Consider the following 56,966-nt stretch of genomic DNA (forward strand, 5'->3'; position numbering starts at 1 on the left):
CTCGATCACCGCCCACGCCTTATCCGTCAACTCACCGCGACCAACCACCGCGCATAGCTACCAGAGACCCAGCTCAACCGCTTACAGGACACGCCCTAGCCGGGGCCGCCGGGTTCGTGCCGGCTGCGCGGGGCCGGCACGACGAACGCGATCACCGTCGCCGCCAGGCCGGCCAGCACGGAAACGTGCACGGCGGCCGGTACGGCGCTGATGAGGAACAGCCGCAACGTCCCCGAGATCAGCAGGCGCCACATCTTCGGGCTCATGATCAACAAGTACCCGCGGCGGGCCGCGGCCAACCGGGGCCCGGCCACGGTCACCCGGCGGGGTGGGTGCGCCGCCGGGCGCCGGAAAGGCGGAGGTGCGGCCGCCATTTCGACAACTTCGACAACCGGTCCGGGCCCGGCCGGTTTCGCCGCGGAATCCGCCGGGAGTTTCGGCGTTTCGCGCGCCAAGGGGAAAGGAAACCGCGGGATAACGATCCGTTTGTCGCCGCATGATCGACTGGACATCGGTGGTGGCGCTGGCGAACATTGACTCCCGTGCGTGGGAAGGGGACGAACGGTGGGCCTCAGTGCGGCGGACGTGGTCGGCGAGCTCAAGGCCCTGCGCAAAGGGAGGGCAATTTTCACGACACCGCTCGCCGACCGGGTCGGCCCCGCATTGCGGAGCACTTGTGGCATTTTGGAAGATGACGGAACGGTCGAGATGCGGCGTAAGCTGTCCGACCGATTGCGGCCGCTGGTCGAGTCGCTGCCGGACGACCTGAGAATCGCGCTCCTCGCGGCGTTCGCGCTGGAGGAGCGGGCCCGCAAACCGTTCTACCAGGACCGGGTGCACTGGGCGGCGATCACGCTCGACCGCGACGACCGGACGGTCCGGCGGCGGATCGACGAGGGAATCGAACAGATCGCCGCGCTCGCCGTCGCGGCGCCGGGACCGGAACTGCCGCGCTATCCGAGCCGCAGTTGGCACACCGAAGAACTGCGCGTCACGCTGGCTCTCGATCAACCGGTGCCGGAGGCGTTCGAATTCCGGCGGGTGATCGCGGACGCCGACGAAATCGCCGTGCTCGACCTCGCGTTGACGTTGCCGCTGTCCGCAGAATCCGGCGAATCGGTGCACGAGTCCGATCTCGGTGTCGACGTGTTCCACGGCGGCGTGCTCGCCGCCCGCGGGATGGAATCGAGCGACCGGATCGGGCTCGCGTTGCGCCTCCCCGAGCCGTTGCGCCGGGGCGCGCGCCACGAGGTCGGGCTGCGGTTCCGGGCGAACCTGCGGGAGCCGAGGTACGTCTGCGTGCCGAGGCACCCGTGCGACCGGTTCGACCTGCACGTCCGGTTCGGCAACCGGGTACCGGACCGGATCGTCCGCCTGGACGAGACCGACCCGGCCGACCGGTCACGCGGCGGCGCGGTGCTGGCGGCCGATGACGCGGGTGAGGTGCACGTGCGGTTCCGGCACCTCGCGCCGGGGCTCGCCTACGGCATCCGCTGGGGCTGAACCAGGGTCTTCCGGCCCTGGTCACGGGTGTCGTCCCGGCGGCGCAACCGGTGAAGTTCTCCCGTTTCGGCGGTTACCTGACAATATCTGGACAACCACCACCGCCCGGAAACGTTGCAGGTCAGCGCCTCGATTACTCCAGATGTCGGACCCGGGAACGTCCACCCAGCATAATGTCCATTGTGGACGAAACGGCCCGGCGGCGGACGCGAGGAGGGCCCGTGGAAACCATGATCTCGGAGGTGGCGCCGGTCGACGGCTACACCGTGCTGGCGGATTCGCCGCGGCCGGACGGCGGCCTGGCGAAGGAGCGCATCGACCCGGTGGTGGCGGCGGCCCGCGGCGGTGACCCGGCCGCGGTCCAGGCGCTGCTGCGGCTGATCAAGCCGATGGTCGTGCGCTACTGCCGGGCCCGGATCGGAGGCCGCGACCTCTCCTACCTCTCGGCGGACGACGTCGCGCAGGAGGTGTGCCTGGCGGTGCTGAAGGTGCTGCCGAACTACCAGGACCGCGGCGGTTCCTTCGTCTACCTGGTGCGCGCCATCGCGGCGAACAAGGTGGCCGACGCCTTCCGCTCGGTGGCCAGGGACCGCTCGAAGCCGGTCCCGGAGCTGCCGGACCGCCCGCTCGGCGGCAACGAGCCGGAGAACCACGTCCTCGAGCTGGACCTCGGTGCCCGCCTCGGCCGGCTGCTGGCGCTGCTGCCGCCGCTGCACCGGGAAATCCTGTCGCTGCGGATCATCGCCGGCCTGTCGGCGAACGAGACGGCGGAGGCCCTCGGCATTTCCGCGGGCAACGTCCGCATCACCCAGTACCGCGCCCTGACGAAGCTGCGCGGCATGATCGGCGAGCGCGGGCTCTGAGGGTCACTCCAGCCATTCGGTGACGAAGTGGTCGCTTTCGTGGATGTGCACGGCTTCGTAGACGCCGGGCCCGAGCACGGCGAACTTGTGCGGCGTGTGCGCCGGGACGACGAGCACGTCCCCGGCGCCGCCGTCCCGCTGCTCGTCGCCGACGGTGAACCGCGCCCGCCCGCGGATGATGACGAACGTTTCGGTGTAGGGGTGCCGGTGCAGCCGCGGCCCGGAGCCGACGACGTCCGTGCTTTCGCGGATGACCGAGATCCCGGACCCGACGTCGCGCCCTTCGAAGTTCTCGCTGTCGCTCACCCGGCCAGGGTAGTCCCGGAAGTCAGCTCGTGACCGCCTTCCGCAGCTGGCCGAGCGCGCGGTGCTGGGCCACCCGCACCGCCCCGGGGGTCGAGCCGACCGCCGTCGCGGTCTCCTCGGCCGACAGGCCCACCACCACGCGCAGCACCACGATCTCGCGCTGCTTGCGGGACAGCACCCGCAGCAGCTTCGCCATCCGCTCGCCGAGCTCGCACCGAAGGACGTGGTGTTCGGGATCCGGCGCCGAGTCGGCACCGTCCGGCAGTTCGGCGACCGGCTCGGCCCGCTGCCGGGCGGCGGCCCGGCGCGCCGCGGCGACCTGGTGGCGGGCGATGCCGCGGACGAAGTCCCCGAACGGCCGCCCCGGCGGCCGCCGGGGCAGGGCCTCGAGCAGTTCCAGGCAGGCGTCCTGGGCGACGTCGTCCGCCGCGTCCGGGTCGAGCCGGGCGCGGCAGTAGCGCACCACGAGCGGCCGAGCCGCGACCAGCAGGCTGTCCCGGGTTGTGCTCGTCGTCATGCCGGGCAACTACCCCGGTTGCGCGGCGCCCGACCGGGTTCGCGCGGATTCCCGGCTATTTCCGGACCGGCCCCGCAACCGGCGACGATCCCCGGCCGGAACGCGGAGATGACCTACTCATGCGCGGGGATGCCGTCGATGGGCGCGGTCGTGCCGGGGGAGGGGGTGCCCGGCACGGCTTTCGCGCTGCGTTGGGGAGCGCTTCCCGGCCGGGGTAGTGCCGGTGGTGCGCGCCCATGCCGGGCGCCCGGCGCGACTTCCGCGCCGTGAGCGCTTCCCGGCCGGGAAAGTCCCAGTTACGCGCGCCCGGTTCCGCTAAGGCTCCGGCCGGGACCGGAACGCGTCGAGCACGCGACGCTCCCGTTTGGTCGGCCGGCCCGCGCCGCGGTCGCGGCGGGCGACCGGGATCGCCGTCTCCGGGGGCGGTTTCGGCGTCCGGTCGAGGTAGCACGTCGCCGCGTCCGGGGCGCCCACGCGCTTCTGGATCACGCGGACCACGTCGAGCACCTTCGTCGTCCCGCCGACGCGCAGGCGCACCTCGTCGCCCGGGACGACGGTGGTCGCCGGTTTGGCCGGCTTGTCGTTGACGCGCACGTGGCCGCCCCGGCACGCCGCCGCGGCGTCCGGGCGGGTCTTGGTTAGCCGGACCGCCCAGAGCCAGCGGTCCACTCGGGTGGACTCCACAGTCGTCCATCATGGCCCATTCAGCGGCACGGCCCCGCCACCCCGTCAGGTTACTCGTGGGTATATGTCGACTTGTCTGCACCATCCAGCTATAACTTGTTCTAAATACCTCAACGGTGAGGAACAAAGCATGAGCGACGAACCCATGTGGAGAACAACTTCCAACCCCGTTTCCCGTCGCCTCTTCATTGCTGGAACCGGTTCTATCTTGGCCGGGGCCGCGCTGGCCGGTCGGGCCGCCGCCGCGGCACCGCAGCCGGCCTCCGCCGCCGTCATCGCCGACGGCGCCCGCGTGTCCGCGCTGGTGATCGGGACCGGGTACGGCGGCTCGGTCGCCGCGCTGCGGCTCGCCCAGGCCGGCGTCGACGTGCAGATGGTCGAAATGGGCATGGCCTGGGACACGCCCGGCCCGGACGGCAAGATCTTCTGCGCCACGCCGAATCCGGACCAGCGGTCGTTCTGGTTGCGCACCAGGACGAAGCAGCCGTTCTCCAACTTCCTCGGGTTCCCGATCGACAAGGACATCCCGCGCTACACGGGCATCCTCGACGCCGAGGAGTTCGGCGGGATCATCGTGTACCAGGGCCGCGGCGTCGGCGGCGGCTCGCTGGTCAACGGCGGCATGGCCGTCACGCCGAAGCGCGAGAACTTCGGCGCGATCCTCCCCACGGTCAACGCCGACGAGATGTACAACGTCTACTACCCGCGCGCGAACGCGGGTCTCGGCGTCGCCACCGTCCGTCCGGCCTGGTTCGACTCCACCGACTGGTACCAGTTCGCCCGCGTCGGCCGGAAGCAGGCCCAGCGGTCCGGTTTCCCGTTCGTGTTCGTGCCGGACGTGTACGACTGGGACTACATGGAGCAGGAGGCGGCCGGCACCGTCCCGAAGTCGGCGCTGGCCGGGGAAATCCTGTTCGGCAACAACTACGGCAAGAAGTCGCTGCAGAAGACCTACCACCCGCGGATCGCCGCGACCGGCAAGGTCACCATCTCGCCGCTGCACCGCGTGACGCAGGTGGTGCCGGCCTCCGGCGGCGGCTACACGGTGACGATCGAGCAGCTGACCACCGCGGGCGCGGTGTCCGCGATCAAGAGCGTCACGGCGGACACGGTGTTCTTCGCCGCGGGCAGCGTCGGCACGAGCAAGCTGCTGGTGAAGCTGAAGGCGACCGGCGCGCTGCCGAACCTCAACGGCGAAGTCGGGAAGGGCTGGGGCGACAACGGGAACGTGATGGTCGGGCGCGCCAACCAGATCTGGGACCCGACCGGCGCCTCCCAGTCGACCATCCCGTGCGGCGGCATCGACAACTGGAACGCGGGCGGCGCGTTCGCGGAGGTCGCGCCGCTGCCGACCGGGATCGAGACGTGGGCGTCGTTCTACCTGTCGATCACGAAGAACCCGAACCGGGCGCAGTTCACCTGGAACCCCACCACGCGCGCGGTCGAGCTGAACTGGCAGACGGCGTGGAAGCAGCCGTCGATCGACATGGCGAAGACCATCTTCGACAAGATCAACTCGACCGAGGGGACGATCTACCGGACCGACCTCTTCGGCACGTACAAGATCTGGGGCGACCATCTCACCTACCACCCGCTCGGCGGCGCGGTGCTCGGCAAGGCGACCGACAACTACGGCAGGCTCGCCGGCTACCCGGGCCTGTACGCGATCGACGGCTCGCTGATCCCGGGCAACACCAGCGTCAACCCGTTCGTCACCATCACCGCGCTGGCGGAACGCAACATCGAGAAGATCATCGCCCAGGACTTCTGACCCCTGCCGCGGCTCGTCGTGAGTGGTAAGGCGAGTTAGAACTCGCCTTACCACTCACGAGCGGTGGGACGGGAGGACGCAGGCGGTGTCGAGGCCGAGGACGTGGTTGAGGCGGCCGAAGGCGAGCCACGCGCCGAGGCTCATCGAGAGCTCGACGATCTCCTGCTGCGTGTAGGACGCCGACATCCGCTTCCAGAACTCGTCGTCCAGGTTGTGGTGGTCGGTCGCGTACCGCTCGGCGTACTCCGCCGCGAGCCGCGTCCGCTCGTCGAAGCGGTCGGTCGTGCGCCACTCCGACACCGCGTCCGCGAACTCCGGCTCGACCTTGACGCCGTCGCGCTCCGTGCGCCAGTCGAGGCAGAAGACGCAGCCGTTGATCTGCGCGATCCGCAGCCGCGCGGCCTCGAACTCCCGCAGGCCCAGCGTCGTGTGTTCGTACACCGCCAGCGAAAACTTCGAGGCGGCGATCCCGATGCCGGGCACCATTTCGCCCCAGACGTACCCGATCGGGTCCTTGCCCGCGGGGATGTCGATGTTCACGGACGGCTCCTTCCGAGCTTGCCGGCTGCCGGGCGCAGCGGGACGTCGAGTGCGTCGTAGAGGCCGGGTTCCGTCGCGGCCAGCCAGTCGATCGCGCCGACCAGGCGGCCGACGGCGGTGGCGTTCCCGCCGGCCGACCGGTTTTCGCCTTCGTCGGTCGCCTCGACGGTGACTTCGATGCGCGGCCGGCCTTCGATGATCACGCGGTGGGCGCCGTCGCCGCTGGGCGGCGTCGGCCAGTCCGGCGCGCACGACGGGTGGATGCGCGTGACGTGCTCGATGACGATCCGCGGCTCGCCGCCGACGATGCCCTGCACCTCGAACCGCACCGCGCCCTGGGTGCCCTTCTCGAACTCGCCCATGGTCCGCGTGGTGACGGTCTCGTCCAGCGGACGCCGGTCGAGCGTCTCGCGCAGTTCGTGGACCTCGACGCCGAGGCCGCGGGCGATCAGCCGGACCTGCCCGCCCCACACCATCGACGGCACGCCGGTCATCAGCATCGGCGGGTCGTAGTCCATCGGCTGCCCCATGCCGACCAGGTACCGGACGGAGTCGGGCTGCTCGTAGGTCGAGTAGTCGAAGATCTCCTGGCAGCGGACGGCGTCGACGTCGGTGCCGAGCCCGCTGATCAGCAGCGGCAGCACGTCGTTGCCCCAGCCGGGGTCGACGCCGGAGACGAACAGCGAACCGCCGCCGTCCTTGATCGCCGCCAGTACCGGGTCCCGCAGCTCCGGAGGTGCGTTCCGCTGGTCGTAGAGCGGGTACAGGGCCGGTGTCACGACGACCGCGCCCGCCCGGACGGCCCGCACGATGTCGGCGAGCGCGTCGTCGAACCGGACGTCACCCGAAGCGGCGTACACGACCGCACGCGGGCTCGCGGCCAGGACGGCGTCGATGTCGTCCGTCGCGGCGACACCCAGCGCGCCGGTTCCGGCCAGCTCGCCGGCGTCCTTGCCGACTTTCGCCGGGTCGTGGACGAGCACCGCGGTGAGCTTCAGCGCCGGGTGGGCCTCGACGGCCCGGATTGCCGCACGGCCCACGTTGCCCGTGCCCCACACCACTGTGGCGATCATGGCCCGAGTTTTCGCCGGTGGGTGCGCGCGCGGGTAGGAAATCGTTCCGGCCAGCGGACCGCGCGTCCGTTGGTAACATGACCAGCGCCCGAACGTCGTATCGGAGGCCCGCGATGACGATCGACCCGAAGCCCCGCAGCCGCACGGTGACCGACGGGATCGAGGCCGCGCCCGCGCGCGGCATGCTCCGCGCCGTCGGGATGGGGGACGGCGACTGGCAGAAGCCGATCATCGGCGTCGCCAGCTCGTGGAACGAGATCACGCCGTGCAACCTGTCGCTGGACCGGCTGGCCCAGGCGTCGAAGGAAGGCGTGCACGCGGCCGGCGGCTACCCGCTGCAGTTCGGCACCATCTCGGTGTCCGACGGCATCTCCATGGGCCACGACGGCATGCACTTCTCGCTGGTCTCCCGCGAGGTCATCGCCGACTCGGTCGAGACGGTGATGCAGGCCGAGCGGCTCGACGGCTCGATCCTGCTGGCCGGCTGCGACAAGTCGCTGCCGGGCATGCTGATGGCCGCCGCGCGCCTCGACCTGGCGTCGGTGTTCCTCTACGCGGGCACGATCGCCCCCGGCTGGGTGAAGCTCACCGACGGCACCGAGAAGGACGTCACGCTGATCGACGCCTTCGAGGCGGTCGGTGCCTGCCGGGCCGGGCGCATGAAGAACGCCGACCTCGACCGCATCGAACGCGCCATCTGCCCCGGTGAAGGCGCCTGCGGCGGGATGTACACGGCGAACACGATGGCGTCGGCGGCGGAGGCCATGGGGATGAGCATGCCCGGGTCGGCCGCGCCGCCGTCCGCGGACCGCCGTCGCGACCACTACGCCCACCTGTCCGGCGAAGCCGTCGTGGGCCTGCTCGAGAAGGGCATCACCGCGCGGGACATCCTGACGCGCGAGGCGTTCGAGAACGCCATCACCGTCGTCATGGCCCTCGGTGGTTCGACCAATGCGGTGCTGCACCTGCTGGCCATCGCGCACGAGGCGAAGGTTCCGCTGACCCTCGACGACTTCAACCGCGTCGGCGACCGCGTCCCGCACCTGGGCGACCTGAAGCCGTTCGGCAAGTACGTCATGAACGACATCGACCGCCACGGCGGCATCCCGGTGCTGATGAAGGCGCTGCTGGACGAGGGCCTGATCCACGGCGACGCGCTGACGGTGACCGGGCGCACGGTGGCCGAGAACCTCGCCGAGCTCGACCCCGATCCGATCGACGGCGAGGTGCTGCGCACCCCGGCCAACCCGCTGCACCCGACCGGCGGCATCACCATCCTGCGCGGCTCGCTCGCCCCCGACGGGGCCGTCGTGAAGTCCGCGGGCTTCGACACCGCCAACTTCGAGGGCCCGGCCCGCGTGTTCGAGCGCGAGCAGGAGGCCATGGCCGCGCTGAACGAGGGCCGCATCGAGGCCGGGGACGTCGTGGTCATCCGCTACGAAGGCCCCAAGGGCGGCCCGGGCATGCGGGAGATGCTGGCGATCACCGCGGCGATCAAGGGCGCGGGTCTGGGCCGCGATGTCCTGCTGCTGACCGACGGGCGGTTCTCCGGCGGCACCACCGGCCTGTGCATCGGCCACGTCGCCCCCGAGGCGGTCGACGGCGGGCCGATCGCGTTCGTGCGCACCGGCGACCGGATCGCCGTCGACATCAAGGCGCGGAGCATCGACCTGCTGGTCGACGCCGCCGAGCTGGCCCGCCGCCGCGAGGGCTGGGAGCCGCTGCCGAACAAGTTCGGAGAGGGCGTGCTCGGCAAGTACGTCAAGCTGGTGCGGTCGTCGTCCTACGGGGCCGTCACGAGCTGAGCGAGGGCGCGCTTGTCGACCTTGCCGACGTCGGTGAGCGGCAGCGCGTCGACGAAGGCCACGCGCGCCGGGACGTAGTGCTCTTGGCCGAAGGCTTCCCGCGCGTGGGCTTGGAGGTCGGCTGCCGTGACGGCGCTCGTCGCCACGACGACGGCGTGCAGCCGGTCGCCGTGGCCGAAGACGGCCGCGCTCCGCACCGCCGGGTGGGTGGCGAGGGCGTGTTCGACGACGGTGGTCGGGACCTTCGTGCCGTGCTCGCCGACCACGGCGACATCGTCCGCGCGGTCGAGCAGGTAGAGGTACCCCTCGTCGTCGAACCGGCCCAGGTCACCGGTGCGCAGCCAGCCCGCGCCGACCTCCGGGCCGCCGAGGTAACCGTCCATCATGGACAGTCCGCGCACCTCGACCTCGCCGTCGGCGGTGAGGCGGGCTTCCATGCCGGGCACGATCCGGCCGACCGACCCCAGCCGCTCCGGGCGGCCGATCAGCTCGGCGGCCGAAATGCTCGCGATCATCGGCGCCTCGGTGAGGCCGTAGCCCTGGCCGACGACCGGGCCGAAGACGTCGAGGGCCTGCGCGAGCCGGTGCGGCGGCAGCGGCGCGGCGCCGAGGGACAGCGACCGCACGCTGCTGAGGTCCGTTTCCGGTCGCTTCGGGTGGTCGAGGAGCGCAGCCAGCCGCGGCGGCGTCAGCGAGAGCGTGTCGATGCGGTGTTCCTCGATCGCTTCAAGGACGGCTCCTGCGTCGAATCCGTCGTGGATGACGACGGTGTCCTGCCGCAGCAGCGTGCCGAGCACGGTCGCGTTGCCGGTCATGTGCGTCATCGGGGCGACCAGCAGCGTGCGGCCGGGGCCGTCCGGCGACGGCGTGAAGATGTAGGCCATGCCGTCGTAGATGCCGCTGTGGCGGATCAGCTTGGGGGTGCCGGTGGTGCCGCCCGTGGGGAAGAGCAGGCGGACCGTCTCCGGCGGGTGCAGCGGCTCGGGCTCGCCGTCGAGGTCGGCGAGGGTTTTCGTGTCGCCGCCGGGCCAGTCGCGGGGCCGGTCGGTGACGACGGTGGCGCCGCTCGCCGCGGCGAGCCGGTCTGCTTTCGGAGCCGATGCCGGGACCAGGAGGACGGTCGCGCCGCGCAGGAGGCCCGCCAGCTGGACGAGGACCGTCTCGGGCCGGTTGCGCAGGTCGACGGCGAGCGTTTCGACGTCACCCAGTCCGCCGTGCAGGCGGCGCAGCCGGTCCCGGGCCTGGTGGTAGGTGGTGACGCCGTCACTCGCGTGGAACAGGACGCGGTCACCGCCGTCGTCGAGGGCGGCGAGGACCTTCGCCAGGAAGAAGCTCACGCCCGGGGACGGTAACTCAGTCCTGGTAGGAAAGCTTTTCGATTTCCTCGTCGAAGTCGAACCAGTCGCTCTCGCTGCCCGCCGGGACGACGTCGTAGGTCCGGTCGAGGAAGGCCGCGATCTCCTTCGCGGGCGCTTCGAGCACGGCGGCGCCGTCGGGGGAGCTCAGCTCCACGACGACCAGCGCCGGGTCGCCGGCCGGCCCGATCCGCACGTCGCCGTCGCCGCAGCGGCCGAGGAGGCCGTCGGCGAGCAGGTCGCGCCCGAAGAGCCAGCGGACCGCGCTCGGACCGGCGTGCAGCACCACGGCGACCGCGTACGGGTCACGGGTGTCGTACTCCAGCTCGGCCGGCACCGGCCGCGGGCCGGCCCCGAAGGTGCGGAGGGCGAAGTCGATGTCGGTACTGATCACGCTGTACGGGTCGGTCATCGGACCGCCTTTGCTACTCGTCGGTTAACTTCGGTTGCTTCCAGGGATAACCCATAGTCAGTGCAACGCCCAGCGTTCCGAATAACTTTCACACTCTGGGGTGATCAAGAAGTGTCCGAGGTCACCGTCCGCGTGGCCGATCGGGCAGCTGCCTGACACAGCGTCACCGAAGGTCACAGGAATTCGGAGCCGCGCGCCCGCCGGATGGGTCCCGGCGGCGGATTTGCGCCGTCCGGGTGGGAAAGGCCACCGGACACAGTCCGTTCCTCGGTACGGCCGCGAACGCCCCATGAGTCAGGGGTGACGTGGAGGGTGCCGGCATGGGTGAGCGTGGGCGGTTGCGGCTGCCACCGGACGAGGCACCGGCGCCAGCGCCGAGCGCCGAAGAGCTGCTCGGGCGGGTGGCGGCGGGCGACGAACCGGCGTTCGCGGCGCTGTACGACCTCGTCGCCGGCCCGGTGCTGGGCCTGGCGACGCGCGTGCTGCGCAATCACGCGCAGGCCGAGGAGGTGACGCAGGAGGTGCTGGTGGAGGTGTGGCGCAAGGCCACGCGGTACGAGCCGGAGCGCGGCAGCGCGCTGTCGTGGGTGCTGACCATCGCCCACCGCCGCGCCGTCGACCGCGTGCGTTCGCACCAGGCCGGTGCCGACCGCGAGGAGCGGGCCGGCCTGATGGACGTGCGGCGGCCGTTCGACGAGGTCACCGAGTCCACTTTGGCCGGTTTGGAGCAGCAGCGGGTGCGGCAGTGCCTGGCCGCGCTGACCGACCTGCAGCGCGAGTCGATCGTGCTGGCCTACTACAACGGCTACACCTATCCCGAGGTCGCCGAGGTGCTGAAGGTCGCGCCGGGGACCGTGAAGACCCGCATCCGGGACGGCCTGATCCGGCTGCGCGACTGCCTGGGGGTGGACCGGTGACCGCCGAACTGCACACGCTGACCGGGGCGTACGCCCTCGACGCGGTGTCCGATGTGGAGCGTGCCGAGTTCGAACGGCACCTCGGGGCGTGCGCCGCCTGCCGCCAGGAGGTGGCGGAGCTGCGGGCGACCGGTGCGCGGCTGGGCGTGGCCGCCTCGGCCGACCCGCCGCCGTCGCTGAAGGCGCTGGTGCTCGCCGACGTGGCCCGCACCCGCCAGCTGCCGCCGAAGGTGCCGGTGGTCCGCCGGCTGAGCCGGGCCAAGACGTGGCAGCTGCGCGTCTCCCTGTTCGGCGCCGCGGCGGCGGCCACGGCCGCGGTCGTCTTCGGCGTGGCCACGACGCCCGCGCCGGTCGACTCGGTGCTGTCCGCGCCGGACGCGTCCGCGATCCAGGGCGTCGGCGCGGGACACGCCACGCTCGTCGTCTCGCGCAGCCGCCACCAGGCCGTGCTGCTCGCGTCGGAGCTGCCCGCGCTCGACGCCGGGCACGTCTACCAGGTGTGGCTGCTCGGCGCCGGGGGCGCGCGGTCGGCCGGGCTGATGACGGCCGAGGCGTCGCAGCGGATGCTCGTGGCCGAGCTGCCGCCCGACGTCGACCGGATCGGGATCACCGTCGAGCCCGCCGGCGGCTCGGCCGGCCCGACGACCCCCGCCGTCACCAGGATCTCCCTTGCTTAGGCGCGGGCCGGCCGCCTTGCTGGGGGTCCTGGCGCTCGTGGCGGCGCTGGCGGCGGGGCACCTGGTGGCCGGGTTCGTCGGCGTCAACGCGTCGCCGTACCTGGCGGTCGGCAACGGCGCGATCGACCTGACGCCGGTGGGGCTCAAGGACTTCGCGGTCCGCACCTTCGGCACCTACGACAAGCTCGTGCTGCTGTCGGGGATGGCCGTGGTGCTGGTGCTGGTGGCCGCGGTGGCGGGTCTGCTGTCCCGGCGCACGCCGGTGCCGGGACTGGTGGTGATCGCCGGGTTCGGGCTGGTCGGGCTCGTGGCCGTGTACGCGCGGCCCGACCTGGACGGTGTCGCGCTGCTCGCGCCGCTGGCGAGCCTGGTCGCGGGCGTCGGGACGTTCGCCGTCCTGCACCGGCTCGACATCACGCCGGATCGTTCGCGCCGGACGGTGCTGCTGGCGGGCGCCGGCGTGGTCGTGGGCGCCGGGGTCGCGGGCCTCGGCGGGCAGCTCCTGGCCGGCCGCCGGGACGCGGCGGCGTCGCGCGAAGCGGTCGGGCGGCTCGTCCCGGCCCGGACCGCGCCGATGATCCCGGCCGACGCCGACTTCGCGAAGCTGGGCACGCCGACGTTCCTGACGCGCAATGACCGCTTCTACCGCGTCGACACCGCGTTGACCGTGCCGCAGGTGCGGGCCGAGGACTGGAGCCTGCGCCTGCACGGCCTGGTCGACCGCGAGGTCCGGTACCGCTACGCCGACATCCGGAACCGGCCGCTGGTGGAGCGCACGATCACGATGACCTGCGTGTCCAACGAGGTCGGCGGCACCTACGTGTCCACCGCGAACTTCGTCGGCGTCGACCTGGCCGACCTGCTCGACGAGGCCGGGGTGCGGCCCGGCGCCGAACAGCTCTATTCGTCCAGTGTGGACGGCTGGACCTCCGGCAGCCCGGTCGCCGCGGCGCTGGACCGGGCGCGCGGGGCGATGCTCGCCATCGGCATGAACGGCGAGCCGTTGCCGATCGAGCACGGTTTCCCGGCCCGGCTGGTCATTCCCGGGCTGTACGGGTACGTGTCGGCCACGAAATGGGTGACCGACCTCGAAGTCACCACGTGGGACGCGCGGCAGGCGTATTGGCTGAAACGCGGCTGGGGCCGGGAAGCGCCGATCAAGACGGAATCGCGCATCGACACGCCGAAGGGTTTCGAAACCGTCCCGGCGGGGAAGGTGCGGGTCGCGGGGGTCGCCTGGGCGCAGCACACCGGCATCGCCAAGGTCGAGGTGCGCCTGGACAACGGACCGTGGCGGGAAGCTGTGCTGTCGCAGGAAGTCAACGTGAACACCTGGCGCATGTGGTGGCTCGAGTTCGACGCCGCACCGGGTGGGCACCAGGTCGTCTGCCGGGCGACCGACAAAAGCGGGTACACGCAGACCGAAATGCGCGCCGGGACCGTCCCCGACGGCGCGACCGGGTGGCACAGCATCGCGTTCACGACACGGTGACCTGGATCACCCGAATGGGTGCCAAGCCGATTTCCGAGTGGTTCCGAATACCGGGCAAGAAGAAGTTCTCAGCCGCTTACAGGAGTGATTTTTGTGACCAAGCTTCGTGTCGCCGGAATCGGCGTCGCCGCTGTCGCCGCTCTTTCGCTGACCGCGTGCAGCGGTAGCGACACCGCTTCGTCGGGCAGCTCCAGCAGCTCGATGGCGCCGTCGTCGTCGATGGCCGCGCCGTCGTCCAGCATGGCCGCCGGTGGTTCCGGCGTGACCACCAACGCCGACGTGTTCGGCCCGGCCTGTTCCCAGCTGCCGCAGGGTTCCGCGCCCGGTTCGCTGGACTCGATGGGCCCGCAGCCGGTCGCCTCGGCGGCGTCGACGAACCCGCTGCTGACCAAGCTGGTGGCGGCGGTCAAGGCCACCAACCTGGTCGACACGCTGAACAGCCAGGAAGCCATCACGGTGTTCGCGCCGGCCGACCCGGCGTTCGCCGCGCTGGGCGACGCCAAGTTCAACGAACTGGCCGGCAAGCCCGCCGAGCTCGCGCCGATCCTGCAGTACCACGTGGTCGGCAAGCGTTACGACGCCAAGGGTCTCGCCGCGGCCGGTTCGGTCGACACGCTCAACACCGCCGGCGGCCCGGTGAAGATCGAGGGTTCGGGCGACAACATGACGATCAACGGCGCGAAGATCCTGTGCGGCAACATCCCCACCAAGAACGCCACGGTCTTCGTGATCGACAAGGTGCTGACGCCGGGCACGAACAAGTAATCAGCGTCCCAGGAGCGGTGCCAGGCGTTCCGCGATGTCGGTGAGGATCTGCACGTAGTCTTCGTGGTCGAAGGTGAACGGCAGGGCGAAAGCCACCTCGTCGATCTCGCGGAACGCCTGGTGCGCGTGCAGCCGCTCGGCGATTTCCGCGGACGTGCCCACGTAGTCGCGGGAAAACAGCATCCGCGCGGGGCCCTGGGGCTCCTTGGTGCGCGGCAGCCGTTTCTCGGCGTAGGCCTCGTATTTGGCGCGCTGGTCCGGCGTCGCGCTGTCGGTCGGGATGACGACCAGACCCTGCGAGACGCGTCCGGTGGGGTGCTGCTCGCGGAACGTCCGGATGTGCGAGAGCTGGATTTCGGCGAAGTCCGTGCTCTCGCCTTCGGCCTTGACCACGCTGCTGGTCAGGAAGTTCATCCGGTGCTTGCCGGCCCACTCCGCCGAGCGCAGGCTCGCGCCGCCGTACCAGAGGCGGTCGCCGAGGCCGGGGGACTGCGGCTGGACCCGGTCGGAGAACACCTCGAAGCCCTGGGCGCCGCTGAACCCGGTGGCCGGCTCGCCGCGCACGAAGTCCAGCAGCCGCTGCACGCGGCCGTAGGAGAAGTCCTCGACGTCCGCGCTGTCCGGGTAGAGGGCGTGCTTGACCTCGTCCCAGCGCATCGGCGGCCCGACGCTGAGCCCCGGGTTGAGCCGCCCGCCGGAGAGCAGGTCGACGGTGGCGAGGTCCTCGGCGAGCCGCAGCGGGTTCTCCCAGCCGAGCGGGATCACGGCGGTGCCGAGCTCGATCCGGCTGGTCCGCTGCGACGCGGCGGCCAGCACGGCGACCGGCGAGGAGATGCCGTACTGGAGGTGCCGGTGGCGCACCCAGGCGCTGTCGAACCCGAGCTGTTCACCCAGTTCGATGATTTCCAGGGTGGACTCGTGGCCCCGGCGCGGGTCGGCGGCGTCGAACAGGCCGATGGTCAGGAAGCCGAGCTTCCGCAGAGGTCGTGACACGGTTCGATTTTGCCCCGCTGGGCGGGGTTGTCCCAATCAGTGGACTACCGCAGCCGGTCGAGGCCGTCGAGGATGACGTCGAGGCCGAATTCGAACTCCGCCTGGTCGTCGCACCACCCCAGGGTCGAGTCCGGGTCGTCGTGGGCGATCTCGCTGAGCATCCCGGTCAGGTTCGGCAGCTGCCAGACCAGGTCGACCGGCACGTCCGCCGACTGGCCGGCGTTCGGGTCGAACAGCTCCTGGCTGAAGCCGAGCGCGCGGCTGCCGAGGGCGTGCAGCGCGTGGTGCACCAGGTCGTAGGTGAACCCGCCGGCGCGCATCAGCCCGACCAGCGCGTCGTAGTAGCGCAGGACCTCGGTGCTCGTCGACGACCGCGTCTCGAACAGCTCCGGCGCCCAGCGGTGCCGGAGGAACACCTGCCGCGCGGTGAGGATCCGCTCCCGCACGGCCGCCTTCCACTCCGGTGCCGGCTCGACGTGGCCCACGGCCTCGTTGATCTCGCCGGCCACGACGTCGACGATGCCGTCGAGCACGTCTTCCTTCTTGGCCACGTGGTAGTAGAGCGACATCGCCTCGGCGCCGAGCTCTTCGGCGAGGCGGCGCATGGTCAGCGCCCGCAGCCCGTGCTGGTCCGCGAGGTCCACTGCCGCGCGCAGGACGCGCTCGCGGCTGAGGGGCATCCGCGCGTCGGTCGTCACCCACAAGATCGTACAAGGTAAGACGCGGTTGACGTTCTTACGTTGTACGGCGTAACTTACAACGTACGACTTACGACGTAAGAATCCCGGGAGGCGACGTGAAAGCCCTGGTCCAGCACGTGTACGGCGCACCTTCGAGCCTGGTCCTCGAGGACGTGCCCGATCCGGTGCCCGGCGAAGGCGAGGTGCTGGTCCGGGTGCGGGCGAGTTCGGTCAACCCGTACGACTGGCATTTCATGAGAGGCGAGCCGTACGTGGCGCGGCTGATGACCGGCGGTTTCGGCCTGCGCCGGCCACCGGTGGGCGTGCTCGGCTGCGACCTGGCGGGCCGGGTGGAGACGGCCGGTGCCCGCTTCGGCCCGGGCGACGACGTCTACGCGCTGCTGCCGCGGGGCGCCCACGCCGAGTACGTCTGCGTGCGCGAGGACCTGCTGGCCCCGATGCCAGTGAACCTGACCTACGAGCAAGCGGCGGCGATGCCGATGGCGGCGGTTACCGCCCTGGTCGCCTTGCGGGGTGTCGAAGCGGGGCAACGGGTGCTGGTCAACGGCGCTTCCGGCGGGGTCGGCACCTTCGCCGTCCAGTTGGCGAAGGCGCTCGGGGCGCGGGTCGACGCGGTCTGCAGCACGGCGAACGTCGAGGTGGTGCGGACACTCGGCGCGGAGCAGGTATTCGACTACCGGGCGGAGGACTTCACCCGCAGCGGCCGCCGTTACGACGTCCTGCTGGACATCGCGGGCAGCCGGTCGGTGTTCGCCTGCCGGCCGGTGCTCGCGCGCACGGGCACGTTCGTGGCCGTCGGCGGCCGGGCGGGGCGCTGGCTGCAGCCTGCGGGTCACGTCTTCGCGGCTTTGGCGTCCGGCTTCTTCGCCCGGCGGCGAGTCGTGCTCGCGGACGCGGTGGCATGCGCGGACAAGGCGGCGGTCTTGCGCGAGCTGGCCGGGTTGGTGGAGCGTGGCGCGGTCACGCCGGTCGTCGACCGGAGTTACCCGTTCGACGACCTGCGTGCCGCGTTCGGCTACTCCGAAGCCGGGCACGCCCGGGGCAAGGTGGTGGTCACCCTGGGCGAGCCCGGCGGCGGCTGACCGTGGTGCGCGCGTTCGTGGCCGTCGGCGGTCCGGCGGGCCGCAGCCTGCGGGTCACGTCTTCGCGGCGCTGGCGTCTGGCTTCTTCGCCTGGCGGCGGGTCGTGCTCGCGGATGTGGTGGCTTGTGCGGACAAGGGGGTGGTGTTGCGTGAGCTGGCCGCGTTCGGCTACTCCGAAGCCGGGCACGCCCAGGGCAAGGTCGTGGTCACCCTCGGCGTGCCCGGCGATGCCGGCTAACCGTTGTGCGGGCAGTTGCCGCGGTAGTCCGAAATGGACAGGTCCGGGGCCGGGATCGGGCAGAGGAACTGCTCGTAGCGGGTGTCGTCGTCGATGAACCGCTTGAGCCAGGACAGGGTGTACTTCGCGATCGTCGTGTTCGGCGAGTTCGGGGCGAAGTGGCTCGCCCCGCGCAGTTCGAGGTACGCGCGGTCCAAAGTAGACGGGAGGCTGGTGTAGAACGGGATCGAGTGCGAAGCGACCGGCGCGACGGTGTCCGCCTGCGCCCCGACGACCAGGGTCGGCACGCGCAGCGTCGACCAGTTCTTGGTCAGGTTCCAGCCGGTCAGCGGCACGGCGGCCTGCAGCGACGGCCGTGACCGCGCCGCTTCGAGCGTGCCGCCGCCACCCATCGAGTGGCCGACGACGCCGAGCCTGCTGCTGTCGATGCGCGAACGCACCGAGCTCTGCTGGGTCAGGTAGTCGAGCGAGGCCAGCAGCTGCCTGCCCCGGCTGTCGGGCTGGTCGGAGGTCGTCAGGGTGTCGATGGTGAAGACCACGAACCCCTGCGAGGCCAGGCGCGGCCCCAGCCAGGCGATGCTCGACTGGGTAGCGGTGAACCCGGGCGCGATCGACAGCGCCCCGAACGTGCCGGCGGTGGTGGTCGTCGGGTAGTAGATGGTGCCGCCACCGAACCCGGAAACGGCCAGCCGCGACACCGTGACGGTGCCGGTGGCGAAGGAGCCACGGGTGGCTTCGACGCTGGCGGTGGTGGGATCGGGCCCCCGCTCGTAGGGATTCGCGGCGGCGGGCGCGGGCGCGGCCACGCCGCCGGTCAGCGCCAGGGCGGCCAGCACGACGCCGGCAGCTTTGGTGCGCCACGGGCGGCGGCGGGAGATTTTCTCACCCAAGCCAGACAACGTCGGCGGGCTGGTGAGTGCGGACATGGATCGCTCTCTTTCCCCGGGCAGGCGAAAGCACGCCCGGACACAGACGGGCGGATCAGCGGAACTGGTGCACGGCAACGGAAGGCGTGCCGCATGCGGAACGCGGGGTAACCGCTTTCCTGTCGCCTATGAAACACCTCGCCGAAATGTTCCACATCCTCCGGACGGGTGAGGAGTTGACAGACTGACCAGTCGCTCACCAACCAGCGGCCGGTTCCGGTGCCTCCGCGCGAGGTGCCCTTGGGGTGGCGAACGCCTGCCCGGCCAGCTGGGCGGTGGTCGGTTGCAGTGCGCCGCGCGCGAGGTGCCCTGGGGTCGCGACCGTCAGCCCCACCAACTGGCCGATCCCTCAGCGAGCGGCGGCCGGCTCCAATGCCCCGCGCACAAGCGTGTCTACCAGGGTGGTCGCAACCGTCAGATCCACCGAGCGCGCCGCCAGAACATCCGAGTACAGGAACGACTCACCCAGCCGCACCACCGCGAAAGCCAAGTCCGCCAGCCCCACCAACGGCGTCAGCCCCGCCGCCTCGGCGTCGGCGCGGAACAGTTCGACGTGGGCGTCGACCAGCCCAGGCTGCACCGCGCCGCGCGGGTCGGTCAGGACGCGCAGGGCCACGTTCGACTCGGCCTCGATCAGCTTGCGCATGCCGCCGCTGGCGGCGACCTCGCGGCGGTACTCCTCCATCACCCACAGGCAGCGCAGCCGCCCCGTCGGCGTGCGGACCGCGTCGCCGTGCTCCGCGCGCCAGCCGTCGAGGGCGCGCTGCCAGGTCCGGTCGGACAGGAGCCGGAGGGCGGCGCCCATCAGGTCGTCGCGGTTGCCGACCCGGCGGAAGAACGTCGTGCGTGAGATCCCCAGCTCGGTCGCCATCCGGCCGAGGTCGAGGCGGGTGCCGGCCATGAGCAGCCGCGCCGCGTGCCGGACGATGTCCTCGGTCGAGACGGTCACCGGCTCACCCTAGCTTCGGCGGCGCCGCGCAGGTGGCTGCCGGTTACCTTGAAGTGCGCGGCGGCCCTCCGGTTAGCTTGGTTCCGTGCGCGTAGACATCTGGTCCGATCTGGTCTGTCCCTGGTGCTATCTCGGCAAACGCCGCTTCGAGCGGGCGGTGGCCGAACTCGGCGCCGACGTCGAGGTCGTGCACCACTCGTTCCAGCTCGACCCGTCGTTCCCGCGCGGGACTTCGCGGCCGACGCGGGAGGTGCTCGCCGAGAAGTACGGCCGGACACTGGAAGAGGCCGACGCGATGGAAGCGCAGATGGAGGAGCGCGCGGCCGCCGACGGTCTCGAGTACCACCTGGACGGTGTCCACATGGGCAACACTGTCGACGGCCACCGCCTGGTCCACTTCGCGGCCGAGCACGGGCGGGCCGACGCCGTCGTCGAGCGGTTCTACCGCGCGCACTTCACCGAGCGGCGGTCCCTGTTCGACCGCGAGTCGCTGGTGGAGCTGGCGGCCGAAGCCGGGCTCGACGCCGGGCAGGCCCGGGCCGTGCTCGAGTCCGACCGGTACGAAGCCGAGGTGGCGGCGGACGGCGAGCAGGCCCGGGCGCTGGGGGCGACCGGTGTGCCGTTCTTCGTGATCGACCAGCGGTTCGGCGTCGCCGGCGCCCAGTCGACCGAGGTGTTCGCGCAGGTGCTGCGCCGCGTCAGCGACGGCGCCGCCGCCGGGTGAACCGCGACCGGTCGGTGGCGATCCCGGCCAGGTGCAGGGCCACGCAGAGCAGCCCGGCGGTGGTGAGCGTCCCGGTCGTGACGACCGGCCCGAGCCCGAACCCGAACAGCTCCATCAGCAGAGCGAGCCCGAAGAGCACGGCGGCGAGAATGGCGAGCATGACGGCCTCTTTCCGCACGGTGCGGCCGAATGGTCCACACCACTGCGACGTTCGCGGGACCGGGGGTTCCGGTCCGGTGGCCGGTAATGCCCCCGCCTCCCGGCGCTGAAACGGGCATCGGTGTGGGTACTTTTCCGGTGGACCGCGCCCCGCCCGGACGCGCTAGGGTCGCGCGTCGAAAAGGGGGACGACGTGCGCATGCGGCTGATCATCGGTGCAACGATCACGGCATTGGCCACGGCCTGTGGCACAAGCACAAGCACAAGCACCGCCCCGGCCACCGGCGACGTGGGCGCGGTGGGCACGGCCCAGAACGAATCGGGGCTGCGCGAAGCGGCCCGCGCCTACCTGGACGCATGGAGCACGGGCAACACGGCAACGATCTGCACGTTGCTGGAGGCCCGGACGGCGGCGGAGTTCACGGCGAAGGTCCGCGCACCGGACTGCCCGGCAGCGGTGCACGTGCTGTACGACCGCATGTCGGACCAGGTCCGCGCAAGCCTCCGCGACGTGCAGTTCACCGAGGTGAAGCAGCAGTCGGGGAGCGGGACGCAGGGGCATGTGGTGGTGGGTGCGAAGGTTCCGGTGCTGGGCAACGACCTGAGCACGGATTGGAGTTACAAGTCCGGCCGCTGGCAGATCCGCGAACGCCCTCGCGAGTAACGCTGCCGGGGGCGGGCGGACCCGATCCCATCCGGCCCGCGGGGGGCGCCCCCCGTTATCCACACTACCGGATGGCACCGACAGTTTCAGGTCACGCGGGCGGCGGTGCGGTGCTGGACCGGATCACCAACTCCGTCGGCAGCAGCACCGGCTCCCCGGCCTCCGCGCCGGTCTCGATCTCCGCCAGCAAGGCCTCCACCGCGTGCCTGCCCACCGCCTCGAACGACTGGCGGATCGTCGTCAACGGGGGCCAGAAGTGGGCCGACTCCTCCATGTCGTCGAACCCCACCACGCTCACCGAAGCCGGTACCGCGCGGCCGGACTCGTGCAACGCGCGCAGCACGCCCAGTGCCATCTGGTCGTTCGCCGCGAACACCGCCGTCACCGCCGGGTCCGCCGCCAGCTGCAGGCCCGCCCGGTAGCCCGACTCCGGGGACCAGTCGCCGACCAGGACCGGGGGGACCGGCCGGTCCGCACGCTCCAATGTGGCCTGCCACGACCGGCGGCGGCGCTCGGCCGAGTACGACTGCGGTGGGCCCGCGATGTGCCAGACCGTCGGATGCCCCAGTGACAGCAGGTGGCTGGTGGCCCGGGCCGCTCCGTCCGCCTGGTCGTTGTCGACCACCGGGTAGTCGTAGCGGGCGCTCGAGTCGATCACCACCACCGGGAGCCCGTGCGGCAGTTCGATCTCGCTTTGGTCAAGCTGGTGTTGCTCGATGAGGATGATGACGCCGTCGACCGCCTGCTCGTTCAGCGTGCTGAACGCGCCCGTCACCTCGCCCTGCGTCGGGCGGGTCACCGGCATCAGGATGATCGAAAACCCCTCCGTGACGACCGCCGCCGCGATGGCGTCGAGGGTGCGGCTGTTGCCGAACGTCGGGAGGGCCGAAATGATCACGCCGATGCTGCGGAACTGGCCGTTGCGCAGGGCGCGGGCCGCGCTGTTGGGCCGGTAGCCGACCCGGCGCATCGCGGCCAGGACCCGCTCCCGCGTCGCGTCGTCCACATTGGTCTTCCCGTTGGCCACCCGGGAGACCGTCTGGCCCGACACGCCCGCTTCACGGGCCACGTCCGCCATCGACGGGCCCCGGCGCCGGGCGGGGCCGGGTGCAGATGACGTCGCTGTCTGGCGCGGCACGGTCACTCCTTAGCTTTCGGGGGTCCGGGTGGCGGAGCCCCCGGCCCGGGGCGGAGCCCCGGCTGTCACACAGTGTCCTGGACATGTTTACGTCAACACGTTACTCTGCGGCCGTCCATGTTGACGTAAACATCCCGCCGGGTCCAGCGCCCGGCCGCATGACCACTCGGAGAGACGATGACGTCCACAGCGGCTCCGCCCGCCCCGGTGCCGGCGCGCCGGGCGCCCGCGGCCCGCCGGCCGCGGCGGAAATGGCGGGGCTGGCTCTTCGTCGCCCCCTTCATGCTGGTGTTCGCGCTAACTTTCATCGCGCCCGTCGTGTACGCCTTCGTGCTGAGCCTCTTCCGGGACCAGGCCTTCTTCGGTGGCACGGTCTTCGTCGGCGCCGACAACTACGTCCAGGTCTTCGGCGATCCGAAGTTCTGGGAAGCCTTCCGGCGGGTGCTGGTGTTCCTCGCCGTGCAGGTGCCGATCATGCTGGTGCTCGCGCTGATCGCCGCGCTCGCGATCGACAGCGCCCGGCTGCACGCCGCCGGGTTCTTCCGGATCGTGATCTTCCTGCCGTACGCGGTCCCCGCCGTCGTCGCCGCGCTGATGTGGGGCTTCATCTACGGTGACCACTTCGGACTCGCGGCCGACCTGAACCACCTGCTGGGCACCGATTCGGTGAAGCCGCTGTCGCAGAACTGGCTCCTCACGTCGATCGGCAACATCGTCACGTGGGAGTTCGTGGGCTACAACATGCTCATCTTCTACTCCGCGCTGAAGGTGATCCCGAAGGAACTGTTCGAGGCGGCCGCGATCGACGGCGCCGGCGCGTTCCGCACGGTCGTTTCCGTCAAGCTCCCCGCGATCCGGGGCGCCATCGTGGTCGCGACGATCTTCTCGATCATCGGCAGCTTCCAGCTGTTCAACGAGCCCAACATCATGCGCAACCTCGTGCCCAACATGATCGTCACGAACTACACGCCGAACATGTACGCCTACAACCTTTCCTTCAACGGGCAGCAGTACAACTACTCCGCCGCCGTCGCGATCGTGATGGGCGTGATCACCGCGGTCATCGCCTACGTCGTGCAGCTGCGCGGCTCCCGGAAGGAGATGTGACATGGCCACCTTCTCCGTGACCAAACCCCGGAAGTCGCGTGTCCTCACCGGCTTCATGGCGCTCTACCTGCTCTACACCCTGGTTCCCCTGGTTTGGCTGATCATCAACGCCACCAAGACCCAGCCGGCGCTGTTCTCGACGTCGGGACTGTCCTTCGGGGACTCGTTCGCCCTCTTCGACAACATCGGCAAGACGTTCACCTACAACGACGGGATCTTCTTCCGCTGGCTCGGGAACACGCTGCTGTACGTCGTGGTCGGGGCCGGTGGTGCGACGATCCTCGCCACGGCCGCCGGGTACGGGCTGGCCAAGTACCGCTTCCCCGGCCGTCGCGCGGTGTTCGCCGTCGTCCTCGGGGCCGTGGCCGTGCCGCCGACCGCGCTGGCCGTGCCGACGTTCCTGATGTTCAGCAAGCTCGGGCTGACCAACACGCCGCTGGCGGTCATCATCCCGTCGCTGATCAGCCCGTTCGGCCTGTACCTGATCTGGGTCTACGCCGCCGACGCCATCCCGGACGAACTCCTGGAGGCGGCGCGGATCGACGGCGCGGGCGAGATCCGGATCTTCCTCACCGTGACGCTGCGCCAGCTGGTCCCCGGGATCATCACGGTCACGCTGTTCACCATGGTGCAGACGTGGAACAACTACTTCCTGCCGCTGATCATGCTCAGCGAACCGAAGTGGTACCCGCTGACCGTCGGGCTCAACCAGTGGAGCGCCCAGGCCAACGGGGCCGGCGCCCAGCCGATCTTCAACCTGGTGCTCACCGGGTCGTTGCTCACCATCATTCCCCTCGTCGTCGCTTTCCTGCTCATGCAACGGTTCTGGCAGTCCGGGCTGAGCGCCGGAAGCGTTAAGCAGTAACCCGCCGTCACACCGCCGTGAAGGGACACCCGATGTCACGCATCCGCAACCACGCCAAGGCGGCCGCCGCCCTGGTGCTGGCCGCCGCTCTGGCGGTCGGCTGCTCGTCCGGGGGCGGCTCGTCGTCCGCGCCCGCCGCCGCCACCGGCAACCAGGACTCCGTCGACGCCGCGCTGAAGGCCGGCGGGGAGATCACCTACTGGAGCTGGACCCCGTCCGCCAAGGACCAGGTGGCCGCGTTCCAGAAGGAATACCCGAACGTCAAGGTCAACTACGTCAACGCGGGCACCAACAAGGACGAGTACACCAAGCTGCAGAACGCGATCAAGGCCGGCTCGGGCGCCCCCGACGTCGCCCAGATCGAGTACTACGCCCTCCCGCAGTTCGCGCTGACCGACTCGCTGGCCGACCTCAACTCCTACGGCTTCGGCTCGTTCGAGAAGGACTACAGCGCCTCCACGTGGGCGCAGGTCAAGAACGGCAACGGGCTCTACGGCCTGCCGCAGGACTCCGGCCCGATGGCGCTGTTCTACAACAAGGAGGTTTTCGCCAAGTACAGCATCGCTGTGCCGAAGACCTGGGCCGAGTACGTCGACGCGGCCAAGAAGCTGCACGCCGCCGACCCGACGAAGTACATCACCGCCGACACCGGTGACGCCGGGTTCACGCTGAGCATGATCTGGCAGGCCGGCGGCCACCCGTTCGCCGTCGACGGCCGCAACGTCAAGATCAACTTCGGCGACGAGGGCACCAAGAAGTGGACGTCGGTCTGGAACCAGCTGGTCCAGGGCAAGCTGCTCTCGCCCATCGCGGGCTGGTCCGACGACTGGTTCCGCGCGCTCGGTGACGGCACCATCGCGACCCTGCCCACCGGCGCCTGGATGCCGGGCAACTTCATCTCGTCGGTGACCGCGGGCAGCGGCAAGTGGGCCGTGGCGCCGATGCCGACCTACGACGGCCAGAAGGCGGTCACCGCGGAGAACGGCGGCAGCACCCAGTCCGTGGTCAAGCAGAGCAAGAACCCGGCGCTGGCCGCGGCGTTCGTCCGCTGGCTCAACCACGGCGGCGGCGTCCAGCCGTTCATCAAGAGCGGCGGCTTCCCGTCCACCACGGCCGACCTGACCTCGCCCGCGTTCGTCGACGAGGCCATGCCGTACTTCGGCGGCCAGAAGGTCAACCAGGTGCTGACGCAGGCGTCGAAGGACGTCGCGCCGGGCTGGAGCTACCTGCCGTACCAGACCTACGCCAACAGCATCTACAGCGACACCGTCGGCAAGGCCTACCTGGCCGGCACCCCGCTCGACGCCGGCCTGGCGGCCTGGCAGCAGGCGCTGGTCGACTACGGCAACCAGCAGGGCTTCACGGTCAGCGCCGGATGACCGTCGACATCGAAGGTGACGCGGGCCAGGTCGTCGGCCCGGTCCCGCGTCGCCTCTTCGGCTCGTTCGTCGAGCACATGGGCCGGTCCGTCTACACCGGACTGTACGAGCCCGGTCACTCCACATCCGACGAGCGCGGCTTCCGCGGCGACGTCCTGGAGCTGGTCCGGGAGCTCGGCCCGACCGTCCTGCGCTACCCCGGCGGGAACTTCGTCTCCGGCTACCGCTGGGAAGACGGCGTCGGACCGGCCGAGACCCGGCCGGTCCGGCTCGACCCGGCGTGGCACAGCGTCGAGTCCAACCGCTTCGGCCTGCACGAATTCGTCGCGTGGGCCGAAGCCGCGGGTACCGAGGTGATGTACGCCGTCAACCTCGGTACCCGCGGCATCCAGGAAGCCGCCGACGTCCTGGAGTACTGCAACATCGACGGCGGCACGGAACTGAGCGAGCGGCGGCGCGCCAACGGCGCCGACCGCCCGTTCGGCTTCAAGCTGTGGTGCCTGGGCAACGAGATGGACGGCCCGTGGCAGATCGGCCACAAGACGGCCGAGGAGTACGGCCGCCTGGCCGCGGAAACCGCCCGGCTGATGCGGATGATCGACCCGGACGTCGAGCTGGTCGTCGCGGGCAGTTCCCACGCCGACATGCCGACCTTCGGCTCGTGGGAACGCACCGTGCTGCGCCACACCGCCGAACTGGTCGACCACATCTCGCTGCACGCCTACTACCAGGAGCTGCACGGCGACACCGACAGCTACCTGGCCAGCGCGGCCGCCCTGGACCGCTACATCGCCACCACGGCCGGCGTCATCGACGAAACCCTCGCGGAGCTGGGCCTCGACAAGAAGATCGGGATCAGCGTCGACGAGTGGAACGTCTGGGACCTGCGCCGCTGGAACGAAGTCGACCAGGCGAAGCTCGCCGAGGGCGGCTGGAAGCACCACCCGCGGATCATCGAGGACACCTACACCGTCACCGACGCGGTCGTCGTCGGCTCGCTGCTGGGTTCGCTGCTGCGCAACGTCGACCGCGTCACCATGGCGAACCAGGCCCAGCTGGTGAACGTCATCGCGCCGATCCGCTCCGAGCCGGGCGGCCCGGCGTGGCGGCAGACGACGTTCCACCCGTTCCAGCGGGTCGCCGCGCTGGCCGGCGGGGCGAGCCTGCGCCTGGCCGTCGAGGGGGACCGGCTCCGCACCGCGCAGCACGGGGAAGTCGGCCTCGTCGACGTCGCCGCGACGGTCGAAGACTCGGGGCGGGGCGCGGTGTTCCTGACCAACCGCGCCACGGCGTCGCCGACCGAAGTCCGGATCCGCCTCCGCGGCGCCCGGTTCGGCGTCTACGCGGCCGAAACGCTCACCACACCCGGCGGCGAGACGCGCCACACCGTGAACACCGCCGCCGCCCAGCCGGTCCGGCCGGTGCCGCTACCCGGCGCCGCCGCGACGTCCGATCCCGGGGGGACCACCATCACCGTGACACTGCCACCGTTGTCCTGGAGCGTGCTCCAGCTGACCCCGCAGGCGGGCCCGCATGCCTGAGTTCGTGATCGGGGAGCACGACTTCCTGCTCGACGGCCGCCCGTTCCGCATCCTGTCCGGGGCCCTGCACTACTTCCGCGTCCACCCGGACCTGTGGGCCGACCGGATCGACAAGGCCCGGCGGATGGGCCTCAACACCATCGAGACGTACGTGGCGTGGAACGCGCACGCCCCCGAGCCGGGCGCGTTCGACCTGTCCGGCGGGCTCGACCTGGACCGCTTCCTGCGGCTCGTCGCCGACGCCGGGATGTACGCGATCGTGCGGCCCGGCCCGTACATCTGCGCCGAATGGGACAACGGCGGGCTGCCCGCGTGGCTCTTCCGCGACCCGTCGGTCGGGGTGCGCCGGTACGAGCCGAAGTACCTGGACGCGGTGCGGGAGTACCTGACGAAGGTGTACGAGGTCGTCGTCCCGCACCAGATCGACCGGGGTGGCCCGGTGCTGCTGGTCCAGGTGGAGAACGAATACGGCGCGTTCGGCGACGACAAGCGGTACCTGAAAGCGCTTGCCGAGCACACGCGCGACTCCGGCGTCACCGTGCCACTGACCACAGTGGACCAGCCGACGCCGGAGATGCTGGCGGCGGGCAGCCTCGACGGGCTGCACCGCACGGCGTCGTTCGGCTCCGGCGCCGAGGCGCGGCTGGCGATCCTGCGGCAGCACCAGCCGACCGGGCCGCTGATGTGCAGCGAGTTCTGGAACGGCTGGTTCGACCACTGGGGCGCCCACCACCACACGACCCCGGCCGCGGATTCGGCGGCGGAGCTGGACGCGCTGCTCGCCGCGGGCGCGTCGGTCAACCTGTACATGTTCCACGGCGGCACCAACTTCGGGCTCACCAACGGCGCCAACGACAAGGGCGTCTACCAGCCGCTGATCACGTCCTACGACTACGACGCGCCGCTGGACGAAGCCGGCGATCCGACGCCGAAGTACCACGCGTTCCGGGACGTGATCGCCCGCTACCACAAGGTGCCGGACACCGTCCCGCCGCCGGCGCGGCCCGCGCCGACGCCGGGCGGGCTCCTCGGCGACCCGGTCCGGCTGCTCGACGCGCCGGAACGGTGGGGCACCTGGGAGTTCCACGAGGAGCTGCCCGCGTTCGACGACCTCACGCCGATGCCGCAGCTGGCGCTGCTGCGGTGCGCCGTCGAGGGCGACCGGCCCGGGGTGCTGACCTTCGGCGAGGTCCGCGACCGCGCCACCGTGTTCTTCGACGGCGACCTCGTCGGCACGCTCAGCCGGGACCACCACGAACGCGCGATCCCGCTGCCGCGCGGCCGGGGCGAACTGCTCGTGCTGGTCGAGGACCAGGGCCGCGTGGACTACGGCTCGCGCATCGGCGAGGCGAAGGGCATCGTCGGCGGGGCGTCGCTGCACGGCGAGCCGCTGGCCGGGTGGGACGTGCTGCCGCTCGACCTGGCCGCGCTGCCGTCGCTGCGGCCGTCGTCGCCGGAACCCGTGGCGGGCCCGGTGGCCGGGCCGGTGCTGCTGCGCGCCGACATCGATGTCGACGAGCCCGCCGACCTGTTCCTCGACACCGGGGAGTGGGGCAAGGGCGTCGTCTGGTTCAACGGGTTCGCGCTCGGCCGGTACTGGCGGCGCGGTCCGCAGCGGACGCTGTACGTGCCGCGCCCGGTGGTCCGCGCGGGCGCCAACGAACTGGTCGTGCTGGAACTCGGCACGATGCTCGACCCGGCGGCCCGGTTCGTGCCGCGGCCGCTGCTGGGCCACACCGAAGCCTGAGAAGGTCCCCACCGCACCGAAGGGCAGTTCGACGATGAACCTGCGGCGTTTGCTCACCGTCCTTTGTGTACCTCTGATCGGCGGTGCGGTCGTGGCCGCACCGGCGGAAGCGGCCACCACGGTGACCGTGAAGCCGGACCCGGCGTACCGGCAGCAGGCGTTCGACGGCTGGGGCGCCAGCCTGGCGTGGATGGCCGAGGCGACCGGCGGCTACCCCGACGCCGTCCGGAACAAGCTGGCCGACCTGGTCTTCGGCCCCGACGGGCTGAACCTGAACATCGCCCGGTTCAACGTCGGCGGCGGCAACGCCCCCGACGTCCCGGCGTACCTCCGCGCGGGCGCCGCGGTGCCGGGCTGGTGGAAGGCCCCGGCCGGCACCACCCGCGACGACAAGGACTGGTGGACCCCCGGCGACGCGGCCGAGTTCGACCCGAAGGCCGACCCGAACCAGCGCTGGTGGGTCGACAAGATCAAGAACCGCGTCACGAAGTGGGAGGCGTTCAGCAACTCGCCGCCGTACTTCCAGACGGTGTCCGGGTACGTCTCGGGCGGCTTCACCGCCACCGACGAGCAGCTGCGTTCGGACAAGATCGGTGACTTCACCGCGTACCTGACGCAGGTCGTGCGAACCCTCGAAAAGGCGCACGGCATCAAGTTCGCGTCGGTGAACCCGCTGAACGAGCCCAACACGAACTACTGGAAGACCACCCTCGGCGCCGACGGCAACCCGACCGGCGGCCGCCAGGAAGGCGCGCACATCGGCCCGTCGGTCCAGTCGCAGCTGATCCCGGCGATGGCCTCGGCGCTGAAGGCGGCCGGGTCGCGGGCGATCGTCTCCGCGCCCGACGAGACCAACCCGGACATCTTCGCCGCGGACTGGAGCGGCTGGTCGGCCGACGCCCGGGCGGCGGCGGGCCGGCTCAACGTGCACACCTACGGCACCGGCAACCGGCCGGTCCCGCGCGACCTGGCCAAGGGCGCGGGCAAGCCGTTGTGGATGAGCGAGGTCGGCGGCAGCTGGCTGGACCGGCAGGACTTCACCGACATGGACCCCGGCCTCGGCATGGCCAAGCAGATCACCGACGACCTGCGGCTCCTGGAACCGAGCGCGTGGGTCAGCTGGCAGCCGATCGAGGACTACAACAACATGAAGCCGGGCGGCGAGTCTGCGGCCGGGATGAACTGGGGCGAGATCCAGGTCCCGTTCGACTGCCCGAAGAACGCCACGCTGCAGACTTGCCAGATCAGGACGAACACGAAGTTCAACACGATGCGGAACTTCACCCACTACATCCGGCCGGGTGACCGGCTGATCGGGGTGAACGACACCGCGTCGACGGTCGCGATGCGCGGCGAGGACCTGGCGACGGTCGTGCACACCAACGCGGGCACGGACGCCCAGGACGTCACGCTGGACCTGTCGGGGTTCAAGAACGTCCGGCCCGGCGCGTCGGTCACGCCGGTCGTCACCGACGTCACCGGGGCGCTCAAGCGGGGCAAGCCGGTGCGGGTCACCGCGGGTCAGGCGACGCTGCGGGTGCCGGCGCGTTCGGTGACGAGCTTCCTCGTCGACGGCCTCTCCGCGACGGCGGCCGGCACGGGCCTCGGCTCGGGCAAGCCGGTCACCTTCACCGGCGTGCAGAGCGGCAAGTCGCTGTCGGCGGAGAACGGTTCGCTGGTCCAGCGCACGACGGACGCCTCGGCGGCGGCGCAGCGCTGGACGCTCACCGACCGCACGGGCCGCTACGGCAACCGCGACCGGTTCACCATCACCAACGCGGGCACGGGCCAGGTGCTCGGCACGGCGGGCGGCGCGGTGACGCTGGCCGCGGCGGGCACGTGCGACCCGGCGGCGGAGTGGACGCTGTCCACCACCGGCGACGGCGCCTGGACGTTCGTCAACGCGGGCACCGGGCAGCTGCTCGACGTCACGAGCGAGTCCCGTGAGGACGGCGCCCGGATCGGCCTCTACAAGCCGACGAACGGGCCCAACCAGCGCTGGCAGGCCACCCCCGCCTGACAGGTCGTGAGTGGTAAGGCGCGTTCTAACGCGCCTTACCACTCACGACGGCTCTGGTCAGGCGGGTTTGAGCGGGTCGTGCCCGATCGACATCAGGCGGTGGCGCCAGTGGGCCTCGCCCGCCGTCGGCTCGAGGTCGTCGCGGCGCTGGGCGTGCACCCGGTCGACCACCTTGCGCATCACGTCCGCGTCGTGGTGGTCCACGTCGGACTTGCGCTTGCGCAGGATCGACAGCACCTCGTTGCCCGTCGGCGGGCCCGCCTCGCCGGGGAGCGGCTCGGCCTCCGGGCCCGCGTCTCGGGTGCGCAGCCAGTCCTCCAGCTCGCGCGAAGTCATGTTCACCACCCGGTGGAACTCCGCCCACAGTTCGTCGTCAACAGCCGGATCGTCCATCTTTCCCGGCTACCCGGCGCGGCCGACGGCAAACCGGGCGTCCGTGGCCGGTAGAATTCCTCCGGACCCGTTGAAACGCCAGCGGTGGTCTCTGTTGACGCTGCTGGCGAGCTCATCCCCGTGCTCGCCGCTTGACGCATGGGAGGGGTGGGCCTTGCCGACCACTGGCGACGGCATGGCAGAGCGGGTCGACGAGCTGAACGCCGTGCTGGCCGATCTCGTCGGGGTGCTCGAATCGATGTCCGACACACCGGGTCTGCTCGACGCGGTCTGCGGCGAGGCGGTCCGGGTGGTCCCGGACGCCGACCTGGCCAGCATCATGGTGGTCCGCGACGGCGTGACGCAGACGGCGGCCTTCACCGACGAGCGCGCCCAGCGCATCGACGACGTCCAGTACGCGGCGGGCGACGGTCCGGGCCTGCTCGCGGCGCTGACCGGCGAAGTCGTCCGGGTGGCGGTCGCCGAAACGGGCGACCAGTGGCCCGAGTTCGTGGCCGCGGCGAAGGAAATCGGCGTGGGCAGCTACCTGGCGGTCCCGCTGCGGGTGGACGACACCCTGGTCGGCGCGATCACGCTGTTCGGCTTCGAAAGCCACGGCTACCACGAGTTCGACACGAAGGTCCTGCGCCTGTTCACGTTGTGCGTGGAGACGGTGCTGCGCCTGACCCGCCGCTACCGGGAGGCCCGCGGACTGGCGGACGAGTTGCGCAACGCGATGGAGACGCGCGCGGTGATCGAGCAGGCCAAGGGCATGCTGATGCTGATCCACCGCGTCAACGAGGACACGGCGATGCACCGGTTGATCGTGGAGTCCCAGCACACGAACATCAAGCTGCGCGACGTGGCGGCCCGGTTCACCAAGCGGATGAGCTCGGCGGACGGGGGGACGGCCCGGCACTGAACAGCGGGGGCGGCCGGGTTCGCCCGCAACCGGATCGGGACCGGCGCCCGACCAGGCCGGTCCGGCCGGTGCGCGGGTTCCCGGTCACCCGGAGCTCGCGCTCGGCCGCCGGTGCAGCAGGTCGAAGCGGGACCACATCGCCTCGGCCGCCTCGATCGACGCGCTCGTCCGGGCCGGGTCCGCCGCCGCCAGCTGGGCCACGATCGCCTGGACCAGCGCCATCCCCGCCGTCAGCGACGGGAAGAACGTCACCCCCTCCGCCGGCACGATCAGCACCTGCTCCGCCGCTCCCGCCAGGGCCGGGCTCGCCGCGTCCGTGATCGCGAACACCCGTGCGCCGCGAGTGCGGGCCTCGTTCGCCGCCAGGACCGTGCTCTCGTACAGGCGCCAGAAGCTGATCGCCACCAGGACGTCGTCGGACGTCAGCTTCGCCGTCTGGTTGGCCAGCTCCGCGTCGCCCGCCGTCACCGCGTGGACGTCGTAGCCCGCCAAGCGCGCGTTGTGCGCTAGCGCGATCCCCACCGCCGCGTAGCTGCCGTCCGCGATCACCAGCGTGCGGCGCGCGGCGGAAATCGCCTGGGCGACCACCCGCAGCACCTTCTCGTCGAACCGGCGGTTCAGCAGGGCGAGGCTGTCGAGGTCGCGGCGCAGGGACGCCGACCCGGGCGAGTCGACGCCGCGGTGCTCCTCGGCGACCTGGGGTGCGCTCAGCGACGACATGTACCGGGCCCGCAGCTCCTGCTGCAGCGCCGGCCAGCCCGCGAAGCCCAGTGCCTGTGCCGTGCGCGTCACCGTCGCGACGTTGACGCCCGCGAGCTGCGCCAGCTCGGCCGTCGAACCGAACGACGCCCGCCGCGGCTGGGACACCAGCACCTCCAGCACCGCGGCCGACTTCGGGCGCAGGCCGCGCTCGGGCAGCCGGTCCCGCAGCCATGCCTCGAAACCGTCGTCGGTCTCCGCCACCAGTGGTCTCCCCTCGGGTTGCGTGCACCGTAACCCAACCAGTTTTGCAACGAACGTTGCAGTTTTGTCGAACTGCAGTCTATGTTGTCGGCACTCCCCGACGGAAGGCGTTCCCCATGACGCTGCTGGCCAGACTGGACCGGCTCCCGCTGAGCCGGCCCCACCACAAACTGCTGCTCATCGGCGGCCTCGGCTACACCTTCGACGGCATGGACTCGGCGGTCGTCGCCTTCCTGCTGCCCAGCGCCAAGGCCGCGTGGCACCTCGACAACGGCCAGCTGGGCCTGATCGGCTCCGCGACCCCGTTCGGCTTCCTCTTCGGCGCGATCGCGGCCGGCCTGCTCGGCGACCGCATCGGCCGCAAGAAGGTCATGATGTACGCGCTGGCCTTCTACGCGCTGTTCTCCGTCATCGCGTCCTTCTCGCCGAACTACGAGGTCTTCCTCGGTGCCCGCGTGCTGGCCGGGGCGGGTGCGGGCGCCGAAAGCGCGATCATCGCGCCCTTCCTGTCCGAGTTCGTCCCCGCCAAGCGGCGCGGCTGGTTCGTCGGCGCGCTCGCCGGGTTCTTCTCCTTCGGCTTCGTCGCGGCCGCGCTGATCGGGCGGTTCGTCGTGCCGTCGTTCGACGAAGGCTGGCGGGTCGCGCAGCTGGTCACCGCGCTGCCGATCGTCATGCTGCTGTGGTGGCGCCGGTCGCTGCCCGAATCGCCCCGCTTCCTGCTCGCCCACGGCCGGGCCGCCGAGGCCGAGAACGTCGTCGCGAAGCTGGAGCGTGACGTCGAGAAGGCCACCGGCACGACCCTCCCGCCGGTGCCGCCGTCCGACGCGCAGCCGGCGACCGAGACGCCGAAGGTCAACCTGGTCAGCGCGCTGAAGTTCCTGTGGAGCCCCGCGATGCGGCGCCGGACGGCGGTGATCTGGACCGTCTGGTTCGTGATCACCTTCTCCTACTACGGCTTCTTCTCGTGGATCCCGACGCTGCTCGTCGAACGCGGCATCACCGTGACCAAGAGCTTCGAGTTCTCGATCATCATCTACCTCGCCCAGGTGCCCGGGTACTTCTCGGCCGCGTGGCTGTCCGAACGGCTCGACCGCAAGCACACCATCGCCCTCTACCTGGCCGGCTCGGCCGTGAGCGCGTTCTGGCTCAGCCAGACGAGCGCACCCTGGTCGATCACGCTCGCCGGCGCGGTGCTGTCGTTCTTCCTCAACGGCACCTACGCCGGGGTGTACTCCTACACGCCCGAGGTGTTCCCGACCTGGATCCGGGCCAGCGGCACCGGCCTGTCCAGCGCGTTCGGCCGGGTCGGCAGCATCCTCGCGCCGACGATCATCGGCCTGTCCGCGGCGAGCCTCGGCTTCGCCGGCGTCTTCGGCCTGACGACGGCGGTGCTGGCCGCCGGGGTGCTCTGCGTGCTCGTCTTCGGCCTGTCGACCGCGGGCCGCTCGCTGGAGGAACTGACCGAACACGGCGCCCCGAAGGCCGCCGCGAAGGAGATGACGAAGTGAGTCTGTCCACTGTGGAGGAGCGGGTGCGCGCGGAGCTCGGCGTGCGGCTGTTCACCGTGCTGGCCTGGATCCCGGAACGCCGGGCGCTGCGCCGCGTGCACAGCAGCCACCCGGCCGAGTACCCGGTCGGCGGGGAGAAGACGGTCGAGGTCGCCGCGGGCTGGCTCGAGAGGTGCATCACCGCGCAGGAGCCCTACTTCGGACCCGGCAAAGCGGCGGTGCGCGAGATCTTCGCCGACCACGAGCTGATCGAGTCGCTCGGCTGCGGCTCGATCATCAACGTGCCCGTGGTCGACGGCGGCCGGACGCTCGGGGTGCTCAACATCCTCGACGCGGAAGGCGCCTACGACGAAGCTTCCGTGCGCAAGGCCGAATCGCTCGCGCCACTCGCCGTGGCCGCGCTCAAGGAGGAACAGTGAACCTGCTGCTGCGCAACGCCCGCCTGCTCGACCCGCTCTCCGGCGAGTACACCGAGGGCGACCTCCGGTGCGCCGAGGGCCGGATCGCCGAGGTGGGGCCCGGCCTGACCGCACCCGACGTCCCGGCGCTGGACGTGCGGGGTGCCGTGGTGCTGCCCGGGCTGGTCGACGCGCACGTGCACGTCACGGCGTCGACCGCGGACCTGGGTTCGCTGTCCTCGGCGTCACCGAACTACGTGGCCGCGCACGCCGCCCGCACGATGAGCCGGATGCTCGACCGCGGGTTCACCACGGTCCGCGACGCCTCGGGCGCCGACTTCGGCCTCGCCGACGCCCAGGCGGAAGGACTGTTCCGCGGCCCGCGGCTGCTGTTCTGCGGGCGCGCGCTGAGCCAGACCGGCGGCCACGGCGACAGCCGCACCCGCGGCACCCAGGTGAAGGACGACCACCCGTGCTGCGCCGGCCTGGGCCGGGTGGCCGACGGCGAGGACGCCGTCCGCGCCGCGGCCCGCGACGAGCTGCGCAAGGGCGCCCACCACATCAAGGTGATGGCCTCCGGCGGCGTGGCGTCCCCGACCGACCGTATCGACTCGACGCAGTACTCGGCCGGGGAGCTGCGCGCGATCGTCGAGGAGGCCGAGGCGGCCAACCGGTACGTGGCCGCGCACGCCTACACCGCCCGCGCGGTGAACCGCGCGCTCGAACTGGGTGTCCGGTCGATCGAGCACGGTAACCTCCTCGACGACCGCAGTGTCGAGCTCTTCCTGGAGCACGAAGCCTTCCTCGTGCCGACCCTGGTGACGTACTGGGCCCTGAAGGAGGAGGGCCGTGAGCACGGGCTGCCGGAATCGAGCTGGCGCAAGGTGGACGAGGTCCTCGGCGCGGGCCTGGCGGCCCTGGACCGCGCGGCCCGCGGCGGCGTCAAGCTGGTCTACGGCACGGACCTGCTCGGTGGCATGCACCGCCACCAGAACCACGAGTTCCGCCTGCGCGCCGAGGTCCAGTCCCCGCTGGAGGTCCTCCGCTCGGCCACTTCGACGGCGGCGGACTTGCTGAACCTCACCGGCGAGATCGGGACGCTGGCGGCCGGCGCGCACGCGGACCTGCTGGTGGTGCCCGGCGATCCGCTGGCGGACATCGGCGTCCTGGCCGAGCCGGAGAAGTTCCACCACGTCATCCAGGGCGGCGCGGTGGTGTCCGGCTGACTACCAGTTCCGGACCGGGGGCGCGTACCCCGCCGGCTTGTCGCCGATCTTCAGCTCCGGGCTGACGATCCAGTTCTGGTAGGCCGGGGTGAACATCCGGTACACCGACGCCGGCGGGACCGCGCTCGCCTCGTCGAGTTGCGTGCGCAGCTCGGCCGGGATTTCGAAGTCCAGTGCGGCCATGCTCTTGCCGAGCTGGTCCGCGCTGCTCGCGCCGACGATCGCCGCCGCGATACCGGGCTGGGTGGCGACCCAGTTGATCGCCACCTGGGCCATCGTGACGCCCAGCTGGTCGGCCACCTCCTGGAGGGGCTTGAGCAGCTGGCGGTCGCGGTCGGTCCACGTCGGTGCGTCGCTGAGGCGGCCCGTGCCGCCGTCGCGGTACTTGCCCGTCAGGAAGCCGCCCGCCAGGGGGCTCCACGCCGTGATGCCGAGGCCCAGCGTCTGTCCCATCGGGACGTGCTCGGTCTCGATTTCCCGCTGCACCAGCGAATACGGCAGCTGGAGGTTGACCATCGGCGCCAGGGAATGCGCTTCCGCGAGGGTCTGCGCGCGGGCCGCGTACCAGCTCGGCACGTCGGACAGGCCGGGGTAGCGGATCTTGCCCGCGCGGACGAGGTCGTCGAACGTGCGCACGACCTCCTCGACCGGGGTGATCCGGTCCCAGGTGTGCAGCAGGAAGACGTCGACGTGGTCGGTGCCCAGCCGGCGCAGCGACGCTTCGAGCGCGCGGATCATGTGCTTGCGCCCGTTGCCGCCGGCGTTGGGGTCGGCCGGGTCGACGCTGTTGGTGAACTTCGTGGTGAGCACCACGCGGTCGCGGACCCCGGCTTCGGCGATGAGCTTGCCGAGGATCGTTTCGCTCTCGCCCGCGGTGTAGAAGTCCGCCGTGTCGACGAAGTTGCCGCCCTCGTCGAGGTACTTCCGGAAGATCGGGCGGACTTCGTCCGCGGTCTTGCCGTAGGCGGCGTGGAAACCGCCGGTGCCGAAGTTCATCGTGCCGAGCGCGAGCCGGCTGACGCGCAGTCCGGACCGGCCGAGGAGGTAGTACTGATCGAGTGCCATGAAGCCAGCGTGCCGAGCCGATTTTGGACCCGCAAGTCCAGTCCGCGAGCGCCGGGGAGGTGGCGCCCGCGGACCGAAAGCTCAGCGGCAGCGGTAGCTCGACGCCGTGCCCGGGTCACCGCCGGTGTAGCGGGAAACCCGCGGCACCGGGCACAGGTCGCGGGTCTTGCCGTCCGCGGACGCCGCGGTCAGCGTCGCCGGCGCCGTGCCGTGTTCGACCCAGTCGACCAGCTGCCCGAGCGCGTTCGTCGGCTCCGGGCCGCCACCGCCGAAGCAGTGTTCGACACCGGGGGCGAGGAACAGCCGGTAGAAGTCGTTCACCCGCTGCGCGCCGCCCATCGTGCGTTCGACCTGGCTGCGGTAGGAGAGCGTGCCGCCCGGCGGGATCAGCTGGTCGTTCGCGCCGACGAACGTGATCAGCTTGCCGCCCGCGCGCCGGAACGCCGACAGGTCCGGGTCGGACGTGCCGATGACGGCGTCGTACTCCCGCACCGACTGGCGGAACAGGTCCGTGTACTGCCCGTACGTCAGCTTCGAGGTGTCGAAGGCGGGCTGTTTCTCGAGGAACGACTGCACCCACTTGACGGCCACCGGGAAGCCCGGCGCGGTCAGCGTGCCGTCGGGACCCGGCTGGGTGCCGGCCAGCCAGGTGAAGTCCGCGCCCTTCGGCAGGCCCGCCCACAGCTTGCGGCCGCGCTCGTCGGTCGGGCCGGCCCAGATCTTGCGCATGACCTCGGCGTCCGCCGCGGTGACGGTGAACTCGTGGCCGTCGCAGACCACCTTCGTCCCGACGAGGCTGCGCGGGTCGTAGCTGCACTCGTCCGGCCGGTCGACGATGCCGTTCGTCACGCCGTCCTTCGCGTCGCACGCCTGGACGGCGGCCGTGCGGAACGCCGACAGCACGCAGGTGCTGGGGAAGTCGTGGCTCTGGTTCATCACGATCTGCGGCCACAGGGTCGCCACCGCGAACTGCGTCCAGTCGACGGCGGGGGCGTTGGCCAGGATGCCGTCGAAGTCCTTGGGGTAGTTCTGGGCTTCGGAGTAGCCCTGGCGGCCGCCGGTCGAGCAGCCGGTCCAGTAGGAGTACGAGATCGGGCGCTGGTAGTACCGCTGCGTGACGGCCTTGCCGAGGACGGCCTCTTCGTGCACCGATCGGGTGGCGAAGTTGGTCAGCAGGGTCCGGTCGACCTGGCCGTCCTTTACGGCCCAGGATGTGTCGAGGCCGTCCAGGGACACGCCGGCGTCGGTGGTCACGGCGGCGTAGCCGTCCTTGGCGGCCGACGCGAGCCCGTCGAAGTTGCCGGCGGCGTAGGCGCTGCCGCCGAGGGCCTGGAGCCGGCCGGTCCACCCGGTGTCCGGCAGCGCCACGGCGACCTTGACGTGGTCACGGCCGGTGTGGGTGAGCGTGACGGTGATCAGGCAGTACGACGGCTGGGGTGCGGCCTGCACCGACTCGATCTTGGCGCCCGGCGGGGCGGGCACCGCGACGGCGGCGCACGGGGCCGGGGGTGCTGCCGAGGCGGCCGGCTGCGTGACGGTGGTCAGCAGGAGCGGCACGGCGGCAGCGAGAAGGAGGCGTTTCATCTGTCTCTCCGGTCGCTGGTCATTGCGGGGGAACGCTAGGCGGGGAGCCCGGGGCCCGGCGCCCGTCGGATGACGCTGCCGGCGTACGTCACTCGGCCGTGAGCTGCGGAAACAGGGGTTGGGTAAGGTCGTTTCCATGGCGCTGAGCGGGCGGGACACCGAGCTGAAGGAGCTGGGCGAGCTCGTCGACGGCCCGGAGGACCGCAGCGGCGTCCTCATCCGCGGCGAAGCGGGCATCGGGAAGTCCGCGCTGGTGGCGTGCGCGGCCGCGGCGGCGTCGGTCGCCGGGCTGCGGGTGCTGCGGACGACCGGTGCGGAGGCCGAGCGGAACCTGGCCTACGCGGGGCTGCACCAGCTGCTGTACCCGGTCCGGGCCGGGGTCGCGGAGCTGCCCGAGCCGCAGCGCGACGCCCTCCGGACGGCGCTGGGGCTGGCCACAGGCCCCGAGCCGAGCACGTACCTGGTCGGGCTGGCGACGTTGACACTGCTGGCCGAGGCGGCCGCGGCCAAGCCGTTGCTGCTGGTGGCCGAGGACGTGCACTGGCTGGACCGGGCGAGCGCGGACGTACTGGCGTTCGTGGCCCGCCGGATCGAGACCGAGCCGATCGTGCTGGTGGCGACGCTGCGGGACGGATCCGAGGGCCCGTTGGCCGACGCGGGCCTGGTGTCGATGGTGCTGGAGCGCCTCCCACCGGACGCTTCGGCGGAGCTGCTGGACTCGGTGGCGCCCCGGCTGGCCCCGGCGGTCCGCACGCGGGTGCTGGCGGAGGCGGCGGGGCTGCCGCTGGCGTTGACGGAGCTGCCCTCGGCGGTCGCGGACCTGGACGGGCTCGACCCGGTGCTGCCGCTGACGGAACGGCTGGAGCGGACCTTCTCGGCGAGGGTTTCGGCGCTGCCGGACGAGACCCGGACGGCGTTGCTGGTGGCGGCGCTGAACGAGACGACATCGTTGACGGAGACCCTGACGGCGACGGCCGCACTGCTCGGCGGGTCCGCCGACCCCGAGATCCTCGCCCCCGCCGTCGAGGCCCGCCTGATCGAACTCTCCGCCGGGGCCGTCACCTTCCGGCACCCGCTCATGCGGTCCGCCATCCCCGCCTCCGCCGCCCCGCTCGACCGCCGGAACGCGCACCTCGCCCTCGTCGAAGCCCTCGGGGACCAGCCCGATCGCCGCGCGTGGCACCAGGCCGCCGCCACCTCCGGGCCCGACGAAACCGTCGCCGCCGAACTCGAACGCACCGCCGAGCGGGCCCGCTTCCGCGGGGGTGCCGCGGCCGCCATCGCCGCCCTCGAACAGGCCGCCCGGCTCAGTGACCGGCCGGAACGCCGGGCGGATCGGCTGCTGCTGGCCGCCGAGCTGGCCGTCGAGTCGGGGCGGCGCGAGACCGCCGAACGGCTCGTGCACGCCGCCGCCCCCGCCGACCCCCGCGGCCGGGCCACCGCGAGCCGGCTGCTCAGCGAGTTCGAAGACGGCGTCCGCGAGGACCCGGCGCGCGTCGCGGAACTCGCCCGGACCGCCGCCGCCGTCGCCGATGACGGGCAGCCCGGCGCCGCGCTGCGGATCCTCTGGAGCGCCGCCATGCGCTGCTTCTGGACCGAGCCGGGCCCGGCCGCGAGAACGGCGCTCCTCGACGTCGCCGACCGGCTGCCCGTCCCGGACGGCGACCCGCGGATCGTCGCCGTCACCGCGTACGTCGCGCCCTTCGAACGCGGGGCGGCCGTCCTGGGCCACCTGCGGGAGCTGGTCGCGAAGACCGGCGCCGATCCCGAGGTCGACCGGTACCTGGGCAGCGCCGCGCTGCAGGTCGGCGCCTTCGACCTCGCCGCGCGCTTCTCCGCCGCGGCCGCGCCCGGGCTGCGCGCCCAGGGGCGGCTCGGGCTGCTGCCGCGGGCGCTGGCCGTCCTGGCGTGGAGCCGCGTGCGGCTCGGCGACCTCGCCGGCGCGGTGCCGGCCGCGGCGGAAGCCGTCCGGTTCGCCCGGGAAACCGGCCAGCCGTTCATGGGCGGGCTCGCCACCGCCGTCCAGGCCGAGATCGCCGCCCTGCGCGGCGACCACAAGCAGGCGAAAGCCCTCGCCGACGCGGCCGAACGCGCCGGGCTCGCCGCCGGCGCCCGGCCCGTGCTGGCCACCGTGCAGCTCACGCGCGGGCTGACGCACATCGGCGAAGGCCGGTTCGACGACGCGTTCGCCGACCTGCGGCGGCTGCTCGACCCCGCCGACCCGGCCTACCAGCTCGCCTTGCGCACGTACTGCCTCCCGGAACTCACCGAGGCCGCGGTGCGCGCGGGGCGGATGGACGAACTGCGGGACGTCCTCGCCGGATTCGAGGGCCTGGACACGCCGTCACCCGCCCTGCACATCGGCCTCCGCTACGCACGGGCCGTGCTCGACCCGGGCGACGAGCGGTTCGCCGAAGCCCTCGGAGCCGACCTGACCGGCTGGCCCGCCGAGCGCGGCCGCGTCCACCTGGCGTTCGGCGAGTGGCTGCGGCGGCAGCGGCGGGTCGTCGAGTCGCGGACGCACCTGCACACCGCCCGGAAGACCTTCGACGCGCTGGGCATGACGGCCTGGGCCGAGCGGGCCCGGCGCGAGCTGCGCAGCGCGGGCGAAGCGAGCCCGAACCGCGGCCCGGACGCCCGGGACAAGCTGACCCCGCACGAGCTGAGCATCGCGCAGCTGGCCGCCGACGGGCTGACGAACCGGGAGATCGGGCAGCGGCTGTACCTTTCGCACCGGACGGTCGGCACCCACCTGCACCGGATCTTCCCCAAGCTGGGCGTGAGCTCCCGCGCCGGCCTCGCCGGGGCGCTGAAGACGCTCGGGGAGTGACGTACACCGGCTGCGTCACCCGACGGGCGCGAAGGTCACCAAACGGCTCCTAACGTGGTGAAAGTCCCACGGTCTTTCGCACAGGAGCAGCAGATGATCAGCAGGAGAAGGTTCGGGCAGGCGTTCGCGGCCGGACTCGCGGCGACGTCCTTGGCGGCCTGCTCGTCGGGTGCTTCCGCGCCCGCCGCCGCCCCGGCCGCGGCTCCCGACCTGCGGGCGGGCTCGGGGGAACACACCTCGCTCGGGCCGGTCAAGCACGCCGACGCCGGGGTGCTCTCCATGGCCTACCACGAGTTCGGGCCGTCGACCGGGCAGCCGGTGGTGCTGCTGCACGGCTGGCCGTACGACCCGTACAGCTACGTCGACGTCGCGCCGATCCTGGCCGCCGCCGGCCACCGGGTGATCGTCCCCTACCTGCGCGGCTACGGCCCGACGGTGTTCAAGTCGGCGGACACCGTCCGCAACGGCCAGCAGACGGCCGTGGCGCTGGACGTCGTCGCCCTGCTGGACGCGCTCAAGATCGACAAGGCGGTGTTCGGCGGCTACGACTGGGGCGGCCGGACCGTCGACATCATCGCCGCGCTGTGGCCGGAGCGCTGCCAGGCGATCGTCGCGGTCAGCGGGTACATCGTCACGAACCTGGCGGCGAACCAGCAGCCGCTCGCCCCCGCCGCCGAGCTCGGCTGGTGGTACCAGTACTACTTCGCGACCGAACGCGGCCGCGCCGGCTACGCGGCCAACCGCCACGACTTCAACAAGCTGATCTGGAAGAACGCGTCCCCGGCGTGGCACTTCGACGACGCGACCTACGACCGCAGCGCGGCGGCGTTCGACAACCCCGACCACGTGGCGATCGTGATCCACAACTACCGCTGGCGCCTGAGCCTGGCGCCGGGCGAGCCGCAGTACGACCCGTACGAGCGGAAACTGGCCGCGGGCGCGACCATCGCGGTCCCGTCGATCACGATCGGCAGCGACTTCGACGGCGCGGCCAAGGACGGCAAGGCGTACCGCGCGAAGTTCACCGGCAAGTACGAGCACCGCGTCTTCGACGGCATCGGGCACAACGTGCCGCAGGAGGCACCCCGGCCGTTCGCCCAGGCGATCCGGGACGCCGCCCGCCTGTGACGGTCGTGAGTGGTAAGGAGGGTTAGAACCCTCCTTACCACTCACGACCAGTGCGGCAGGGTGCTCAGCCGCGGGTCAGCGCAGTTCGCCGTCCGCCAGGTGCAGCGTGCGGTCGATGCCGATCTCGGCCAGGAACCGCTCGTCGTGGCTGACGACGACGAACGCGCCGCGGTACGCCGTCAGCGCGCTCTCCAGCTGTCCGGTGCTGACCAGGTCGAGGTTGTTCGTCGGCTCGTCCAGCAACAGCAGCTGCGGTGCCGGCTCCGCGAACAGGACGCAGGCGAGCGTCGCACGCAGCCGCTCCCCGCCGGACAGCACGCCGACCGGCAGCTGCGCCCGCGGGCCGCGGAACAGGAAGCGGGCCAGCAGGTTCATCCGCTGCGCCGCCGGCATGGCCGGGGCGGCCGCCGCCAGGTTGTCCGCGACGCTGCGGTCGTCGTCCAGCAGGTCCAGGCGCTGGGACAGGTACGCGGCCCGGCCCTCGGCGCGGGTGACGGTGCCGGCGGACGGCGCCAGCAACCCGGCGACGAGCTGCAGCAGCGTCGACTTGCCGGCGCCGTTCGGGCCGGTGAGCGCGATCCGCTCGGGACCGCGGATCGCCAGGTCGGCGCCGTCGCCGAAGAGGTCGCGCACCCGCAGGCCCGCGCCGAGGAACAGCGTCCGGCCCGCCGGGACCGCCGTCTGCGGCAGCTGCAGGCTGATCTTCTGCTCGCTGCGCAGTTCGCGCTCGGCCTGGTCCAGTTTGGCCTTGGCCGCGCCGACGCGCGCCGCGTGCGTGCCGTCCGCCTTGGCCGCCGACTCCTGGGCGTTGCGCTTCATCGTGCCGGCGAAGATCTTCGGCAGCCCGGCGTTGCCGAGATTGCGCGACGCCGTGCTCGCCCGCCGGGCGGCGCGCTCGCGGGCCTGCTGCAGCTCCCGCTTCTCGCGCTTGACCTCCTGTTCGGCACTGCGAATGTTCTTCTCGGCGACTTCGCGCGCGGCCCGGACGGCTTCTTCGTAGGCGGTGAAGTTGCCGCCGTGGAACCGGATTTCGCCGCGGTCGAGCTCGGCGATCCGGTCCATCCGGTCGAGCAGCGCGCGGTCGTGGCTGACCACCAGCAGGCAGCCGGACCAGTCGTCCAGCACGGCGTAGAGCTTGCGGCGCGCTTCGAGGTCCAGGTTGTTCGTGGGTTCGTCCAGCAGCAGCACGTCCGGCCGTTTCAGCAGCTGCGCGGCGAGGCCGAGGGAAACGATCTGGCCGCCGCTGAGCGTGCCCAGCGTCCGGTCGAGCGCGAGCCCGGCCAGGCCGAGCCGGTCGAGCTGGGCGCGGGTGCGTTCCTCGATGTCCCAGTCGGTGCCGATGGTGGTGAAGTGCTCCTCGCCGACGTCCCCGGATTCGACGGCGGCGAGCGCGCGCAGCACCGGGGCGACGCCGAGGATCTCGGCGACGGACGGCTCCCCGCTCAGCGGCAGGTCCTGCGGGAGGTAGCCGAGCAGGCCGTCGACGACGGCGCTGCCGCCGGACGGCCGCAGGACCCCGGCGACGAGCTTCAGCAGGGTCGTCTTGCCGGAGCCGTTCGGGGCGACGAGGCCGGTGCGGCCGGCCGGGACCGTGGCGGACAGGTGGTCGAAGACGGGGGTGTCGTCCGGCCAGGAGAAGGACAGGCCGGACAGCACGATTTCGGACATGGCGAAGACCTCGATGGAGTGAAAGCGGAAAAGGGGACGTCGACAGCGGCCCGCACCGGCTCGGCCGGGGGCCTGCGGACTCCGGGGCTACCCGGAGATGTCGACGTCACCTGCCACGACTGCGCTCCTGGAGAAAGGGATCTTCCCGTCGAACATAGCAGGGTTGGCGGGGCAGGCCCGGGGTAACCGCCCCGGATGCGCATCGTGGTGACCGGAGCAACGGGCAACATCGGGACCGGGGTCGTGCGCGCGTTGCGCGCCGACCCGCAGGTCGAGGCCGTCGTCGGGCTCGCGCGGCGGCCGGCGGACGGTGTGGTCACGGCCGACGTCGAACGCGACGACCTCGTGCCGCACCTGCGCGGCGCCGACGCCGTCGTGCACCTGGCGTGGCTGTTCCAGCCCACCCGCCGTCCCGAACGCACCTGGCGCGCGAACGTCCTCGGCTCGATGCGGGTGTTCGAAGCGGCGGCCACGGCCGGCGTGCCGAGACTCGTGTACACGTCGTCGATCGGCGCGTATTCGCCGCGCGAGGACGACGAGCCGGTCACCGAGGACTGGCCGACGCACGGCTGGCCGGGAGCGGCCTACACGCGGGAAAAGGCTTATCTGGAGCGGTATCTCGACGCGTTCGAGGCGCGGCACCCGAAGGTGGACGTCGTCCGCATGCGGCCGGGTTTCGTGTTCCAGCGGAGTGCGGCGACGGAACAGCGGCGCCTGTTCGGCGGGCCGTTCGTGCCGGGTTCGCTGGTGCGCCCCGGCCTGCTCCCGGTGCTGCCGGACGTCCGCGGCCTGCGCGTCCAGATCGTGCACACCGACGACCTCGCCGACGCCGTCCGGCGGGCGGTGACGCGGTCGGTGCGCGGGCCGTTCAACATCGCGACGGGCCCGGTCGTCGACCCGCGGTTCGCGGCGGACCTCCTGGGTGCACGCCCGATCCCGGTGCCGGCCGGCGTGGTCCGCGCGGCGGTGGACGCGGCCTGGCGCCTGCACGCGATCCCCGCCACCCCTGGCCTCTTCGACGCCGTCATGCGGCTGCCCGTCATGGACACGAGCCGGGCCCGGTCCGAATTGGACTGGCAACCCGAGCACGACGCCGCGGTCACGCTGCAGGAGTTCCTCGCGGGGTTGCGGGAGGGCGCGGGGGCGGACACGGCACCGCTGGCGCCGGACCGGCACCGGCTGCACGAGATCGCCACCGGGGTGGGCCGTCACCCCTGACGGCCCACCGTCAGAGCGCGGCCGCGCGCACCTCGTCCAGCACCCGGCGCAGGGGCTGCCCGCTCGCTTCCGCGGCCGCCTTCACTTCCTCGTACTCCGGCTGGGTCGTGACCACCTCGCCGTTCAGGTACCCCCGCTTCACGCTGACCGGTGTTCCCCGGTAGTCCACCGTGACGCTGTCCCGCGGCAGCGCCCGCCGTTCGACGGGGGACAGGCGGACGCCCAGCGTCGACGTGTGGGCGAAGACCGCCGCGCAGACGCCGTCGACGCGGTCTCCGGCCGCCAGTGCCGTGAGGACCACACCCGGCCGGCCCTTCGGGGCCGTCACCGGTGCGCACCAGGCGTCCGCGGCGCCCGCAGCGCGCAGCGCGGCCAGGATTTCCGGCCACAGCCGGGGATCCAGGTCGTCCACCGTGGTCTCGACCACCGTCATCGCCGTCGGCACCCACGCCGGAGCCGCGCCCGCGCCCGCGCCGACGACCACGCGGACGACGTTCGCGTGGCCGGGCGGGTCGGCGGTGCCCGCGCCGACGCCGGTCCGCCGCGGCACGCACGCCGGCATCGGGCCGTAGGCCGCGGCCAGCGTCACGAGCAGGGCGGCACCGGTCGGCGTGCACAGCTCGCGCGCGGCCGGGTGCGCGGCCACCGGGGCGGCGGCCGCGGTGAGCAACTCCAGGACCGCGGGCGGGGGCACGGTCAGCCGGCCGTGCGCCGCGGTCACCGTGCCGCCGCCGACCGCGATCGGCGACACCGTGACGGGTGCGTCCAGCAGCCCCAGCGCGTCCAGCCCGAGCGCGCAGCCCACGATGTCGACGATGGCGTCGAGCGCGCCCACCTCGTGGAAGTGCACCCGCGCCGGCTCGATGCCGTGCACGGCCGCCTCCGCCTCGGCCAGCCTGCCGAACACGTCGGTGGCGAACCGTTCCGCCGCCGCGGGCAGCGCGGAGCTGCCGATCAGCTCGAGGATCTCCGGCAGGTGCCGGGCGTGCGCCGTCTCGGGCGCCTCGACGACGACCTGCCGCGCGCGCAGCCCGTGCCGCCGCACCACCCGCTCGGTGAGCCGGACGTCGTCGAGCCGCAGCCGCGCGAGTCCCGCGAGGACGCCGTCGAAGTCCGCGCCCGCGTCGACCAGCGCGGCCAGCAGCATGTCGCCGGCGCACCCGTTCCCGGCGTCGATCCACCCGACCGTCACGGCGCCACCGACTGCCGGGCGACGCGGGCCGCGGCGACGCCCGCGCCGAAGCCGTTGTCGATGTTGACCGTCACCACGCCGGGCGCGCAGCTGTTCAGCATGGTCAGGAACGCGGTCAGCCCGTCGAGGTGCCAGCCGTAGCCGACGCTCGTCGGCACCGCGACCAGCGGCGTGCCGCACAGTCCACCGAGGACGGTCGGCAGCGCCGCCTCCATCCCGGCGATCGCCACGACGGCGTCGGCGGCGGCGATCCGGTCGCGTTCGGCCAGCAGCCGGTGCAGCCCGGCCACCCCGACGTCGACGACGAGGTCCGGTACCGCGCCGAAGACCGCGACCGTCGTGGCGCACTCCCGGGCGACGGGCAGGTCCGAGGTGCCCGCGCACACCACGGCGACGCGGCCGCGCGGCGCGGGCAGCGGCCCGAGCGTCACCGTGCGGCCCGCGTCGTCGATGTCCGCGCCGGGCAGGGTTTCCCGGCATCGCGCCCGCGCCTCTTCGCCGACGCGGGTGGCGAGCACGGCCCGGCCCGGGTGGGCCTGGTGCAGCCGCGCGAGCGCCGCGCCGATCTGCGCCGGTGTCTTGCCCGCACCGAAGACGACTTCCGGGTCGCCGGTGCGGGCGGCGCGGTCGAGGTCCAGCCGGGCGAATCCGAGATCCGCCGTGGCGGCGGTCGTCGTTCCCTCTGTCGATACCACGGCCGACACGGTAGACAGCAGCCGCGCCCGCTGTAAACGTTCCGCCGGGGATGCCGCACGAATACGGCAATGGGTTGACTCGGGAGAACCACCGCGATCGACTTACCGCACGCCGAGGTGCCGCCGAGTGGAGGACACGTGCTTTTTTCACGGCTGAACCGGATCAGGGAGACCAGACGACCAGCGGGAATGCGGTAATGCGCGCCGGAATCGAAGATCGGCTGCTGGCCGGGGTCCGCGCGCTGGGCAGTGTGGCCGTCGCGTTCTCCGGTGGTGTCGACTCGGCGCTGGTGCTGGCCGCGGCCGTGCGGGCGCTGCCGGCCGGCCGCGTGCTGGCGGCGATCGCCGACTCGCCGAGCCTCGCGCGGGCGGAACTCGTTGCCGCGCGGGAGATCGCGGCCGGCCTGGCCGTCGAGCTGGCCGAGGTGCCGGTCGCCGAGCTGGCGGTTCCCGGCTACCGGGACAACGCCGGCGACCGCTGCTACTTCTGCAAGCAGACGGTGCTGACCGCGATCGGCGAGCTCGCGCACCGGCGCGGCTTCGCGCACGTGGCCACCGGAACGCACGCCGACGACCACCGGGCGCTGCACCGCCCCGGCCTGCGCGCCGCCCGTGAACTGCAGGTCGTCGAGCCGCTGGCCGCGGCCGGGCTGGGCAAGAGCGACGTCCGGGCGCTGGCCGCCGCCTGGTCGCTACCGGTGGCGGACAAGCCGTCGGCGCCGTGCCTCGCCTCGCGCATCTCGGCCGGTGTGCCCGTCTCGATCGGCCGGCTGGGCCTGGTGGAACGGGCGGAGATCGCGGTGCGCGCGCGGCTGGCCGAGGCCGGGATCCGCCCGCGGGACCTGCGGGTCCGGCTGCTGGGCGAGGGGTTCCGGGTGGAGCTGGACGCCCCGGCGCACGCCGCCGCCGGCGCCGGGCTCGCCGCGGCGCTGGTCGCCGAACTGGGCGCGCTCGGGTTGTCCGGGCCGGGCACGGTTTCGCGCTACCACGCGCCCGCGCTCACTCCGCCGCTGTAGTCGATCGCTTATTTTCCGTGACTTCTGTGGTCATTTTTGCCGCCGTCCCGGCGGCCCGGGAGAAATGTGCCGGTATCGGCTGGTCGCTATTCGCATCCGAATGGCCGCCGTCAAATCGCCATCGTGCTTTCTTCGTTTTGCGGGGTTTGCTTTTCGGCTATGTTCCTACAGGTCCGCGCGACGGCGCTGCGAACGGTAGCCGTGCGCGTACGGTGGGGAGGATCGCAAAGTGTACTTCAAGTTGCTCGGCACCCTGCGGGTCCAGCACGACGGGCAGCGGGTGGACCTCGGCGGCCTGCGCCAGCAGCGGCTCCTGGTGATGCTCCTGCTCGACGCCGACAAGGTGGTCAGTGCCGACCGGCTGCTCGAGGCCATGTGGGACGCCGAGCCGCCGGTGACCGCCCGCCGTCAGCTGCACAACGCCGTCGCCGCGCTGCGGCGCAGCTTCGGGGCGGCCAAGCACATCGTCGTCAAGGACGGTCCCGGGTACCGGATCACCGTGGCCGCGCAGGACGTCGACGCCCACCGGTTCACCACGATGGCCGCGGCCGCTTCGGCGGCGGCCGCGACCGGGCGCACCGCGGCGGCCGTGGAACTGCTGGAGGCGGCGCTCGCCCTGTGGGACGGGCCGGCGCTGTCGGGGCTGAACAGCCCGGTGTTCGAGATCGTCGCCGCGCGGTTCGAGGAGAACCGGTTGTCCGCGACCGAACGGCTCATCGGGCTGCGGCTGGACGGCGGTGACGCGGCGGCGGTGGTGCCGCAGCTGGGCGAGCTCGTGTCGCGGCACCCGCTGCGCGAGGAGACCCGCAAGCTGCTGATGCTCGCCCTGCACCGGTGCGGCCGCACGGCCGACGCGCTCAACGCCTACGAGCAGGGCCGCCGGCTGCTGCGGGACGAGCTCGGCGTCGACCCCGGCGCGAGCCTGCGCGAGCTGTACGAGCGGATCCTGCGCGACGACCTGCCCCGGCGCGCACCGGCGAAGGCGGCGGAAACCGCGCCCGGGGGCCGGTCCTTCCTGCCGTACGACACCGCCCACTTCACCGGCCGGGCCGACGAACTGCGGTTCCTGACCGGCTGCCGTCCGGCCGGGACCGCGCTGAGCATCCTGGCCATCGACGGCATGGCCGGCGTCGGCAAGACGACGCTGGCCGTCCGGCTCGCCCACCAGCTGGCGCACGGGTTCCCGGCGGCGCACCTGTTCGTCGACCTGCACGGGCACACCGCCGGCCAGGAGCCCCTGGAGCCGGGGGCGGTGCTGGAGCGGCTGCTGCTGGACTTCGGGCTCGCGCCCGCGCAGATCCCGCGTGACACCGGGCAGCGCGCCGCGCGCTGGCGGGCGGAGGTCGCCGAACGGCGGGTGCTCGTGGTGCTGGACAACGCGCTCGACGCCGGCCAGGTCCGCCCGCTGCTGCCGGGCACCGGCAAGGCGCAGGTGATCATCACCAGCCGGCGGCGGCTCGCCGGCCTCGACGGCGTGACGTCCCGCTCGCTCGACGTGTTCCCGCCGCGGGACGCGGCGGCCCTGTTCACCCGCGTCGCGGGCGCCGACCGGACGGCGCACCGCCCGGACGCGGTCGCCGAGGTGGTCGCGCTGTGCGGCCACCTGCCGCTGGCGGTGGGGATCGCGGCGTGGCGGTTCCACAACCGGCCGGCGTGGTCGCTGGAGGACCTGGTGTTCCGGCTGCGCGACCCGGCCGCCCGGCTCGCCGAGCTCCGCCTGGGCGACCGTAGCGTGGCTTCGCAGTTCGAGGTGTCGTACCGGAACCTCTCGGCCGGGCAGCAACGGCTGTTGCGCGTCCTGGGCTGCACCGCGCACCCCGGCGAGGAGTTCGACGCGGGCACCGCGGCGCTGCTGCTGGACCAGCCCGTCCCGGAGGCGGAGCGGCTGCTGGAGGAGCTGTTCGACGCGCACCTGCTCCGCCAGCGGGCCGCGGGGCGGTACCACTTCCACGACCTGGTGCAGGAACACGCGCGCACGAAGGCCGACGAGCCGGACGACGGCCTGCTGACGAAGTTCGGCCGCACCACGCTGCCCGCGGTGACCAAAGTGGAGTGCCGCCTGGGCTGAGCGCGGGCAGGGGCGGACCGGCTTCCGGGGCGGGGGCCGGTTTTTTCGTGCCCGCGGGCCGCCGCCGGGCCACCGATGCAGCGCCGATGCGCCGGGGAGGCCGCGCCGATGGCCGCGGCGGGCAGGCTCGGTGGTGGATCCGAACCCCCGTCCCGGCGCCGTCGCGGGCCCGCACCAGAAAGTGACGACATGGAGTTCACGCACCGCACCGTCCTGAGCCCCGAGCTGCGGGCCCAGGTGCTCGAGGACCCGGCGATCGGCGGCGGGAACCTGCTGCCGGCCATGCTCGAGCTCAACCCGTGCCCGGACGAGCCGTTCATCCACTCCCTGACGCCGATCCCCTGCACCGGCGGGGAAACGCGGACGCAGTTCAGCCTCCGCGACCTCGACCACCTCGTGCAGAGCTGGTCGGTCTGGTACCTGGAGCGGGGGGTGCGGCCACGCGACCGGGTCGCGGTCTTCCCGCCCGACTCCATCCAGTACTTCATCCACCTTTCGGCGCTGGCGCAGATCGGCGCGATCTCCATGCTGATCAACAGCAACGCCAAGCGGGACAGCGCGGTCGCCCTGATCGAGCGCAGCGGGGCGATCGGCCTCTACACCGACGACGAACGGCTCGCCCGGATCGCCGTCGACCTCGACCGGCTGAACCTGAAGTGGGTCGAGACCCGCCAGGACGGCCCGCCGCCGGCCGTGCTGCCCGACGCCGACCGGTTCCGGCACCACCCCGACGACCCCGTCGGCCTGATGCACTCCTCGGGCACGACCGGGCTGCCGAAGCCGGTCATCCACACCCACAAGACCATTTTGGACGGTCCGAAGTGGCGCGCGGTGAACTATAAGGAAGAACCGCGCGCGGTCATCCTCAACGCGCTTCCGCAGTCGCACCAGGGCTGTGTGTCGTTCAACGCCTACACCGTGCTCGGCGGGCAGCCGATGGTCGTCTGGCGGGACGTCTCCGGGGCGGAGCTCGCCCACGCCGTCGAGGCGCACCGGCCGACCATGGTGATGGCGTTCGGGCACGCCTACCCGGAGCTCGCCGCCATCGAGACGCCGGAAGGTGCGCTGGACTCGGTGAACATCTGGGTGTCCATGGCGGACGCGATCCACGAGCGGCACCTGAAGGAGATCCTCGGCCGCCGGTCGCCGGACCTGCCGCCCGCCGCGTTCCTGGACCGGCTCGGCACCACCGAGCTGGGCTGGGGCGTGCTCATGCAGCCCCGCACCCTCGCCACCGAGCGCAACGACCGCTGCGTCGGCAAGTCGGTGGGCTTCGCCGAAGTCGCGATCGTGCGGGAGAACGGCACGCTCGCCGAGCCGTACGAATTCGGCCTGCTCGGCGCCAAGCCGCCGTCCATGACCGTGGGCTACTGGGGCAACCAGGACACCTACTACCGCAGCAAGCTGGCCGGCTACTGGCTGACCGGCGACGTCGCCTACCGGGACGAGGACGGCAACTTCTACCAGGTCGACCGCGCGGTGGACGTGGTGCACACCGCCGCCGGGCCCGGCTACTCGGTGCAGATGGAGGAACTGATCCTCAACGAGGTGCCCGGGGTCGAGGACTGCACCGTGGTGGCCGGGCGCCACGAGGGCGAGGAGGTCGCTGTCGCCGTCGTGACCGGGGACGGTGTGGACGCGGAGAAGGTGCTGTTCGCGGCCAACGAAGCCCTGCGCGCCCACGGCAAGCCCGAGCTGTCCGTGGTGGAGGTCGCCACCGGCGACGAGGACTTCCCGCTCGGTGTCACCGGCAAGTCCCTCAAGCGCTACCTGCGTGACAAGTACCGCGACCTCGCCGTCCACGTCCGGGACCGCCGGGGCCGCAACCTCGCGACGATCGACGCGCTCGCATGACCGCGGCGGAAGCGCAGCAGGACCTGCTGCTCGTGTTCGACGAAACCGTGACCCGCGCCGACGTCGACGGCTGGCTGCGGCACCTGAGCTTCGCCGGCGCGCCGACGCGGGTGTACCGGCTCGGCGCCGGTCACGTGCTGCCGGTGTCCGGAGTGGACAGTGCGGAGCTGCTCGCCGCGGCGCACCACCTGCCCGCACCGACCCGGCAGGTGGTGCGCGGCGGCGCGGCGTGGCTGGGCGGCCGTCCGCTGCGGCCCGCCGGGACCCGGGTGCGCATCGGGCCGGCGACGATCGGCGACGGCTCGGTGGCGGTGATCGCCGGGCCGTGCGCGGTCGAGACGCCGGAGCAGATGACGGCCACCGCGGAGCTGGTCGCCGAGCACGGGGCGGTCGCGCTGCGCGGCGGGGTCTTCAAGCCGCGCACCTCGCCGCACTCGTTCCAGGGCCTCGGGTTCGGCGGGCTGGACCTGCTCGTCGAGGCCCGGCGGCGGACGGGCCTGCCGTTCGTCACCGAGGTCGTCGACCCGGAGCACGTGAAACGGCTGGCCGAGGTGGTCGACGGCTTCCAGATCGGGGCCCGGAACATGCAGAACTTCGCACTGCTGAGCGCGGTGGGCCAGACCGGCCTGCCGGTGCTGCTCAAGCGCGGGTTCGGCTGCACCGTCGAGGAGACCCTCGCCGCCGGGGAGTACCTGCTGCTGGAGGGCAACGACCAGGTCGTGCTGTGCGAGCGCGGGATCCGCACGTTCGAGCCGTCGGCGCGGTTCACCCTCGACCTGACGGCGGTGGCGCAGTGGAAGCAGCACACGCACCTGCCGGTGATCGTGGACCCGAGCCATTCGAGCGGCCGCCCGGAGCTGGTCGAGCCGCTCTCGCTCGCCGCGGTCGCCGCGGGCGCGGACGCCCTGCTGATCGACGTCCACGTCCAGCCGGAGCAGGCGCTGTGCGACGCGAACCAGGCGTTGCGGCCGGAGCAGTTCGCCGGGTTGATGACCCGGCTCGCCGGGGCGGTGGCCGGGCTCGGCCGAAGCCTGCAGGAACGCTGAGCGGCCCGCGCGGCCAGGGAGTGGGGGTTCGGTGTCCGGTGAGACGTCGGAGATCGCCGTGGTCGGGCTCGGCCCGCGCGGGCTGTCGGTGGCGGAACGGCTGTGCGCCAGTGCCGCCGAGCTCGTGCCGCCGGGCCGCCGGCTCGTCGTCCACCTCGTCGACCCGCACCTGGCCGAGGGCGGCCGGGTGTGGCGGAGCACGCAGGACCGCCTGCTGCTGATGAACACCGTCGCCTGCCAGGTGACCATGTTCGTCGACGAGAGCGTCGGCTGCGCGGGCCCGGTCGTGCCCGGCCCGAGCCTGTACGAGTGGGCGCGGTCGATCGCCCTGCTCGGCACCCCGCACGTGCCGGAGGCCGTCCGCGCCGAAGCCGCCGCACTCGGCCCGGACGACTACCCGTCCCGGGCGTTCTTCGGCAGCTACCTGCGCTGGACGCGGCGGCGGCTCACCCGGATCGCGCCGCCGTCGCTGCGGTTCGCCGGACACCAGGCGCGGGCGGTCGACGTCCGGGACACCGGCGCCGGGCGGCAGGAGGTGGTGCTGGACGACGGCACGGTGCTCGGCGGCCTCGACGCCGTCGTGCTCGCCCTCGGCCACCTGCCGCACGAACCCGGCCCGGCCGAGGCCGAGCTGAGCCGGTACGCCGGCCGGCACGGCCTGCGGTACCAGGCCCCGGGCAACCCGGCCGACGCGCCACCGTGCGCGGCCGCCCCCGGCGAACCGGTGCTGCTGCGGGGGATGGGCCTGAACTTCTTCGACCACCTGGCCCTGCTGACCCTCGGCCGCGGCGGCGCGTTCACCCGGACACCGGCGGGCACGCTGACCTACGTGCCGTCCGGCCGGGAACCCCGGCTGGTCGCCGGATCCCGGCGGGGTGTCCCGTACCAGGCCCGGGCCCGCAACGAGAAGGGCGCCTTCGGCCGCCACGAGCCGCGCTACCTCACGCCCGCGGTGATCGAGCGGCTGCGGGGCGGCGGGGACTTCCGCCGGGACGTCTGGCCGCTGATCGACCAGGAGGTCCGCACGGTCTTCTACGCCGCCCAGGTGCGGGAACAGGGGTGCGCGTGCGACGCCGGCGAGTTCACCGAGGCGTTCGCGGCCGCGGGCCCGGCCGAGGTGGGCGGCGATCCGCTGCACGTCCGGGAGACCGAGGCCCAGCGGATCGTGCTGGCCAAGTTCGGCCTCGGCGTGAGCTGGGACTGGCGCACGATCGCGAACCCGTACCAGGACGGCGACCTCGCCTCGACGCCGGCGTTCCGCCGCCGCCTCCGGTCCCTTGTGGACACTGAATTGGCGGAGGCGGCGAAGGGTAACGTGAGCGGGCCGTTCAAGGCGGCGACGGACGTCCTGCGCGACCTGCGCAACGAGATCCGGCTGGTCGTCGACCACGGCGGGATCTCCGGCCGCTCCTACCGCGACGACCTGCAGCGCTGGTACATGCCGCTCAACGCGTTCCTGTCGATCGGGCCGCCCGCCGAGCGCGTCGAGCAGTTCGGCGCCCTCCTGGACGCGGGCGTGCTCGAGGTGCTCGGCCCGGACCTGCGGGTCGAGGGGACCGGTGGGCGGTTCGTGGCCTGGTCGGCGGCGTGCCCGGACGTCACCGTGCCCGCGTCCACGCTGATCGAGGCCCGGCTGCCGGAGACCGACCTGCGGCGCACGACCGACCCGCTGCTGCGGGCCCTGGTGGCCCGCGGGGAGGGCCGCCCGTACCGCAACGGGGAGTACGTCACCGGCGGCCTGGCGGTCACCCGGCGGCCGTACCACGTGCTGGACGCGCGGAACCGGCCCCACCCGCGGCGGTTCGCCTTCGGCGTGCCGACCGAGGCGGTGCACTGGGTGACCGCGGCCGGCATCCGGCCGGGCGTCGATTCGGTGATCCTCGGCGACGCGGACGCGATCGCCCGGTCCTGCCTGCGGGTGGCGGCGGACGTCGATTCGGGGCGGGCGGCATGACCGGCTTGCTGGCCCCGGCGTGGGCCGGGACGGGTGCCGATGCGCTCGTCGACGACCGCGCCCTGCTGACCGCGATGTTCGCCACCGAGGTCGCCCTCGCCGAAGCGCAGGCCGAGCTGGGCGTGATCCCCGAGTCGGCAGCGGCGGCGATCCGCGCGGCGGCGGTGCCGGAACCGGATCTGGCCGTGGGCGTGCGCGAGACGGCGAACCCGGTCGTGGCGTTCGTCGCCGCGCTCGCCGCCGCCGTCGGCCCGGACGCCGCCGAATACGTGCACCGGGGCAGCACCAGCCAGGACATCCTGGACACCGCCCTGATGCTGCTCTGCCGGGCCGCCTTCGACCGCATCGAGCGCGACCTGCTCGCCACGGCGGAGAGCCTGGCCGGGCACGTTCGCGCGCACCGGGGGACGCCGATGGCCGGGCGCACCCTCACCCAGCACGCCGTGCCGGTCACCTTCGGGCTCAAAGCGGCGACCTGGCTGCACGGCGTGCTCGACGCCGTCGAGCGGGTGCGCCGGGTCGAGCTGCCGGTGTCGCTCGGCGGCGCGGCCGGCACCCTGTCCGCGTACCAGGAGTACAGCTCCGCCGAGGCGGCGCTGCGGCTGCCCGATCTGGTCGCCCGGCGGCTGGGCCTGGCCCCGCAGGTGCTGCCCTGGCACGGCATCCGCACGCCGATCGCCGACGTCGCCGCCGCGCTGCTGGTCACCACCGGCGCGCTCGGCAAGCTCGCCGCCGACGTCCTCGTGCTGTCGCGCACCGAAATCGGCGAGGTGACCGAGGCGACGGCGCCGGGGCGCGGGGTGTCTTCGGCGATGCCGCAGAAGCACAACCCGGTGTTCGCCACGCTGGTGGCGACCGCGGCCCGGCAGCTGCCGCCGCTCGCCGTCGTGCTCTTCGGGTCGATGGCCGCCGAGGACGAGCGGTCCGCGGGCGCCTGGCACGCGGAATGGCAGCCGCTGCGGGACGCCCTGCGCATCGCGGCCGGTGCCGCGGCGAACGCGGCCTGCCTGGCGGCGTCGCTGCAGGTCTCACCGGCGGCGATGGCGGCGAACCTGCAGCTCACCCGCGGCGCGATCGTGTCGGAGCGGGTCAACGCCGTGCTCGCGCCGAAGCTGGGCAAAGCGGCCGCCAAGCGCTTGCTGGCCGAGGCCACCGCCGAAGCCGGCCGCACCGGGCGTGACCTGGCCGCGGTACTCGACCTGGACCTGCCTCCGGACGTGCTCGATCCGGCCGCCTACACCGGGCTGGCCGGCCCGCTGGCCGACCGCGCCCTGGCCCGCTACGACGTCGTGAAGGAGAGCCGATGACCGCGCCCGAGCACGCCGGGCCCCGGCCCGCCGAAGAAC

52 protein-coding genes (1 of these 52 running past the window's edge) are annotated in these 56,966 nt (G+C 72.2%); 31 read left to right on the plus strand and 21 right to left on the minus strand.

Annotated elements, in window-relative coordinates:
• Window positions 1-95 precede the first annotated feature (95 nt).
• The gene (locus tag OO60_RS46510) at window positions 96-266 is read right to left on the minus strand and encodes a hypothetical protein (protein WP_156081318.1); all 171 of its coding nucleotides are present in this window, start codon (window positions 264-266) and stop codon (window positions 96-98) included.
• A gap of 442 nt (window positions 267-708) precedes the next feature.
• Here OO60_RS46510 and OO60_RS22560 point away from each other — a divergent pair, with 442 nt between their 5' ends.
• On the plus strand, window positions 709-1,503 hold the full coding sequence (locus OO60_RS22560; protein ID WP_033262041.1) for a hypothetical protein: 795 nt from the start codon (window positions 709-711) through the stop codon (window positions 1,501-1,503).
• A 230-nt stretch (window positions 1,504-1,733) separates the two neighbouring features.
• Entirely contained in the window at window positions 1,734-2,366 is a 633-nt protein-coding gene (shbA, locus tag OO60_RS22565; RefSeq protein ID WP_051767750.1) for an RNA polymerase sigma factor ShbA, read from the plus strand.
• 3 nt (window positions 2,367-2,369) lie between these two features.
• Here the strand turns inward: shbA and OO60_RS22570 are convergent, their stop codons facing one another.
• From OO60_RS22570 to OO60_RS22580, 3 genes are all read right to left on the minus strand, one after another.
• Window positions 2,370-2,672, minus strand: a complete 303-nt coding sequence (locus OO60_RS22570) for a cupin domain-containing protein (protein WP_033262043.1) — start codon at window positions 2,670-2,672, stop codon at window positions 2,370-2,372.
• A 22-nt stretch (window positions 2,673-2,694) separates the two neighbouring features.
• Complete coding sequence (locus OO60_RS22575; RefSeq protein ID WP_033262044.1) at window positions 2,695-3,189, minus strand: sigma-70 family RNA polymerase sigma factor; 495 nt, start codon at window positions 3,187-3,189, stop codon at window positions 2,695-2,697.
• A 315-nt stretch (window positions 3,190-3,504) separates the two neighbouring features.
• Entirely contained in the window at window positions 3,505-3,873 is a 369-nt protein-coding gene (locus OO60_RS22580; protein WP_205624127.1) for an RNA-binding S4 domain-containing protein, read from the minus strand.
• 208 nt (window positions 3,874-4,081) lie between these two features.
• Here OO60_RS22580 and OO60_RS22585 point away from each other — a divergent pair, with 208 nt between their 5' ends.
• Window positions 4,082-5,644 (plus strand): GMC oxidoreductase, encoded by a 1,563-nt coding sequence (locus OO60_RS22585; RefSeq protein WP_003072950.1) that lies wholly within the window; start codon window positions 4,082-4,084, stop codon window positions 5,642-5,644.
• A 54-nt stretch (window positions 5,645-5,698) separates the two neighbouring features.
• Here the strand turns inward: OO60_RS22585 and OO60_RS22590 are convergent, their stop codons facing one another.
• Window positions 5,699-6,184, minus strand: coding sequence for a carboxymuconolactone decarboxylase family protein (locus OO60_RS22590; protein WP_003072948.1), 486 nt, complete (start codon window positions 6,182-6,184; stop codon window positions 5,699-5,701).
• Window positions 6,181-7,257 (minus strand): NAD(P)H-dependent amine dehydrogenase family protein, encoded by a 1,077-nt coding sequence (locus tag OO60_RS22595; RefSeq protein ID WP_003072947.1) that lies wholly within the window; start codon window positions 7,255-7,257, stop codon window positions 6,181-6,183. The genes OO60_RS22590 and OO60_RS22595 overlap by 4 nt, the downstream gene beginning before the upstream one ends.
• 113 nt (window positions 7,258-7,370) lie before the next feature.
• On the opposite strand from OO60_RS22595, the gene ilvD reads away from it, so the two are divergent.
• Window positions 7,371-9,062 carry a dihydroxy-acid dehydratase gene (ilvD, locus tag OO60_RS22600; protein WP_033262045.1) on the plus strand — a complete coding sequence of 564 codons (1,692 nt, stop codon included), beginning with the start codon at window positions 7,371-7,373 and terminating at the stop codon, window positions 9,060-9,062.
• Here the strand turns inward: ilvD and OO60_RS22605 are convergent.
• Both OO60_RS22605 and OO60_RS22610 read right to left on the minus strand, forming a co-directional pair.
• Window positions 9,041-10,399, minus strand: a complete 1,359-nt coding sequence (locus tag OO60_RS22605) for a class I adenylate-forming enzyme family protein (RefSeq protein ID WP_003072939.1) — start codon at window positions 10,397-10,399, stop codon at window positions 9,041-9,043. The genes ilvD and OO60_RS22605 overlap by 22 nt on opposite strands.
• Before the next feature lie 16 nt (window positions 10,400-10,415).
• Window positions 10,416-10,829, minus strand: a complete 414-nt coding sequence (locus tag OO60_RS22610; protein ID WP_003072937.1) for an SsgA family sporulation/cell division regulator — start codon at window positions 10,827-10,829, stop codon at window positions 10,416-10,418.
• Between the two features lie 320 nt (window positions 10,830-11,149).
• Here OO60_RS22610 and sigK point away from each other — a divergent pair, with 320 nt between their 5' ends.
• The 4 genes from sigK to OO60_RS22630 all read left to right on the plus strand — a co-directional run bounded on the left by sigK (window position 11,150) and on the right by OO60_RS22630 (window position 14,680).
• The gene (sigK, locus tag OO60_RS22615) at window positions 11,150-11,746 is read left to right on the plus strand and encodes an ECF RNA polymerase sigma factor SigK (RefSeq protein WP_003072933.1); all 597 of its coding nucleotides are present in this window, start codon (window positions 11,150-11,152) and stop codon (window positions 11,744-11,746) included.
• Complete coding sequence (locus OO60_RS22620; RefSeq protein WP_033262046.1) at window positions 11,743-12,423, plus strand: anti-sigma factor; 681 nt, start codon at window positions 11,743-11,745, stop codon at window positions 12,421-12,423. Before sigK ends, OO60_RS22620 begins: the two co-directional genes overlap by 4 nt.
• On the plus strand, window positions 12,416-13,915 hold the full coding sequence (locus OO60_RS22625; protein WP_033262047.1) for a molybdopterin-dependent oxidoreductase: 1,500 nt from the start codon (window positions 12,416-12,418) through the stop codon (window positions 13,913-13,915). The genes OO60_RS22620 and OO60_RS22625 overlap by 8 nt, the downstream gene beginning before the upstream one ends.
• 93 nt (window positions 13,916-14,008) lie before the next feature.
• Window positions 14,009-14,680 (plus strand): fasciclin domain-containing protein, encoded by a 672-nt coding sequence (locus OO60_RS22630; protein WP_003100275.1) that lies wholly within the window; start codon window positions 14,009-14,011, stop codon window positions 14,678-14,680.
• Here the strand turns inward: OO60_RS22630 and OO60_RS22635 are convergent, their stop codons facing one another.
• Window positions 14,681-15,673 carry an LLM class flavin-dependent oxidoreductase gene (locus OO60_RS22635; protein WP_003100277.1) on the minus strand — a complete coding sequence of 331 codons (993 nt, stop codon included), beginning with the start codon at window positions 15,671-15,673 and terminating at the stop codon, window positions 14,681-14,683.
• 44 nt (window positions 15,674-15,717) lie between these two features.
• On the minus strand, window positions 15,718-16,371 hold the full coding sequence (locus tag OO60_RS22640; RefSeq protein ID WP_033262048.1) for a TetR/AcrR family transcriptional regulator: 654 nt from the start codon (window positions 16,369-16,371) through the stop codon (window positions 15,718-15,720).
• A gap of 98 nt (window positions 16,372-16,469) precedes the next feature.
• On the opposite strand from OO60_RS22640, the gene OO60_RS22645 reads away from it, so the two are divergent.
• A complete protein-coding gene (locus tag OO60_RS22645) occupies window positions 16,470-17,456 on the plus strand; it encodes an NAD(P)-dependent alcohol dehydrogenase (RefSeq protein ID WP_003100280.1) in 987 nt (328 codons plus the stop codon).
• Between the two features lie 234 nt (window positions 17,457-17,690).
• Here the strand turns inward: OO60_RS22645 and bdeA are convergent, their stop codons facing one another.
• A complete protein-coding gene (gene bdeA / locus OO60_RS22650) occupies window positions 17,691-18,620 on the minus strand; it encodes a bis(hydroxyethyl) terephthalate hydrolase (RefSeq protein WP_033262049.1) in 930 nt (309 codons plus the stop codon).
• Window positions 18,621-18,969: 349 nt separating this feature from the next.
• The gene (locus OO60_RS22655; protein ID WP_003100283.1) at window positions 18,970-19,569 is read right to left on the minus strand and encodes a QsdR family transcriptional regulator; all 600 of its coding nucleotides are present in this window, start codon (window positions 19,567-19,569) and stop codon (window positions 18,970-18,972) included.
• A gap of 97 nt (window positions 19,570-19,666) precedes the next feature.
• Between OO60_RS22655 and OO60_RS22660 the strand changes: the two genes are divergently transcribed.
• Window positions 19,667-20,293 carry a DsbA family protein gene (locus tag OO60_RS22660; protein WP_081655941.1) on the plus strand — a complete coding sequence of 209 codons (627 nt, stop codon included), beginning with the start codon at window positions 19,667-19,669 and terminating at the stop codon, window positions 20,291-20,293.
• Here OO60_RS22660 and OO60_RS22665 read toward each other — a convergent pair.
• The gene (locus OO60_RS22665; protein WP_003100285.1) at window positions 20,268-20,453 is read right to left on the minus strand and encodes a hypothetical protein; all 186 of its coding nucleotides are present in this window, start codon (window positions 20,451-20,453) and stop codon (window positions 20,268-20,270) included. The genes OO60_RS22660 and OO60_RS22665 overlap by 26 nt on opposite strands.
• Window positions 20,454-20,645: 192 nt before the next feature.
• Between OO60_RS22665 and OO60_RS22670 the strand changes: the two genes are divergently transcribed.
• Window positions 20,646-21,116: a hypothetical protein gene (locus OO60_RS22670; protein WP_155848968.1), complete on the plus strand. Its 471-nt coding sequence runs from the start codon at window positions 20,646-20,648 to the stop codon at window positions 21,114-21,116.
• A 91-nt stretch (window positions 21,117-21,207) separates the two neighbouring features.
• Here the strand turns inward: OO60_RS22670 and OO60_RS22675 are convergent, their stop codons facing one another.
• On the minus strand, window positions 21,208-22,260 hold the full coding sequence (locus tag OO60_RS22675) for a substrate-binding domain-containing protein (RefSeq protein ID WP_033262051.1): 1,053 nt from the start codon (window positions 22,258-22,260) through the stop codon (window positions 21,208-21,210).
• A gap of 171 nt (window positions 22,261-22,431) precedes the next feature.
• Between OO60_RS22675 and OO60_RS22680 the strand changes: the two genes are divergently transcribed.
• The 6 genes from OO60_RS22680 (at window position 22,432) to OO60_RS22705 (ending at window position 30,913) form a co-directional block, all read left to right on the plus strand.
• Entirely contained in the window at window positions 22,432-23,361 is a 930-nt protein-coding gene (locus OO60_RS22680) for a carbohydrate ABC transporter permease (RefSeq protein ID WP_167346734.1), read from the plus strand.
• A 1-nt stretch (window position 23,362) separates the two neighbouring features.
• On the plus strand, window positions 23,363-24,226 hold the full coding sequence (locus OO60_RS22685) for a carbohydrate ABC transporter permease (RefSeq protein ID WP_003081335.1): 864 nt from the start codon (window positions 23,363-23,365) through the stop codon (window positions 24,224-24,226).
• A gap of 32 nt (window positions 24,227-24,258) precedes the next feature.
• Window positions 24,259-25,605 (plus strand): ABC transporter substrate-binding protein, encoded by a 1,347-nt coding sequence (locus tag OO60_RS22690; protein ID WP_003081333.1) that lies wholly within the window; start codon window positions 24,259-24,261, stop codon window positions 25,603-25,605.
• The gene (arfA, locus tag OO60_RS22695; RefSeq protein WP_003081331.1) at window positions 25,602-27,146 is read left to right on the plus strand and encodes an arabinosylfuranosidase ArfA; all 1,545 of its coding nucleotides are present in this window, start codon (window positions 25,602-25,604) and stop codon (window positions 27,144-27,146) included. The genes OO60_RS22690 and arfA overlap by 4 nt, the downstream gene beginning before the upstream one ends.
• Complete coding sequence (locus tag OO60_RS22700; RefSeq protein WP_003081330.1) at window positions 27,139-28,893, plus strand: glycoside hydrolase family 35 protein; 1,755 nt, start codon at window positions 27,139-27,141, stop codon at window positions 28,891-28,893. Before arfA ends, OO60_RS22700 begins: the two co-directional genes overlap by 8 nt.
• Before the next feature lie 91 nt (window positions 28,894-28,984).
• Window positions 28,985-30,913: an RICIN domain-containing protein gene (locus OO60_RS22705; protein ID WP_003081329.1), complete on the plus strand. Its 1,929-nt coding sequence runs from the start codon at window positions 28,985-28,987 to the stop codon at window positions 30,911-30,913.
• Window positions 30,914-30,970: 57 nt separating this feature from the next.
• Here OO60_RS22705 and OO60_RS22710 read toward each other — a convergent pair whose 3' ends face one another.
• Window positions 30,971-31,306: a DUF3140 domain-containing protein gene (locus OO60_RS22710; protein WP_003081328.1), complete on the minus strand. Its 336-nt coding sequence runs from the start codon at window positions 31,304-31,306 to the stop codon at window positions 30,971-30,973.
• 175 nt (window positions 31,307-31,481) lie between these two features.
• Here OO60_RS22710 and OO60_RS22715 point away from each other — a divergent pair, with 175 nt between their 5' ends.
• Window positions 31,482-32,207, plus strand: coding sequence for an ANTAR domain-containing response regulator (locus OO60_RS22715; protein ID WP_003081327.1), 726 nt, complete (start codon window positions 31,482-31,484; stop codon window positions 32,205-32,207).
• 84 nt (window positions 32,208-32,291) lie between these two features.
• On the opposite strand, the gene OO60_RS22720 is transcribed toward OO60_RS22715, so the two are convergent.
• The gene (locus OO60_RS22720) at window positions 32,292-33,170 is read right to left on the minus strand and encodes a MurR/RpiR family transcriptional regulator (protein WP_003081326.1); all 879 of its coding nucleotides are present in this window, start codon (window positions 33,168-33,170) and stop codon (window positions 32,292-32,294) included.
• Window positions 33,171-33,286: 116 nt separating this feature from the next.
• Between OO60_RS22720 and OO60_RS22725 the strand changes: the two genes are divergently transcribed.
• The 3 genes from OO60_RS22725 to OO60_RS22735 are packed head-to-tail and all read left to right on the plus strand — an operon-like array spanning window position 33,287 to window position 36,302.
• Complete coding sequence (locus OO60_RS22725) at window positions 33,287-34,678, plus strand: MFS transporter (protein ID WP_003081325.1); 1,392 nt, start codon at window positions 33,287-33,289, stop codon at window positions 34,676-34,678.
• Window positions 34,675-35,097 carry a GAF domain-containing protein gene (locus OO60_RS22730; protein ID WP_033262053.1) on the plus strand — a complete coding sequence of 141 codons (423 nt, stop codon included), beginning with the start codon at window positions 34,675-34,677 and terminating at the stop codon, window positions 35,095-35,097. The genes OO60_RS22725 and OO60_RS22730 overlap by 4 nt, the downstream gene beginning before the upstream one ends.
• Window positions 35,094-36,302, plus strand: a complete 1,209-nt coding sequence (locus OO60_RS22735) for a metal-dependent hydrolase family protein (protein ID WP_003081321.1) — start codon at window positions 35,094-35,096, stop codon at window positions 36,300-36,302. The genes OO60_RS22730 and OO60_RS22735 overlap by 4 nt, the downstream gene beginning before the upstream one ends.
• On the opposite strand, the gene OO60_RS22740 is transcribed toward OO60_RS22735, so the two are convergent.
• On the minus strand, window positions 36,303-37,367 hold the full coding sequence (locus OO60_RS22740; RefSeq protein WP_003081316.1) for an aldo/keto reductase: 1,065 nt from the start codon (window positions 37,365-37,367) through the stop codon (window positions 36,303-36,305). It lies immediately after the preceding gene.
• Window positions 37,368-37,448: 81 nt separating this feature from the next.
• Entirely contained in the window at window positions 37,449-38,951 is a 1,503-nt protein-coding gene (locus tag OO60_RS22745; RefSeq protein WP_003081313.1) for a tannase/feruloyl esterase family alpha/beta hydrolase, read from the minus strand.
• A gap of 136 nt (window positions 38,952-39,087) precedes the next feature.
• Here OO60_RS22745 and OO60_RS22750 point away from each other — a divergent pair, with 136 nt between their 5' ends.
• On the plus strand, window positions 39,088-41,781 hold the full coding sequence (locus tag OO60_RS22750; protein ID WP_033262054.1) for an AAA family ATPase: 2,694 nt from the start codon (window positions 39,088-39,090) through the stop codon (window positions 41,779-41,781).
• 93 nt (window positions 41,782-41,874) lie between these two features.
• Entirely contained in the window at window positions 41,875-42,909 is a 1,035-nt protein-coding gene (locus OO60_RS22755; protein WP_004558487.1) for an alpha/beta fold hydrolase, read from the plus strand.
• Window positions 42,910-42,984: 75 nt separating this feature from the next.
• Here the strand turns inward: OO60_RS22755 and OO60_RS22760 are convergent, their stop codons facing one another.
• Window positions 42,985-44,577 carry an ABC-F family ATP-binding cassette domain-containing protein gene (locus OO60_RS22760; protein WP_004558488.1) on the minus strand — a complete coding sequence of 531 codons (1,593 nt, stop codon included), beginning with the start codon at window positions 44,575-44,577 and terminating at the stop codon, window positions 42,985-42,987.
• Between the two features lie 195 nt (window positions 44,578-44,772).
• On the opposite strand from OO60_RS22760, the gene OO60_RS22765 reads away from it, so the two are divergent.
• A complete protein-coding gene (locus tag OO60_RS22765; protein WP_004558489.1) occupies window positions 44,773-45,795 on the plus strand; it encodes an NAD-dependent epimerase/dehydratase family protein in 1,023 nt (340 codons plus the stop codon).
• A gap of 10 nt (window positions 45,796-45,805) precedes the next feature.
• Here the strand turns inward: OO60_RS22765 and larC are convergent, their stop codons facing one another.
• Both larC and larB read right to left on the minus strand, forming a co-directional pair.
• The gene (gene larC / locus OO60_RS22770; RefSeq protein WP_033262055.1) at window positions 45,806-46,987 is read right to left on the minus strand and encodes a nickel pincer cofactor biosynthesis protein LarC; all 1,182 of its coding nucleotides are present in this window, start codon (window positions 46,985-46,987) and stop codon (window positions 45,806-45,808) included.
• Window positions 46,984-47,682, minus strand: coding sequence for a nickel pincer cofactor biosynthesis protein LarB (larB, locus tag OO60_RS22775; protein WP_033262129.1), 699 nt, complete (start codon window positions 47,680-47,682; stop codon window positions 46,984-46,986). Before larB ends, larC begins: the two co-directional genes overlap by 4 nt.
• A gap of 197 nt (window positions 47,683-47,879) precedes the next feature.
• On the opposite strand from larB, the gene larE reads away from it, so the two are divergent.
• From larE to OO60_RS22810, 7 genes are all read left to right on the plus strand, one after another.
• Window positions 47,880-48,698, plus strand: coding sequence for an ATP-dependent sacrificial sulfur transferase LarE (gene larE, locus OO60_RS22780; RefSeq protein ID WP_033262056.1), 819 nt, complete (start codon window positions 47,880-47,882; stop codon window positions 48,696-48,698).
• 229 nt (window positions 48,699-48,927) lie between these two features.
• Complete coding sequence (locus tag OO60_RS22785; RefSeq protein WP_051767740.1) at window positions 48,928-50,766, plus strand: AfsR/SARP family transcriptional regulator; 1,839 nt, start codon at window positions 48,928-48,930, stop codon at window positions 50,764-50,766.
• A gap of 189 nt (window positions 50,767-50,955) precedes the next feature.
• A complete protein-coding gene (locus tag OO60_RS22790) occupies window positions 50,956-52,620 on the plus strand; it encodes a class I adenylate-forming enzyme family protein (protein ID WP_033262057.1) in 1,665 nt (554 codons plus the stop codon).
• Entirely contained in the window at window positions 52,617-53,666 is a 1,050-nt protein-coding gene (aroF, locus tag OO60_RS22795) for a 3-deoxy-7-phosphoheptulonate synthase (protein ID WP_033262058.1), read from the plus strand. The genes OO60_RS22790 and aroF overlap by 4 nt, the downstream gene beginning before the upstream one ends.
• A gap of 31 nt (window positions 53,667-53,697) precedes the next feature.
• The gene (locus OO60_RS22800; RefSeq protein ID WP_003063963.1) at window positions 53,698-55,620 is read left to right on the plus strand and encodes an FAD/NAD(P)-binding protein; all 1,923 of its coding nucleotides are present in this window, start codon (window positions 53,698-53,700) and stop codon (window positions 55,618-55,620) included.
• Complete coding sequence (locus OO60_RS22805; RefSeq protein ID WP_003063961.1) at window positions 55,617-56,927, plus strand: lyase family protein; 1,311 nt, start codon at window positions 55,617-55,619, stop codon at window positions 56,925-56,927. Before OO60_RS22800 ends, OO60_RS22805 begins: the two co-directional genes overlap by 4 nt.
• Window positions 56,924-56,966, plus strand: partial view of a branched-chain amino acid aminotransferase gene (locus OO60_RS22810; protein WP_003063958.1) — the beginning only. 1,022 nt of this gene lie beyond the right edge of the window; the window shows 43 of its 1,065 coding nt (coding positions 1-43); it begins with the start codon at window positions 56,924-56,926; its stop codon lies beyond the right edge, outside the window. Before OO60_RS22805 ends, OO60_RS22810 begins: the two co-directional genes overlap by 4 nt.

Origin of the sequence: Amycolatopsis vancoresmycina (genome assembly GCF_000716785.1) — a bacterium.
Taxonomy (GTDB): Bacteria; Actinomycetota; Actinomycetes; order Mycobacteriales; family Pseudonocardiaceae; genus Amycolatopsis; species Amycolatopsis vancoresmycina.

Coding starts and splice junctions, on each gene's coding strand:
- OO60_RS46510 (WP_156081318.1), bottom strand. CDS start 266: ATGAGCCCGAAGATGTGGCGCCTGCTGATCTCGGGGACGTTGCGGCTG.
- OO60_RS22560 (WP_033262041.1), top strand. CDS start 709: ATGCGGCGTAAGCTGTCCGACCGATTGCGGCCGCTGGTCGAGTCGCTG.
- shbA (WP_051767750.1), top strand. CDS start 1,734: ATGATCTCGGAGGTGGCGCCGGTCGACGGCTACACCGTGCTGGCGGAT.
- OO60_RS22575 (WP_033262044.1), bottom strand. CDS start 3,189: ATGACGACGAGCACAACCCGGGACAGCCTGCTGGTCGCGGCTCGGCCG.
- OO60_RS22595 (WP_003072947.1), bottom strand. CDS start 7,257: ATGATCGCCACAGTGGTGTGGGGCACGGGCAACGTGGGCCGTGCGGCA.
- ilvD (WP_033262045.1), top strand. CDS start 7,371: ATGACGATCGACCCGAAGCCCCGCAGCCGCACGGTGACCGACGGGATC.
- OO60_RS22610 (WP_003072937.1), bottom strand. CDS start 10,829: ATGACCGACCCGTACAGCGTGATCAGTACCGACATCGACTTCGCCCTC.
- sigK (WP_003072933.1), top strand. CDS start 11,150: ATGGGTGAGCGTGGGCGGTTGCGGCTGCCACCGGACGAGGCACCGGCG.
- bdeA (WP_033262049.1), bottom strand. CDS start 18,620: ATGTCCGCACTCACCAGCCCGCCGACGTTGTCTGGCTTGGGTGAGAAA.
- OO60_RS22665 (WP_003100285.1), bottom strand. CDS start 20,453: ATGCTCGCCATTCTCGCCGCCGTGCTCTTCGGGCTCGCTCTGCTGATG.
- OO60_RS22680 (WP_167346734.1), top strand. CDS start 22,432: ATGACGTCCACAGCGGCTCCGCCCGCCCCGGTGCCGGCGCGCCGGGCG.
- OO60_RS22685 (WP_003081335.1), top strand. CDS start 23,363: ATGGCCACCTTCTCCGTGACCAAACCCCGGAAGTCGCGTGTCCTCACC.
- OO60_RS22690 (WP_003081333.1), top strand. CDS start 24,259: ATGTCACGCATCCGCAACCACGCCAAGGCGGCCGCCGCCCTGGTGCTG.
- arfA (WP_003081331.1), top strand. CDS start 25,602: ATGACCGTCGACATCGAAGGTGACGCGGGCCAGGTCGTCGGCCCGGTC.
- OO60_RS22700 (WP_003081330.1), top strand. CDS start 27,139: ATGCCTGAGTTCGTGATCGGGGAGCACGACTTCCTGCTCGACGGCCGC.
- OO60_RS22710 (WP_003081328.1), bottom strand. CDS start 31,306: ATGGACGATCCGGCTGTTGACGACGAACTGTGGGCGGAGTTCCACCGG.
- OO60_RS22715 (WP_003081327.1), top strand. CDS start 31,482: ATGGCAGAGCGGGTCGACGAGCTGAACGCCGTGCTGGCCGATCTCGTC.
- OO60_RS22725 (WP_003081325.1), top strand. CDS start 33,287: ATGACGCTGCTGGCCAGACTGGACCGGCTCCCGCTGAGCCGGCCCCAC.
- OO60_RS22740 (WP_003081316.1), bottom strand. CDS start 37,367: ATGGCACTCGATCAGTACTACCTCCTCGGCCGGTCCGGACTGCGCGTC.
- OO60_RS22745 (WP_003081313.1), bottom strand. CDS start 38,951: ATGAAACGCCTCCTTCTCGCTGCCGCCGTGCCGCTCCTGCTGACCACC.
- OO60_RS22750 (WP_033262054.1), top strand. CDS start 39,088: ATGGCGCTGAGCGGGCGGGACACCGAGCTGAAGGAGCTGGGCGAGCTC.
- OO60_RS22755 (WP_004558487.1), top strand. CDS start 41,875: ATGATCAGCAGGAGAAGGTTCGGGCAGGCGTTCGCGGCCGGACTCGCG.
- OO60_RS22760 (WP_004558488.1), bottom strand. CDS start 44,577: ATGTCCGAAATCGTGCTGTCCGGCCTGTCCTTCTCCTGGCCGGACGAC.
- OO60_RS22765 (WP_004558489.1), top strand. CDS start 44,773: ATGCGCATCGTGGTGACCGGAGCAACGGGCAACATCGGGACCGGGGTC.
- larE (WP_033262056.1), top strand. CDS start 47,880: ATGCGCGCCGGAATCGAAGATCGGCTGCTGGCCGGGGTCCGCGCGCTG.
- OO60_RS22790 (WP_033262057.1), top strand. CDS start 50,956: ATGGAGTTCACGCACCGCACCGTCCTGAGCCCCGAGCTGCGGGCCCAG.
- aroF (WP_033262058.1), top strand. CDS start 52,617: ATGACCGCGGCGGAAGCGCAGCAGGACCTGCTGCTCGTGTTCGACGAA.
- OO60_RS22805 (WP_003063961.1), top strand. CDS start 55,617: ATGACCGGCTTGCTGGCCCCGGCGTGGGCCGGGACGGGTGCCGATGCG.